Consider the following 56,432-nt stretch of genomic DNA (forward strand, 5'->3'; position numbering starts at 1 on the left):
TTGAATGTGGTGAATTCTTGTGCCATTGCCGTTGGAATGGTGGAGTTGCGTGGAATCACTTTTTCCACCAAACCGCCATAGGTTTCCAAACCCAAAGACAAAGGTGTCACATCCAATAACAGCCATTCGTCATCGGCTTTGTTGCCTGCCAAAACATTGGCTTGAATTGCCGCGCCCAAAGCCACGACTTCATCGGGATTCAAATTGTTCAATGGCGCTTGACCAAAAAAGTCTGCCACCGCTTGTTGTACATGCGGCATGCGCGTTGAGCCACCGACCATAATAATGCCGTTGATATCGCTCTTATGGACATCTGCATCACGCAAAGCCTGTTTCACAGGCTCGATGGTTTGTGCGACCAAGTCTTGAGTTAAGGCATGGAAATGTTCGCGAGCAAGCGTTGCTTGCACTTCGTGACCATCACTCAATACGGCACGCAAAGTGGCGGTTTCGCTGTCGGTCAATTCTTGTTTGGCTGCACGAATCAAGCTTAACAATAATTGAGCGTCTTGTTCGGCTAAATCATTCAAGTCTTTTTGTTCTAATAACCAAGTGTACAAGCGGTGGTCAAAATCATCACCGCCCAAAGCGCTGTTGCCGCCTGTTGCCAAAACTTGGAACAAGCCTTGCTCTAAGCGCAAAATCGACACATCAAACGTACCGCCACCCAAATCAAACACCACAAACGTGCCTTCAGAACGGTTGTCCAAACCATAAGCAATCGCAGCTGCCGTTGGTTCGTTCAACAAACGCAATACGTTCAAACCAGCTAGCTTGGCAGCGTCTTTGGTCGCTTGGCGTTGGGCATCGTCAAAATAAGCAGGAACAGTAATGACCGCACCCGTTAAAGCACCGCCCAAACTTTCTTCAGCACGTTGTTTTAACGCTTTGAGGATTTCGGAAGACACTTCAATCGGTGTTTTCAAGCCTTGACGGGTTTCCAATTCGATGATTTTGTTATTGTCAGTGAAGCGATAAGCCCATTGAGTAGGGTCTAAATCACCCACTTGGCGACCAATCAAACGTTTGGCGGAACTGATGGTGTTCAATGGGTCAATTTTTTGTGCTTTGAGTGCGCCATAACCTACTTCAATGTCTTCACCATAACGCACCACCGATGGTACTGTGCTGCGACCAAATGAATCAGGTAAACAGTTGGCGCTGCCACTTTTCACCGTTGCCACCAAACTGTTGGTGGTACCCAAATCGATACCCACTGCCAAACGGTGTTGGTGGGGCGCTGCTGACATGCCTGGTTCGGCGATTTGTAGTAAAGCCATGAGTTGTGTTCTGTTCTTTAGTTAAGGTAAGGCTTGTTTGATTTGTTGTAATAATTTGCTGATAAAGCGGCCTTCACGCACATGTGCGGCGGCTTGTTGCCATTGTTCTTGGGCAAAATCGTTTAACAAGTCTTGTTGCAAAGTTTGATAAGCTTGGTTGATGTCTTTTTGCAGTGCCAATAAAGCGGCTTCATTGCCTTGAGCATCGTCCAAATCTTCACGCCATTGCATTTGTTGCATTAAAAACTCGGGTGCAAATTGCGTGTGTTCAGGCGCATCGGCATGGATGCCTTGTTCTTTGAGCAAATATGCCGCACGATCCAAAGGGGACTTCAACACGCGATAGGCTTCGTTGATGGTTGCCGATAACATCACCGCTTGTTTCTGTTCAAATGCGGACAAATGTGCGGTTTTATCTGGATGGTATTGGGTGGAAAGGCGGCGGTATGTTTGCTCTAATACTTGCGTATCTAAAGGATAGCTTTTGTCCAAAGCAAACATTTTAAAATAATCTATGGCCATACAAAGCGTCCTGTAAACACACTCAAACACGTTTTAAACGTGGAAACTCTCACCACAACCACATTCGTCTTTGACGTTGGGATTGTTGAATTTGAAGCCTTCTTGTAAGCCTTCTTTGGTGTAATCCAATTCGGTACCGTCTAAATAAGCGTGGCTTTTGGCATCGGTGATGACTTTGACGCCAAAACCTTCAAATACGATGTCATCTTCGGTGGTTTCATCGGCAAACTCTAAAGTATAAGCCATGCCTGAGCAGCCGCTGGTTTTCACACCCAAACGGATGCCAACGCCTTTACCACGGTTGTTCAAGAAGTTTTGGATGTGCGCTGCTGCGCTTTCGGTCAAGGTAATCATGGTGCATCCTTATGAGGTCTACCCATTTATATGGGTTACAGGACGCCTTTTAAGCGTCCTGTAAAAGGTCAAACTACCAAAATCAGCTTAGTTGCCGTTTTTGGTTTTATAGTCGCTGACTGCTGCTTTGATGGCGTCTTCTGCCAAGATAGAGCAGTGTACTTTTACAGGTGGCAAAGCCAACTCTTCGGCGATTTGGCTGTTTTTAATTGCCATCGCTTCGTCCAAAGTTTTGCCCTTGACCCACTCGGTAATCAAAGAAGAAGAAGCAATGGCAGAGCCACAACCGTAAGTTTTGAATTTAGCGTCTTCAATCACGCCCGCTTCGTTGACTTTGATTTGCAATTTCATCACGTCGCCACACGCAGGGGCACCAACCATACCTGTACCCACGCTGCCGTCGTTTTTGTCAAATGAACCCACATTGCGTGGATTTTCGTAGTGATCGATTACTTTATCGCTGTAAGCCATGATGGTATTCCTTTTACAGGACGGCTGATGCCGCCCAAATCAAATGATTAGTGTTCTGCCCATTGTACGGTAGACAAATCGATGCCTTCTTTGAACATTTCCCACAAAGGCGATAAATCGCGCAATTTGCCAATTTTTGATTTGATCAATTCAGCTGCGTATTCTACTTCTTCCATGGTGGTAAAGCGGCCGAAGCTGATGCGCAAAGAGCTGTGTGCCAATTCGTCGTTGCGGCCCAAAGCACGCAATACGTATGAAGGCTCTAAACTTGCAGAAGTACATGCAGAGCCACTTGAAACAGCCAATTCTTTGATGGCCATGATCAAGCTTTCGCCTTCTACATAGTTGAAGCTCACGTTCAAATTACCAACATAGCGTTGTTCTAAGTCACCGTTGATGTACACTTCTTCAACGTCTTTGATCAATTCCAAGAAGCGATTGCGCAGACCTAACAAACGTTCGTTTTCTGCAGCCATTTCTTCTTTGGCAATGCGGAATGCTTCGCCCATGCCGACGATTTGGTGTGAAGCCAAAGTGCCGCTGCGGAAACCACGTTCATGACCACCACCGTGCAATTGCGCTTCCAAACGAATACGAGGTTTGCGACGCACATACAAAGCGCCAATGCCTTTAGGGCCGTATATTTTGTGCGCTGACAAGCTGATCAAGTCTACCTTAACCGCATTCACATCGATTTCAATTTTACCGGCCGCTTGCGCTGCGTCCACATGGAACACAATGCCACGTTCGCGACAAATTTCACCGATGGCAGCGATGTCTTGAATCACGCCGATTTCATTGTTAACCCACATCACAGACACCAAAATGGTATCGTCGCGCAAAGCCGCTTTGAAGACTTCCAAGTCAATCAAACCATTGTCTTGTACATCCAAGTAAGTCACTTCAAAACCTTGGCGTTCCAATTCACGCATCGTATCCAAAACCGCTTTGTGCTCGGTTTTAACAGTGATTAAATGTTTGCCTTTGTTTTGGTAAAAATGTGCCGCACCCTTGATAGCCAAGTTGTCAGATTCAGATGCACCTGAAGTAAAGATGATTTCTTTGCTGTCAGCATTCAACAAAGCTGCCACTTGCTCACGAGCGGTTTCTACAGCTTCTTCTGCAGCCCAACCAAAAGCATGGCTAGAGCTGGCAGGATTGCCATAGATTTCAGTCAAAAACGGAATCATTTTTTCAGCGACACGAGGATCCACACGGGTGGTGGCAGCGTTGTCTAAATAAACTGGAGTTTGAACAGCCATAATTTTTCTCTTTAACTAATGGTGGGTGCGTTAAAACGTACCGCATGTTCTTGAGGTGCGTGTTGTTGTTTGACCAAGTCATCCAAATGGATGTTGCTCAGGTAATTGTCTATGGTTTTGTTGAGGTTTTCCCATAAATGATGGGTCATACAGGGCGCCTCACCATGACAATTTCCCTTGCCACCACATTGAGTCGCATCCAAACCATCTTCGACTGCATTGACAATGCAAGCGATGCTGATGTCATTGGTAGTGCGGTTTAAAACATAACCGCCACCAGGACCCCGTATGGATTTGACCAATTGCGCGCGGCGCAACTTCACAAACAATTGTTCCAAATAAGCTAAGGAAATGTGTTGGCGTTCACTGATGGCAGTCAGGCTGACCGCATTGTCTTGACCATATAAGGCCAAGTCCAACATGGCTGAAACCGCAAACCGTCCTTTAGTGGTTAATCGCATACGTCTTTCCTGCTTGAATATGTATTAATTATCCTATTTCCGACTAAATTGGTCAACTATTATCAAGACCAATTTATGTGCTCATAGCAGATTTTAATCGTTGTTGAAGCAATGGTATATCGCATCCAATCCGCCAAAGTCGATACAAATATCTGCATGCTCACGGGTTTTGGGCTTGGCATGAATCGCCACACCGAAACCTGCGGCCTGTAACATTGGAATGTCATTGGCACCATCGCCCATGGCCAAAGTTTGACTTAGAGGAATGTTCAATTCATTGGCATATTGGTGCAACAAATCGGCTTTGGCTTGGGCATCAATGAGGCGTCCTGTAAGGTTGCCGGTTAATTTGCCATCGACAATTTCCAATTCATTGGCATAAGCGTATTCAAAACCCAAGCGTTTTTTGAGGTGTTCGGTAAAGAAGGTGAAGCCGCCTGAAACGAGCATGAATTTGACATCATGTTGTTTGCAATGAGCCAAGAAGGCTTCTGCACCACGATTCAATTGCAATACATGGTCGTAAACATAAGCCAATTCCATTTCAGGCAAGCCTTTGAGCAAAGCCACACGTTGACGCAAAGACGCTTCAAAATCCAATTCGCCACGCATAGAGCGCTCGGTAATGGCAGCTACTTGGTCTTTTAAGCCATTGCCTGCAGCGACTTCATCGATGCACTCGATGGTAATCAATGTGGAATCCATGTCGCTGACCACCAAGCCTAAATCAGTAAATTTGGCAGTGGTCGGCATGATAGCGGCATCAACTTGATGTTGCAGCAACCAGATTTTTTGATTTTCGGTGAGTTTGAAATCGGCGTTGACTGAAATTCGCCAAACGGATGATGGTGCCTGATTGTTAGGTGTGAAAGTGTCAGACCAAAATTGCCAATCCAATTGAGTCAGATTGGGGTGTTGCAAAACCAAAACCGCCATTGTTCGTCACCATAAAAAGGCATTATTTTGCCATATTCTGATGGGTATCAGCGGATTTTTTCGGCCAGATTTTGGTTTTTGATAAGGTTCTGATATCTATATTGCCGCATTGACCATCGCCTCGTCCTGTAAAACCACCATTGGGCGAGCAAATTTTTTGACCTTGGGCATTGTATAAAACACTGAAACGGTCACAACAACCGGGCACGGTCAGATAATATTTTTCTTGATGGTGTTCTAAAGTGTAAACGGCTTGGAGTAAGTGAGGTTCGGCTTCGGCTTGGGTGATTAGGTTGGTTAACCACGGTGCCGATGGCGTGGTGGTTTCAGATTTTTGAATACTCAAACAAGCGGTCAGCAGTAATACGCAGCTTAAAGCTAGGCTGACCATGATACCAATTTGATTCTCTGTTTTCATTTCAACACTTTTTCAATTGCCGTGACCATACTCATTGGATTGCGCCAAGTGGCAACACGTTCCACAACTTCGCCGGAACGATTGATTAAAAATTTGGTGAAATTCCATTTGATGGATGAAGTGCCTAAGAAGCCTGTTTGGGCTTGTTTTAAGTCTTGCCATAAAGGGTGGGTGTGAGGGCCGTTGACATCGATTTTTTCAGTCATCAAAAAAGGAATGTGATAGCGGCTTTCACAAAACTGCGCAATTTCGTTCGCAGAGCCAGGTTCTTGCTGGCGAAATTGATTGCATGGGCAACCTATAATGACCAAACCTTGGTGGGCGTATTGATGATGCAATTGTACTAATTGCGTTAATTGTGGGGTGAAGCCACATTCGCTGGCAGAATTGAAAATTAAAATGGCGTGGTTTTGATAATCTGTTAAAGATATAGGATGGCCAGATAGGTCATTTATGAAATGAGAATAAATATTCATGCGTATATTTAGCCCAAAAAAATACGCTGTACGGCAAGGGGACAGCCTGTACAGCGTTTGAATATCAATTCAAAATAAGGGAATAATGCAAAATATCCAGGAGGAAACATTTGCAAGTAATATTCTACCCATTTTTTTTAAAAAAAACACTATTAAATCGCAAACTTGCGTAAAAATGTTTTTTAAATTCAGCTTTAAAGTCAATTGCTTTAGGCTTTTGGTAAAGTTACCCCAGTTTGACCCATATATTTACCATTTCTATCTTTATAAGATACGTCACAGTCTTCATCACTTTCGAAGAATAAGACTTGTGCAACCCCTTCATTTGCATAAATTTTTGCAGGTAATGGCGTGGTGTTGGAAAATTCCAAAGTCACATAGCCTTCCCATTCAGGCTCAAATGGTGTCACATTGACAATAATGCCACAGCGAGCGTAAGTTGATTTGCCCAAACACACTGTTAATACGTTGCGTGGAATGCGGAAGTATTCTACTGTGCGCGCCAAAGCAAATGAGTTTGGCGGAATGATGCAATAATCGTCTTCCACTTCCACAAAATTGCGTGGGTCGAAGTTTTTAGGGTCGACAATGGTGGAATTGATGTTGGTGAAAATCTTGAATTCACGCGCACAACGGATGTCATAGCCGTAGCTAGAAGTGCCGTAAGAGATGATTTTCTCACCATCACGGTGTTTGATTTGATTCGGTTCAAATGGCGAAATCATGCCATGTTCTTCGCTCATGCGGCGAATCCATTTATCGGATTTGATGCTCATATATAGTCTTTCAGGCCGCTTGTAAGCCACCTAAGTGGTCGATTAATTCATGTACCAACAGGCTCAAGTTTTGGGTCATAATGAGTTGGGTTGCGCTCATCAAACTTTCGGGATCGTCGCCTTGGTTGGCAGCCTCTTCTTGTAACATGTCCAAATATTGGATGCGCTTCAAGCTCAAGTCTTCATTCAAGACAAAACGGATTTGTTCGTTCCAAATCAAGCCTAATTGGGTGCAGATTTTACCATGTTCTAGGTGTTGTTTGACTTCTTCTGTGTCTAATGCTTGTTTGCTAATTTTAATCACTGGCACAATATCGCCTGTGCCTTTGAGTTCGCAGTCGGTGTCTAGCTCAAAATTGCCCGCCGCTTCCCCTTGCATAAGCCAAGCAGTCATTAAGCTGCTAGGCGATTCTTGTGTGCGGGGCAATGAGGCTGGCAAACCGCCCAAAGCTTGGCGCAATTGGCTGACAAAATTCTCAGATTTATTGGGATTGCTTTGATTGACCAACAACAACTGGCTTTGTAAATCCATCACCGCTTCGGTATAGCGTGAACGTACAAATGCGCGAGGCAACAAATCATCGGTGATTTGTTCTTTTAATTGCATTTTTTCTTTGCGCCCGATAATGCGGCCTTCGGTGGCTTGCAATTCAGCCAATTTCTCATCTAAAAATTCACGCACCACCGTAGTTGGCAACACTTTGTCTTCTTGGCGCAAAGAAAAACGCCATGTGTCTTGAAAATTGAAAATCAATTCTTCGCGAAATGGCACTGCGCGCGCAAAGCCTTCGCTTTTCCAATCCAAACCTTGGCAAGGCTGGAATGCTGCGGCAGACAATTTGTCATGCCAAGCTTCAAAATCGGTTTTTAAGTCTTGTGCTAAGGCGAACACGCTGATTTGTTTGAACCACATAATAGGCAGACCTCAAATAAAAATATCGCACCAAGTGCGATACGGTATTCAAAAAAGGGAATCAAGCGTCCTGTAAAAGTTTACAGGACGCTTTGAATATTAATTTGGAATGTATTCCAATGGATTCACAGGTTTACCGTTTTGGCGCACTTCAAAGTGTAATTTGTAACGGTCGGTGTGTGAATTGCCCATGTGAGCGATGGTTTGACCACGTTTGACAGTGTCGTTTTCTTTCACCAACAATTTTTGGTTGTGACCATAAGCGGTTAAGAAAGTAGAGTTGTGTTGCACAATCAACAAATTGCCATAACCGCGCAAATCGCTGCCACTGTAAACCACTTTGCCATCGGCAGCGGCAACCACGTTTTGACCTGCGTTACCTGCAATATCAACGCCTTTGTTCACAGTGGTGAATTGGGTAATGATGTTACCTTGGGTTGGACGCATCCATGTAATACCGTTGACACTGCGAGTCCCATTGGCCGTTGTGCTGGTCGATTGGCTTGGAACTGCGCTGGTCGTGTTGGTTACTGGAGGTGTAACCACGGGTGGTGGCGTGTAAGTAGGTTGGGTGACAACTGGCTGAGTAATCGGTTGTGTCACGGTTTGTGTGGCGTTTGACGCCACATAGTCAGTCGGTTTGACACGCAAGCGTGAGCCTAAACGGATGTTGTTGTCAGCCAAATTGTTCCATAAGCGCAATTGGTCTTGGGTAATGCCATAGCGTTTGGTGATGTTGTAAACAGTATCGCCTGCAGTGACTGTATGCGAGACAGCGTTGACATCCACAGGGGTGTAATTACCCACATAAGCATTACCGCTGCCTGTATTGGCAGGCGGAGTATAAGGTGTCGTATTGACAGTGGTGTTGCCATAAGGGTTATCAATCGGTGCGGTGCCATAAGGATTGTTATCGGGCAAAGTGGTGGTCACCACATTGCCTTGGGTCAGGCTGCCACTATGGGTACCGTCTTGCACGGTGGCAGCAGGTTGAGTCCAATTTTGGCACGCGGCCATGCTCAAAATGGTTGCAGTCAGCAAACCTGTTTTCAAAAGCTTTGATTGTTGCATCTGTGAGTAACCCTTATTTTTATGTGTGAAATCCATGTTAGCCCCATATGATGGTAGGGCATTTTGAGCGAAACTGCCAGTTTATGACACTATTTTACATATATTATTTGCATGTCTTAAAAATCAGCATCTTGCTCATTAATCAGAGGTACAAAATTGGCTTCTTGTACGCATGTTTCATGAAAACCGTAGGGCGTTTTTTCAATTAACCATAAGTATTGCACGCCATCTGGTTCTTCTAATGGTAAAACCATTCTGCCACCAATAGCCAATTGTTGTAATAGTGCTAAAGGCATGTTGGGAGCTGCAGCTGTCACAATAATACGATCAAATGGCGCTTCGGAAGGCAGACCCAAATAACCATCATCATAAGCCAAGCGCACCAAGCTTGCACCCACACTGCGCAATTGTTTTTTGGCCAATTGATGTAGTTCAAAAATGCGTTCTATGGAAAAAACACGATTGCCATAAATGGCGTGCAAAATGGCGGTTTGATAACCGCAACCTGTGCCAATTTCCAACACTTTTTCATCACCGCTCACTCCAGCACCAATCAATAATTGGGTCATGATGCCGACAGTATAAGGCTGAGAAATGGTTTGCCCCAATCCTATGGGCAAAGCGGTTTCATCATAGGCGCGTGAACGCAAAGCCTCTTCCACAAACAAATGGCGCGGCGTGCGTGACAAAGCATGTAAGACATCGGGTTGATGCACGCCCATGTGTTGTAGGCGATGCACCATGCGTTCACGTCGCCAATCAAAGCCTTGCCAATGACCGCTACGAGAGACTAAAGACTCCATTGGCGAATGGCTTCTTGCACTTGTGGCATTTGATTGTAAGCAGTCAAATCAATAGAAAGAGGCGTCACGGTAATATAGCCTTCGGCAGTGGCTGCAAAGTCGGTGCCGCTGTCGCAGTCTTGTGCTTCGCCAGGTAAACCGATCCAATATACAGGCTGACCACGAGGATTTTCAGCAGGGACTATGCTTTGCATGTGATGGCGACGACCTAAGCGAGCGACTTTGAAGCCTTTGAGCTCTTCTGGTTCGACTTTGGGGATGTTAATACTCCATAAAATCGGTGCTTTGGGTGGGTTTTGGCTGAAATATTTGGCCACTTCCCATGCTACTTTTGCTGCCGTATGAAAATAACGTTCGGTTTTGTCGTGCAATGAAAAAGCCACCGCAGGAATGCCCAATAAATACGCTTCGGTTGCCGCAGCAACAGTGCCTGAATATAAAGTATCATCGCCCATATTGGCACCATGGTTAATGCCTGAAAAAACCATATCAGGCACAAAATCAGGCATGGCATGTAAACCCAAATGAACACAATCAGTAGGAGTGCCATTGACATAGTAAAAGCCATTGTCAGCTTGGCGTATCGTCAATGGGCGGTCTAAAGTGAGTGAATTGCTGACAGCGCTGCGATCGCGATCGGGTGCCACAACGCGCACATTGGCAAATTCTGAGGTGACACGAGCCAAGGTACGAATGCCCTCAGCCAAATAGCCATCATCATTGCAAATTAAAATATTCATTTGGGTTCCCCTATTTTCGGCACATATTGTACCTTTTTTTTGCAATAATGGTAGGAGGCTTATGGTTTGACAGTTGCAAATGTTTGGTTTATCTTCTTGGCTTATTCTAACAATCGCGCCCATCGTCTAGCTGGCCAAGGACACCACTTCTTCAAAGTGGCAACCGGGGTTCGAATCCCTGTGGGCGTGCCACCCAATACCACAGATTGTGATGCTTCCACTCTCAATAGTAGTATCGTTTCTGTCTGCACAATACAGATTCAAACATGAATGGTTAGATATGCCCATACAATTGAATCTTAAGTGTTTGCATAAAAAAATAAGCGTCCTGTAAGTTACAGGACGCTTATTTTGATTGTGAATGAATATTTATTCTATGTGTGAGGCATCAATAGGTAGCTCGACAATAAAGCGTGCCCCTTGTCCAATGTCGCTTTCCACCCAAACTTTGCCTTGATGTGCCTGTACAATTTCTTTGACAATGTGCAATCCCAATCCCAAACCGGGTTTTTTACTGTTAGGAGACACCACCCGTTCATAGCGTTGAAACACTTTTTCATGGTCACATGCGGCAATGCCATTGCCTTGGTCTTGCACCTCTAATCTAGCCACACCATCTTGCAAGCTTAAATGAATATTGACAGGGTGGTTGTCGCCATATTTCAAAGCATTGGTAATCAAATTGGTGCACACTTGTTCAATTTTAAATTGATCCCAATAACCCATCACTTCTGCCTCTGAATGCAAATTCAACGAGGTTTTGGCCTCTTTGACCAAAGGCTGTAAACGGTCACTGACATCGTGTAACACTTCAGTCAAATTGAAATAATGGCAACGCAATTGTAGTTTGCCTTCTGCCACATTGCTTAAATCCAACATTTGGCGAACTGCCGCAATGACTTTATCAATGCGTGTGGCATGGTTGTCTAAGAGGGTTAAAATATCTTCTTGTGATAATTCGCCTTCTTGTAACATTTCCTTATTAATCTCGGTTTGCATTTTCAACAAAGCCAACGGCGAGCTTAATTCATGCGATGCAATAGACAAAAACTCATCTCGCATATGAATGGATTTGGTCAATTCTTCATTTAATAGACGTGCTTGTTCGGCTTTGATCAATTCTTCTTGTTCAATTAATTTGCGCTCAATGGCAATACCCGCAATGTGTGAGGTGACTTCAATTTGATATAAATTGGTAGAAGCAGGGTCTACATGTTTTTTGTGATACATCGCAAACGTTCCCAGCACTTCGCCCGTAGACGAAAAAATAGGCTGAGAACGGCATGATTGCAAATCGTTGCTCAATGCCCAATCACGCCATGGTGCTTGCCAACGGTCATCGTTTTCAATGTCGCTGACCAAAACGGGTTCATGCAAATGAGAAGCCATGCAACAAGGTCCCATATAGGGCGGCAAAATAGAAACGCCAGTTTCCTCTTCACAATAGTTTTTTTCGTACTCAACACGCACACCGGCCTTAAAGGTTTTTTGTACATTGTCTACCAACAAAATAGAGCAAAAAGTGCCTTCATATTGCTCTTCTACAATAGAAACCAAGCGGTGTAATACTTGGAATAAAGGTGCGCGTTTGGCCAATAACTCTAAGACTTCTTTTTGTCCAGATAACAATGCATCTGCTTTCAAAACGGATTGAATGATTTGGTTGTATTCAGGATAGCGGGCTAGAGAATTTGGCATGGCATCTACTCTTAATCAAGTGAGGTCACAGTGGCTCTATTATGCGCAAAAAATTTGGCTCGCAGTAATCTTTTTGCCAGTGATATCATGATAATAATTTTAATTTAATCGTGATATTGGTAAGGAAATTGCTTGTAATAATACTTGTTTGAAGAAAAATTATATTGCTTAATTTTTGTTAATTGTCATATTTGACAGAACGATGTTTCGATAGATATAAAATTCAAAATAGATATTATACTCGGTTTGTGATGAAGGTAAAGTATCTGTACCGAGAGTGAATGGCAAAACAGCAGATGGATTTAATCTCCATCTGCTGTTGGTATGGCTATTTTTAATACGATATTAACCGATGGCGGCAACGGCTACTTTGGCTACTTCTGCATCCAATTCTTTTGCCAAGCCTGATACGCCCACAGCACCAATCACTTGACCATCTACCACAACAGGCACACCACCTTCTAACAAACCTTGTAGCGGTGCTGATACAAATGCGGTACGACCACCGTTAATCATGTCTTCATAACCTTTGGTTTCGCGGCGACCTAAAGCGGCACTTTTGGCTTTTTCCAAAGCAATGTGTGCAGCCACAGGTGCGCAACCGTCTAAGCGGCTAAAACCCAACAAATGACCGCCATCATCCACAATTGCAACAGCGACTTGCCAATTGTTTTCATGGGCTTTGGCAGTGGCAGCTTGCAACATGGCTTGGATTTCTTGTTCGCCTAAGATAGATTTGGTTTGCATCAAATAGTCCTTTGTTTCTATGTGTTGAAAACTGACAAATATGACAGTTTTGGTATTAAGGCTGCGCTTCGCTGGCGATAGGGCCAGACGCATATTCAGCAGCCAGTTTTTGTTGTATTTGTTCTGAGCAAGACAACACCAATGGGCGCGTCAAATCTAACATTTGCTCAGGTGTTTGCTTGGATAAAGCGGTTAATTGGGTGTTGTCGTTGTTTTGTACCAAATTGAAAGAAATACATTCACAGATGCCTTTAGCAGCTTGATAGTCACGTTCGGTAGCAGGTTGTGGACGTTGTTCAAAATTTTGAATAAAGCCGTTGTAACAAGCTTGATTGAAATCATCGCTAAACTGCTGTTTGTATGTTTCATCGTTTTTAGGCGCATCAGGAATGGTGACTGTTGATTGTTCAAAACAAGCCGCCAAACCCAAACACATACCACTGATTAACACAACACGTCCCAATAATGCTTTCATTTATCCACCCAATTGTTGGTCTAAGTATTCAATCCAATGCATGACAGGAATATCGGTACCGCTACCGATGTGGGCGATACAGCCGATATTGCCTGAAAGCACCGCTTGAGGTTTGAGGGCTTCTAAATTGTTGACTTTGTTTTGGCGCAAACGCTCTGACAATTCAGGCTGTAAGAACGAATACGTACCCGCAGAGCCACAACACAAGTGGCTGTCTTTAGGCAACAACACAGGAAAACCCAAACCCGCTAACAAGGATTCTACCTTACCGCCTAACTTTTGACCGTGTTGCAATGAGCAAGGCGGGTGGTATGCCAAAGTTTGTTGCGTCGGAGCCTGAGTGAAGAGGGTTTGCAAACGCTCGGTTTCGCCAATCAACACTTCGACAATGTCTTTGGCCAATTCGCTAACTCGTTGTGCTTTGGCGGCATAACGCGCATCGCTTTGCAAATGAAAACCGTATTCTTTGACGGTTGAACCGCAACCTGAAGCATTGATTAAAATCGCCTCTGCGCCCGCTTCAATGGCAGGCCACCAAGCATCAATATTACGGCGCATGTCGTTCAAACCATCATCATGCATTTGATTGTGCAAATGAATCGCACCACAACAGCCCGCTGAACTTGGACGCAATAATTCCAAACCCAATTTGTCTAAAACGCGCAAGGTGGCGTGGTTGATATTCGGTGACATAGAAGGTTGTACACAGCCTTCTAACATCAACATTTTGCGTGTGTGTGTTTGGGTTGGAACGGCTTTTAATGGCTTTTGAGCCAACACTTTGCTTTGTAATTTTTTTGGTAAAAAGCCGCGCACCGATTGACCCATCGTATAAGCACTGTGGAACAATTTCGGTGAGGTGGTTAATTTGAACAAGGCTTGGCGTTTGAATTTATCTGCACCTGTGCGTGGCAATTGTTTGTCGACCACTTCGCGCCCGATTTCAATCAATTTGCCGTATTCCACGCCTGACGGGCATGTGGTTTCACAGCTGCGGCAAGTTAAGCAGCGGTCTAAATGCATTTGCACAGTCGGAGTGGCGGGTGTGCCTTCTAAAACTTGTTTGATTTGGTAAATACGGCCACGAGGACCGTCCAATTCGTCTTGTAACAATTGGTAAGTCGGGCAAGTGGCGGTACAAAAACCGCAGTGAACGCATTTGCGCAAAATCGATTCGGCGATTTTGCCTTGTTCGGTGTCTTTGATGAAATCGGCTAAAGTGGTTTGCATGGGGTGTTCTCTTCGGTTTTATTCTTTTACAGGACGCTGGATTCAGTATTCAGGGTAAATTCTGCCAATATTGAACACATGATTGGGATCAAAAGCATCTTTCAAACGTTTTTGTATCGCCAAATGTGCGGCAGAAACTGGCGTGAATACCGGCACACCTGCTTGATGGCCTTTGAATACGGTGGCATTGCCGCCATGGCGTTCGGTCAAATCACGCACAGTTTGCGCACTCGTTTGAGTCCGAATCCAACGCAAGCCGCCGCCCCATTCGATGATTTGCTCGCCACCCAAATCAAAAAACGGTGCCGTATCAGGTACAGCGATGCGCCATAAGGTTTGGTTTTCAGGACGCTCGCTGAAAAATGGCAAATGCTGCTCGCGCAAATCTGCCCACAATGGCGTGGCTTGCTCTGCGTCTATTAAGCGGCCTGAAAGGGTTTTGATAGCTGCATCTACTGCCGCTCGTGCACCGCTCAAACGCACATACAACATGCCGTCTTGCCACAAAGTGCCTGCCAATGGCAAAGGTTTGCCCATCCAACCATTCATTTGCGCCAAAGCGGTTTTGGCATCGTATTCAAAACAAATGGTTTGTGTGGCCATAGGGCGAGGCAAGACTTTCAACGACACTTCGGTAATCAAGCCCAAAGTACCCATAGAACCAGTTAATAAGCGTGAAACGTCATAGCCTGCGACGTTTTTCATCACTTGACCGCCAAACTCTAAATGTTCGCCTTTGCCGTTGATGAGTTTGGTGCCTAAAATAAAATCACGCACCGCGCCTGCATGTGCGCGTCGTGGACCCGATAAACCTGCTGCCACACAGCCGCCGATGGTGGCGTGTTTGCCAAAATGTGGTGGTTCAAACGCGAGCATTTGCCCTTTTTCAGCCAAAGCCGCTTCAATGTCTTGCAAAGGCGTGCCACAACGGGCGGTAATCACCAATTCAGGCGCATCGTATTCGACGATACCGCAATAAGCGTGGGTATCTAAAATATGGTCGGTGGCCACTTGCTCACCATAAAACGCTTTGGTGCCGCCGCCTTGTATGGTCAGTTGGGTGCCTGTTTGAGCGGCCTGTAAAATGTGTTCTTGTAATAAATGTAATTCGTTTCGCATGTTTTGAGGCTTTCAGGACGCTTAGAAGCGGCTTAATTCAGAATGAGGCAAGGTTTCGCCACGACGCACCACCAATTTGCCATATTCGGCACAGCGGTTTTTGGTCGGAATGGCTTTGTCAAAATTGAGCAAGCCTGTCGGATCGAAGGCATATTTCACGCTCCAAAACGCATCGCGTTCTTGTTCGGTGTATTGCACACACATTGAATTGATTTTCTCAATGCCCACGCCATGCTCGCCTGTGACGGTGCCGCCCAAACGCACACATTCTTCCAAAATATCCGCACCAAATGCTTCCGCGCGCAACCATTCTTCATGGTCTTGGCCATTGAACAATACCAATGGGTGCATGTTGCCATCGCCTGCATGAAACACGTTGATGCAGCGCAATTGGTATTTTTGTTCCATTTCTTCAATCGAGCGCAACAAATTACCAATGGAGCGGCGAGGAATGGTGCCATCCATACAGTAGTAATCAGGCGATAAGCGTCCTGCGGCAGGGAAGGCATTTTTGCGACCCGACCAAAACACCAAACGCTCAATTTCATTGCGGGAGACTTGGATGCGAGTGGCACCACAACCATTCAAAACCTCTTCCATATGCGCAATTTCTTCGGCCACTTCTTCAGGCGTACCATCAGATTCGCACAATAAAATTGCTTTGGCATTGGTGTCATAACCTGCGTGTAAAAAGTCTTCGACCGCTTGCGTGGCAGGACCGTCCATCATTTCCAAGCCAGCTGGAATAATCCCTGCCGCAATCACCGCCGCTACCGCATCGCCTGCTTTGCCCATGTCGTCAAACGATGCCATGATTACTTGCGCCAATTGTGGCTTTGGAACGAGTTTCACGACCACTTCAGTGGTCACGCAAAACATACCTTCCGAACCAATCAACACACCCAATAAATCCAAGCCGGGAGAATCAGGCGCGCGTGAACCGAATTCGATGATGTCGCCATCAATGGTGACCGCACGCACTTGCAAGACATTGTTCACTGTCAAACCGTATTTCAAACAATGCACGCCACCTGAGTTTTCCGCCACGTTGCCGCCAATGGTGCAGGCAATTTGGCTAGATGGGTCGGGTGCGTAATACAGTTGATAGGGTGCTGCTGCTTCGGAAATGGCCAAATTGCGCACACCCGGTTGCACCGTAGCAGTGCGAGACTGTAAATCAACGTCCAAAATACGGTTGAATTTCGCCATAGACAACACCACGCCATCGGGAATGGGCATGGCTGAGCCTGCCAAACCTGTTCCTGCGCCACGCGGCACCACAGGTAGATTTAACTGTTGACATGTTTTCAATACCTGCTGCACTTGTGCTTCGGTCTCAGGCAAAACCACTGCCAAAGGCACTTCGCGATAAGCTGCCAAACCATCACATTCATAAGGAATGACTTCTTCAGGTTTGGTCAATACATACATGTCTGACCAAAGAGTATGCAAGCGCTGTTGCAAACGCACGCGCTCGTCCTCACTTAAACGGTTTCTCTGAGTTGTTTCCATGGTTTTTTCAACCTTCTTTTAGTGAAATATTAAGGTGTTGTAAAAAGGGTCAGACAGATGACAAAACGCGCCCTGACTGCAGTGCATACGCCCAATCAAAGCGGTGCAAACCTTGTGCTTGTGCGGCGGCTTCGGCATGGTGATAAGCACACCAATATTGTTGCCATTGCCAAACACCATGGGCTTGGTGTTCCAAAATGCCATAGGCGGCATCAGGGCGGAAGGTTTGCATTTGGTGTGGCCATGGCAATGCGTCTTCGTAAGCGGGTAAACCCACGCTACCGGGATTGATAATGGTTTGACCATTATTCAAACGCACATGACGTGGAATGTGGCTGTGACCGCACAACAACACCGCTTCGGTTCGACAGGCCAAACGTTGCAGCAAAGTTTGGTCTGTCGCTAGCCTAGGTTGCCCCGATGAGACGTCTTCCAACCAATATTCTGTGTTACCAAGCGGCGTACCATGGCATGCAAACAACTCAGCCTGTGGCGAACATGTGTTTGGTAATGCACGCAACCATGCAATGGCTTGGGGCGATAATTCTTGCAACACAAATGCCATCGTCGCTGAGAGTGTTGGCGAATCCATGGCTTGTAAAATCTCGTCATCTTGGTTGCCTTTGATCTGCCACACAGGTACAGAAGCGGCCTGTAAACATTCAAACGTCGCTTGTGGTGCCAACGGACCATATAAAACATCGCCCAATTGCACGATGGCATCCACACCGTGTTTCGCAAGGTCTTGCAATACCGCTTCCAAAGCCCAAACATTGGCATGTATGTCTGAAATCACGGCATAACGCATGGCAAATCTCCTGTAAATGGCCAATATTTGCCCAAAAAATGGGTTGGCGACTTTACCAATTATATTCTTATGCCAATAAACATAAGGGTTTTATTGGTCTGACCAATTTTCAATACAAGCCAAGTTGACACAATAATGAATATTCAATCAAATGTGAATACTTTTAAGCGTTTGGTCTATTCAGAAAATTGCCAATGTGCATGTAAGTTTGTTCGCATTCTTCGGCACACAAATCTTCCAAATTCAAATAAGCATGAATCAAATCATCGTATTGAATGTGTTGTACCGTAATGTGTTGGTCACGAAGCTTTTGAGCATATGCCAAGCCCTCGTCACGCAAAGGGTCAAAACCTGCGGTGAAAATGAGTGTCGGTGGCGTTTGTGGATGGATGGGATTGTGCAAGGCTGACATATGGCAATAATCCTCGCCATTTTGAAAGTATTGCGCAAAATACCAACGCATGCGTTCTGCTGTTAAGAAATAACCTTGTCCTAAGGTTTGTACCGATTCTGAACCCATACAAAAATCAACCGATGGGTAAATCAAAATCTGAGCGTGGATGGCTTGCTGGCTATAATCCCAATTTCTGACCAAGTTGTTACACAAAGCACCACCTGCGCTGTCACCACCAATGCTCACTTGATTGATGTAGGCAATATTGCGCGTATCCAAAACCTCACGCCAATGCAATAAAGCATTTTTTGCATCGATTTGACCTGCTGGATAAGGGTTTTCAGGTGCCAAACGGTATTCAATCGCCATCACAATGTGTTGGGTGGTTTGAGCCAAACGGCGCAAAATCGGATCGTAAACCGTCACGCTGCCTACCGCACCGCCGCCGCCATGAAAATAAATCAAAACAGGCAATGCTTTTTCAGGACGCGGGTGAAAAATGCGCACAGGCACAGCATAAGGCTGCGTATTGAACGTGTCGTCCCACACGCCCGCACAATCGACAGTCTTGGTAACCAAAGTTTTGGTGACATTCGCCAAAGCTTCACGGGCATTGATGAGATTGGGTTTGAAACCGCTGGCAATCAATTTGGGGATGATTTTGTGGTTCAAAATGTCCAAATATGCCTGTATGGTAGGTTTGAGTGTTGCACTCATGACCGATCTCGTTTCTCGTTTTTGTAGACAAATATGATTTTATTTTGGAAATAGTCTAGCAAGAGTGTTTTCTTTTGTCTTGTTTTGGCGCAAATCACAGGGAATGTTTGCAAAAATGGAATAATTATTTTTAATTCATTCCATTTTTTGAGATGGTTTTAAGGTGTTTACAGGACGCTTGTTGTGAAGGTGTCATAATTTGAATCTAGGCTTAGATTGAATATTTAACATATGCATAAAATGCAATCAATGTGACGGCAAAGGCAAGTATCAGGTAAAATATGTGCCCATCGCTTAACCTCACCAAATAAGGTTTATCATTATGGCTTCTCAATTGGCAAACGCCATTCGTTTTTTGTCAGCAGATGCAGTTCAACAAGCAAACTCAGGTCACCCAGGCGCACCTATGGGCATGGCGGACATGGCTGAAGTGTTGTGGAATCAATTTTTGCGTCACAACCCAAACAATCCAAAATTCGCTAACCGTGACCGTTTCGTGTTGTCAAACGGACATGCGTCGATGTTGATTTATTCTTTGTTGCATTTGTCTGGCTACAACGTTTCTATTGATGATTTGAAAAACTTCCGCCAATGGCACAGCAAAACCCCAGGCCATCCTGAATACGGTTACACCGATGGTGTGGAAACCACCACAGGTCCTTTGGGTCAAGGTATTGCCAATGCGGTGGGCATGGCGTTGGCAGAACAATTGTTGGCCAAAGAATTCAACCGCGAAGGCTTTCCGATTGTCGATCATTACACTTATGTATTCTTGGGCGATGGTTGCTTGATGGAAGGCATTTCGCACGAAGTGGCGTCTTTGGCAGGCACTTTAGGTCTGGGAAAATTGGTTTGCTTGTACGACGACAACAACATTTCTATCGACGGCAAAATCGACAACTGGTTTAGCGAAAACGTACCACAACGCTTTGAGAGCTATGGCTGGCATGTGGTGGCAAATGTTGATGGTCATGATGCCAAAGCGGTGGCAGCAGCGATTGAAGAAGCTAAACAAAATAGCGACAAACCGTCAATGATTTGCTGCAAAACCTTGATTGGCAAGGGCGCAGCGAACAAAGAGGGCAGCCACAAAACGCATGGTGCACCTTTGGGTGCGGACGAAATCGAAGCCACACGCAAGGCTTTGGGTTGGAATTACGGCGCGTTTGAAGTGCCTGAAGAAGTGTACGCGGCTTGGAATGCCAAAGAGCGCGGTGAGGCTTTGGAAAGCGCGTGGAACGAGTTGTTCGCGTCTTACCAAGCACAATATCCAGAATTGGCAGCAGAATACTTGCGCCGTGAAAACGGCCAATTGCCTGAGAATTTTGATGCGCATATTCAGAACGCATTGGCTGAAATCTCTGGCAAAGCTGAAAAAATCGCCACTCGCAAAGCCAGCCAAAACGCGATTGAAGTGTTGGCGCAAGTGTTGCCTGAGTTGGTGGGTGGTTCTGCCGATTTGACACCATCGAATTTGACCGACTGGTCTAACTCTGTGTCGGTAACGCGCGACAACGGCGGTAACTACATTCATTACGGCGTGCGTGAGTTTGGCATGAGCGCCATCATGAATGGCATGAATTTGCACGGCGGCTTGCGTCCGTTTGGCGGCACGTTCTTGATGTTCAGTGAATACGCGCGCAATGCTTTGCGTATGGCAGCGTTGATGAAAACCAATACTTTGTTTGTGTACACGCACGACTCGATTGGTTTGGGCGAAGATGGCCCGACGCACCAACCGATTGAACAAATCGCCACTTTGCGCATGATTCCTAACATGAAAGTTTGGCGTCCTTGCGACACGGCCGAATCTTTGGTGGCTTGGTCTGAAGCGATGAAAGCGAAAACCAGCCCAGCTTGCTTGATTTTCAGCCGTCAAAACTTGCCGTTCGTGGCGCGTGACGAAGCGACTTTGGCGAACATTGCCAAAGGCGGTTATGTTATCAAAGCATCCGAAAGCGAAGCACAAGCGGTCATCATCGCGACGGGTTCGGAAGTTGAATTGGCATTGAACGCGCAAGCGGCTTTGGCACAAGAAGGCGTGAATGTGAACGTGGTGTCTATGCCATCGACCAATGTGTTTGATGCACAAGACAAAGCTTACCAACAATCTGTGTTGCCAAAAGGCTTGCCACGCGTGGCGGTTGAAGCGGGTGTGTCGGACTTCTGGCGCAAGTATGTTGGCTTGGACGGCGCGGTGGTTGGCATCGATCACTTCGGCGAATCTGCCCCTGCTGACATCTTGTTCAAAGAGTTTGGCTTTACCACGGAGAATGTGGTGGCGGCTGTTAAATCGGTCTTGTGATTTGATTATATGTGTTGCTAATAAATCAATAATATAGATATATAAATTATTTGATTTGAGTATTTTGAAAGCGTCCTGTAAGGTTTACAGGACGCTTTTTGATTGCACATCAAATAATAAATAGAATATAGGAATGTTTTGTGTGAATTTTGATCAGTTAATTTTTGATTTGAAAGGATTGCCTGCAACAACAGCCGCCCATGAAATCACGATGTTTGAAAGACTTGATGTCAATCGTTATGAAAACGTTAGTTCTAAAATGTTGGAATTTTTATTTCAAATTGATGAACAGCATGAGATTGGGAATTTAGCATTGCTTGCGTTGTTGGAAGAGGCAAAAATTCAATATGAACATATGCCAAAGGGTACAGAGGTTTTGTCTGAAGTTCATGCTAAATCAAGTCAACATGATAATTTAGGATTCATTGATTTGGTTGTGCATACATCTGAATTCAGTTTGATCATTGAAAATAAAGTCAGACATATATTGAATAATCCGATTGATGTCTATCAATTATTTGTAAAACAACAATACACTAAAAAAAATAGTTACAGTGGTAAAAACCATTTTATATTGATGGCGATTGATAAGCCTAAAAAAATTCCCAAAAATTATGTATTTGTCAGTCATGAGAGTTTTTGTTTGAATTTAAAATCCAAACTTGAGGAGTTTTTTCAAAATACAGAAAAAAACCGCTACTCTTATTTTATTGAAGATTACATAAAAGCGATGATTAAAATGTCCAATACTCAAATCAATCATGATAAAAAAAGTTTTTTTAAACTGGTTACAGAGCATTACAATGAAATTGATGAAATTCAAACTAGAAAAAAGAATGTATTTGATGTCACGAAAAGTTATCTTACAGAAATAATAGAGGAATCAAACTACAAGGAAGATTTTTTTCAAAATGTTAAGATAAAAGAAATGATTCTATTTCTTGGAAATATAAAGGAAGTTTTTTATATTCAGATACTATTAAAAAAGTATTGAATGGCAGTCAAATTACGCTTGGAGTAGGTACCTTAGTTTATGGCGTATCTATATCTATTGTGATGTATGACAATCGTCGTAAAAAGTATTACTCAATAGAAGAAATTCAAGAAGCTTTAAAAGACATTAGATTTATTGCCTCTCATAAACAACATGAGCAAGATTTTGATGGTGAATTGATTGTTGAAAATTATTCGTATGAAGATTTTGATGCGAAAATGGTTGCTAATCGAATAGATTTCTATATTGATAAAATTCAGAATTTGAATCTTGAAAAGTGAAAATAGTGTTTTAAAAATTATTTAAGAAAAATAAATTCAATCAGAGTTTTGTTTGATAAAAAAGCCGTCCTGTAACTTTTACAGGACGCTTATTTATGTTTTGAACAACAAAAATCATTTATTTTATTTCAAACCCAACTACCCACAACGGTAAAACGTTTCTTGTGGCAAAGCACCGACTTTCAAAGCGTCGTCTTTGAGGCTGTAGTGGTAGGAATAGGCTTTGTAGATGCGCGATTCGTTTGGTTTGTTGTTGTCGGCGATGTATTCACGGCGGCTGGTGCCGCGGATGACCGAGTCGGAGTGTTCGCGAAAGCGAAGCGTGTCTAAATTGATGCGCACGGTGTGACCTTTGGCGCTGAAATGGTGGTGGACGATTTGCTCAGGCGAAATGTCAATTACATGCAGTTTTTTAGCATTATCAAAATTGGCATGGGCAAAACCATTTTGGCAAACAACATCGCGCTCGCTTGGACTGGCAATGTTCACCCATGTGTCTTGAAAGGTTGCGGGAATGGTGTTTTTGCTTTGGGCAAAAGCACTGTTGGCGCACAAAATCAAACTGGCACTCAAACCTAAAATCCATGCTTTCATGGGAAAATCCTTATCTTGTTTGGCAAGCAATCAGCCTTTTAGAAGCCATCATGACAAATAAGTTCTGAAACATAGAAGGCAAGCATCCTGAAATTTTGTGTTTGGATGGGCGCAGTGTATGTATTGCAATGGAATAAATATGCCTAATTGTCATATAATGCGGCGATTGTGTGAATTTGAAAACAAAACAAATACAACAGGAAATGGCAATGGGTAAGCGTTCGATAGTAACAAGTTGGTGGCTGATTTTGGCTTTGGGTTTGGGTGGATGTGATTACATCAGTGCGCTGCAAGGCAAAAAAGTATCGTGTTCCGATCCAACAGGTCAAACTTTGGTGCATGACATCATCAAAGAGCAAGCACAAAAACACTTGCAAGCCTATGTGGGCGACGATGGCAAACGCCGTTTTGATTTGGCCAATATTCGCGCGTCGGTGTCGCAATTGCAATACGCTTTGCAAAGCATTCGTACCAGCAAGGAAGACCCCAACAGCAGTAAGGTGTTTTGTGAGGCGGAATTGGCGTTGACGGTGCCAACGAAGGTTTTGGATGATGCGAACATGTCGCTAGAAGAAATGGGTGGCGTGGACAGTACGGTGGAAGAAACCTTGTTGCGTTATGGCTTTAAAAAGTCGGGCAATGCCGCGAACGTGTACCAAGCGACGGTTTTGTATTCGGTGCAACCAACGGATGATGGCAAACAAGTGTATGCGCAAGTGGACAATGCAGAAGATTTGGCCGAAGGCGTGAGCGATGTGTTGCATGCTTCGATGAGCAAATTGATGGTTTTGGAGGCTAAAAACAAAGAGCAAAAAGCGCAAGCTGAAGCCGAGGCCGAAGAAATACGCTTGCAACAAGAAGCGGATGCTGCGATACAAAAAGAAATTTTGGCCGAAGAAGCGCGTGTGCGTGGCATAGAGTTGGCGGAAGAGGCGGAGCAAAAAGCCCGTTTGAAACAAGTACAAGAAGAAAACAAATTGTACAAACAGCAATTGAATCGCATTTGGTCAGGTTTGGATGCGGATATTCAAGCCCAAATTGAAGGCGCACAAAAAGCTTGGGTAGATGAAAAAGCAGCGGCCTGTAAAAAAGAATCGCTCAGCACTTATGGCACTGAAACAGAATTGGAAATAGTGCGTTTGCAATGCGACAGCAAATGGGTACAAAAACGTGTTCGTGAATACCAAGCGGCTTTTTAATTGAAATATGTGGTTGGATAAGCGTCCTGTAAATGTTTACAGGACGCTTTTTTATGACGCAAAGCCTGTTAATGCCGCAACGCCTGTCTCAGGATTCAGAACATCATAAGAAAATCCTGCTGCAATGAGGGTATTGGCAAGCTCTGTATGCCAATGGTCGGCATGAATCCATGCTTGGGCTTGATAGGCATTCCAATACAAAACGGGTAGATGTTGTTGTAAGGCATTTAAAAATGCTGCATCTGAGGATTGTAAAACCAGAAAATGGCGAGGCTCTAGTGGTATCAAACCGATGTGATAGCCTTTGCTGCGGCTAAAGCGCAGGTATTTGACTTTAGCTAGCGCATGGGCCACTGTTTTCATGGGTTTTAACGGGATTTTGATGGGTAATTTGAGGCTTGTATCGGCAGTGACACTGATGCGAAACAGTTTTAAATTCAAGGCTTGAATTTGGTCACGAATGGCTAAATCGGTCTGGCTCATGGTTAAGATAGGCTGCAAAACCCACAGTATAACAGCTTGATTTACATATTTTTAAATTCAATTGGGCGTGGTTTAATCTTTTGAATGGATTGTGTTTTTTGAAATGTCACTTTAATTAAGGTGTATGCCATGACAGATGGAGGTCTCAATGGTGTGTAGAGCAGCGGAAGCTTTGAACTTTTAAGGCAGCTATTTGACCAATGGTGTGACTTTTAACATTCTAAATGTATGCAGTGTGGGATAAGAGCTGGGTGGTAAGCTGCATCATAAATCCAATACAAGAGGTGAAACATGGACTTAAAAAAGATTTATCGAGAGCTAAAAGAGGTGAAAAGCAATCCTGCCGTGAGCATCTTTGTGCCAACTCACCGTACTTTTCCTGACAATGAAGCAGATTCTATTCAACTGAAAAATGCTTTGTCTGAAACCGAAAAACGTTTGTTAGAACATTATGAAAAACGCTTGGTGTGGGATGTGATGGGACACATCAATCAGAAGTTCGAAAACCATGATCACAATTACAATTTGGACACCTTGGCTATTTTTGCCACGCCAGACCAAGCTGAGGTATACAATTTCCCATTTCATGTTGTGCCACGGGTGATTTTTGATGACAATTTTGCTTTGCGCGATGTGATACGTGAAGATTTGCAATCGCAGCATTATTATTTGCTGACGGTGTCTTGGAGCGAAGCGAATTTGTACGAAGTGTTCAATGGTGCGGTAGTGAAAACCTTTACAGGCGAAGACAAGCTGCTAGATAACGTGAGTTTCCCAATTGCAAACACGCTGTTCAAAGAAAAAACTTCTGACGACCAAGCCAATAGCATTGCCAAAGAGAATTTATACCGTGAATATTTGAATCGTGTTGACAAGAGCATGCAAGAAATCCACAAATCTTTGGCTTTGCCTGTGTTTGTGGCAGGTGATGACAAGGCAGTGGCTTTTTATCAACAAGAAAGCGACAATTTGAGTATTGTAGCAGGGTCATTGACGCAAACTGAAAATGTGGAATGGGATGTGCGTTTATTGATTCAGGATTTACAGCCAGTTCTGGATGAATATCAGTTGAATCAAGAAAAAGCGGCGGTTGATTTGATTGGTCAAACCCGTGGTCAAAATTTGCTGATGGCAGATTTGGCGTCTATTTATCGCAGTGCCAAAGAAGGGCGTATTGATACGTTGTTTGTGCGCAAAGGTTATGTGGCACCTGCTCAAGTGGATGCAGAAACCTTAGATGTGGTGGTCAATTTGGCTGAAGGCGAAACGCCAACCACTGATGATGTGGTCGATGATTTGATTGATGCGGTGTTAAATACCAGCGGTAATATTGCCTTTATCCGACCTGAATTGTTTGATGAGGGTGAAAATGTTTTGGCAAAATTGCGTTATTAATACGATGTCAGAAGAACAGCCTTAGGGCTGTTTTTTTATGTTGTCTTGGTACCTAAAGACAGATGCGAGGATGGCAATATGGATTGCGGTACAATGGCGCAAAATAAGGAGAAAATGATGCGCATTTTTGTATTGATGTGGATGGTTTTATTGAGCTTATTGCTCAATGGCTGTGCGATGGTGTCTTTAAAACAGCAGACCAATGCCGATTATATTGCCATCAAACGAGATGATGTATTGAGTAAAGGTGTGCTCAGTGAAGCTAGCATGACAACGGTTTCGGTGGTTGGATTGGCTCGTGCAGAATGTGAAAAAAAACTACCCGAATGTATTGAAAAAATTGCTGCTTTAGAAGAAACCGAAGCAGACATGCGTTTGGCTGCTTTGTCTGAATTGTGGTTGTTGCAAGCCAAAAGTTTAGAGAAAAACAAACAGCCATTTGAAACCATACAAGATGCTTTGTTAGAAAGTGCTCGTTATGCGTATGCGTATTTGTTTTTTGGTAGCCGTGACCCCAAACAACGAGTGTTAGAGTCACGCCAAACGCAAATTGTGGAATATTATAATTATGCCATACAACAATTTGTGGGCAATAATGCCAAGCGGTATGCGGTGGAAGATTGGCGCGAACTGGCGGAAACAGGGCAAATGCAATTGGGTAAATGGCGTTTGCAAAGCGATATGAGCCAATTGAATTTGCCAGATGGCATGGCTTGGCCAAAAGACATTGTTATTGCCTCCAATCTAAAATTTGCAGGTTTGCGCAATGTGTATCAGCGTGATGGCTTTGGTGCAGAATTGGTCGCGATTTTAGACGATGAGCCGTTACTGCAAACAGACCAACCTTTTAGCGAAACCAATACAGCACCTGCCACATTGATTGTGCATTTTCAAGGTCAGAATTTAGATGAAGTTTTACAAACTCATGATTTAAACATTCAATCTTTTGATCCTTTTACTTATGACAGCATCACCATTAATCATAAAAAAGTGCCATTGGCAGCCAATTTTACTGCGCCTTATGGGGTGTGGTTGGCTGAGTCTGGTTTTGCTAAGCAAGCGATTAAAACCTTATTGGGGCGAGATGGTGGTATTGAAAAGCCACATGTGTTTTTGATGCAGCCGTATGATCCGAACAAGCGTATTTTATTGATGGTGCATGGCTTGGCCAGCAGTCCTGAGGCTTGGGTGAATATGGCCAATGAGATTTTAGGCGATGTGAAGCTGCGCCAAACTTATCAAATTTGGCAAGTATATTATCCGACCAATATGCCGATTGTTTTGAATCATGTGGCGATACGCCATATTGTGAATGAAACGATGCAACATTTTGATCCGCAGGGAAAAAACATTGCTTCACAGAATATGGTGCTAGTAGGGCATAGCATGGGCGGTGTCATTGGACGCATGATGATTGCCAATGATGGTGGTGCTTTGGATGAGTGGTTTAAAGAAGCTTTGGGTGTAGATAAGATTCCACCACGCATATTGCCTTTGGTACGCTTTGAGCCGATGCCACAAATTGGTCGAGTGGTTTTTATCGCGGCACCGCATCAAGGGACGCAAATGGCTGGCGGCAAAGTGGGGCGGTTGATTGGCAGCGTGGTGCGTCTGCCATTTAGAACATTGCAAACGCTAGAACAAAGTTTGGCCGATGCATTTTCCAACAATCGACGAGATTTATTGCGTTTGCAAAAAGATGGGATTTTTGTGCCCAATAGCATTGATAATTTGGATGAAAAAAACCGTTTTGTCATAGCTAATCGCAATATTCGGATTTCAGAGACCATTCCTTACCATTCTATTATTGCCCAACGTAAGCCTAACGTGCCTTTAGAACAAAGCAATGATGGGGTAGTGCCTTATTTGAGTGCCCATTTGGCGCATGCACAATCTGAAAAAGTGATAGTAGCGGCAGATCACAGCGTTCAAGAGCATCCGCAAGCCATTTTAGAAATCAGGCGAATTTTGAATGAGGACATGAAAACATTGAGCCGTTAATGTGATATCAAGCACCAGATAAGATACAAGCGTCCTGTAAGGTTTACAGGCCGCTTGATGTATGTGTGATGGTCTTGTGTGAGGATTTTGAGCTTGGTTTGTTGTGCGTAAATATTTTGACAAAACAAACTGCTTTATTTATGCTGTGTCTTGAATCATCCAGATTTGGTGCTGTGCACCATGCCAACCTGCCAACTCGGGCAAGGTGGACGTAAAGATGAGGTTGAGTGAATCAACAACAAAGCGAGTTTGTTAATGATACTGTGGCCTTCCTCTTTTGATGGAAGGTTTTTTTTTGGTGATTTATCTTAACTTGCGACCAATCAAACGCTAAATCAAGAAAGAAAATACGATGAATACTTATTGTAATATTGCGGCTTTAAATTGTGACATTGTTTTCAAAACCATTGAACATTCACACGTTGTGGGGGTGTGGTGGGTCAATCCTGTGCAATGCTCACAAATATTACACCTTGGGCAATACCATGTGCAAGAAGATGCGTGGTGTGATGGTTTGAGCGGTGGCATACATGGTTTAAGCGATGAGGCTTGTTTGAAATTACGCCCTGCGGTGCGTCTGAATGTGTCTGATTTGATTGAGATTCGAGCACAAGCCCAAGTGTTGTTTGGTCAGCGCAAAGCGATGGCGGCATAATATCCCAACACAAAAGCCCAAAGTATCGAGGTACTTTGGGCTGTATATTGATATCAGTGTGCTGATTATTGGCGGGTTAGTTTGGCATCTTCAGATGCATCATGATTCAAAATATGTTGAATCACTTCTTTGAATGCATCAATGGATTGGGCTCCTGCCACCGCCAAACGGCCATCAAAACCAAAAAATGGCACGCCTGTGATGTTTAATTCTTGTCCTGATGCTTTATCTACTCGCACTGCCGTAGCAAATGCTTGGCTTTGTAATGCTTTTTGCGTGGCAGTATGGTTTAAGCCCGCTTCAGTAGCCAAATCAGCTAGAACATCGATATGATTGATATTCAAACCACGATTGAATACCGCATCAAATAAAAGTTGGTTTATAGCGTGACCTTGCTCACTACCAATGCTGTTGGCGTATTGCTGTAATTGGTGAGCCAAGAAAGTATTGCCATAATAGGCTTGTTCAAAATCCATTTTCAGGCCGCAGCTTTCGCCAATCTTTGCCAACTGTCCACATTTTTCAGCCGCTTGTTCGGCGCTGACTTGGAATTTTTGTTGTAACACATCGTAATGATGGCTAGGACCATCGATAGGATAGGTTGGGTCTAATTCAAAACTGCGCCAAACAAATTCGGCTTCTACTTGCAGTTCAGTTAAGGCTTGCAATAAATTGGCTTTGCCGATATAGCAAAACGGGCAGACATAATCTGACCAAATTTCAATTTTCATCATGGTTCATTGCTTTAGTGACATCATCAAGACTCAAACATACCACAACACGCTTTAATACGCAGTTATTGTATTTAAATCAAATTTGGACATTTGTTTGATTCTGTTCAGTAGTCACAAACGGGAGTATCATGATTTTGCTAACCAATGTCATAAATGGATTACATTAAGCGCAGCAGTCAATGAAATATAGAAAAATAATATGAATTGGATCAATTATCTACAAAGAGGGTTGAAAATGACGAAGCAATATCTGCATGATCTCAATCAACGTGGTATGACGGCATATATTACCCATGGTAAGTGTTTGGAACACAATATGGGTGAGGGCCATCCTGAAGGACCTGAGCGTTTGGCTGCCATTAAAGACCGTTTGATGGCTTCGCAAATTTTCGACTTTTTGCATGAAATTGAAGCACCCGAAGTCAGTGATATTCAATTATCACGTGTGCATACACCGCGTTATTTGTCTTATTTGGAATCGGTACAGCCGCATGTGGGCACGTTTCGTGTCGACACCGATACGGCGATGAACAGTGCGACTTTGAATGCTGCCAGACACAGTGCAGGAGCGGTGATTAAGGCGGTTGATATGGTCATGAAAAAGCAAGCACCGAATGCATTTTGTGCCATTCGTCCGCCAGGACACCATGCTTGCAGCGACAAAGCCATGGGTTTTTGTTTTTTCAATAATGTGGCTGTTGGGGCGATGCATGCCATTGCTGAGCATGGTTTGGAGCGGGTGGCGATTTTGGATTTCGATGTGCATCATGGTAATGGCACAGAAGAGATTTTCAAAGACGATGAACGGGTCATGTTGCTGTCTTTATTCCAACATCCATTTTTCCCGTATAGCGGCGACAAAGCCTTGGGCAGTAATCCCAATATTGTCAACACACCTTTAAAATCAGGCACGCATGGGCAAGAGGTGCGTGAAGTGGTCGCAGATTTGTGGCAATACAAATTGGAGGAGTTTCAGCCGCAAATGGTGTTTATCAGTGCAGGATTCGATGGGCATTTGGAAGACGATATGGGCAATTTTGGCTTGGTTGAAGCGGATTACAAATGGATCACTGAGCGCATTGTGAAGTGGTCAAAAAAATGGTGCGATGGGCGTATTGTGTCGGTTTTAGAAGGTGGTTATGATTTGTCCTCGTTGGCGCGCAGCGTGGCGGTACATGTCAAAGTTTTGGCAGATGCTTAAAAATTGATTGCTTAATATCCAGATATAAAAAGCGTCCTGTAAAGATTACAGGACGCTTTTTAATCATTTTAAACTTGGTTTAAGAGTTCAAAGCCTCTGCCAAATCAGCATCGTTCATCAAATTCAATGCTGCCAATGGGTCGTGGTTTTCGTCCACACCATCGATGGGTTTTTGGTCGCCATGCAATTTGATGGTCAAGCGCAAATCGTTGACCGAGTCGGCATTGCGCAAAGCCTCTTCGTATGAAATTTTGTCTTGCATATACAAATCAAACAAAGCTTGGTCAAAGGTTTGCATGCCCAATTCGCGCGATTTTTTCATGATTTCTTTGATTTCACCGGTTTCACCTTTGAAAATCAATTCAGAAATCAATGGACTATTGAGCATGATTTCAATTGCAGCTGCACGTCCTTTACCGCCTTTGCGTGGAATCAAACGTTGTGAAACCATGCCACGCAAATTCAAAGACAAGTCCATCAGCAATTGTTGGTGGCGTTCTTCTGGGAAGAAGTTAATGATGCGGTCAATCGCTTGGTTGGCGCTGTTGGCATGCAACGTGGCCAAACACAAGTGACCCGTTTCGGCAAACGCCATCGCGTGTTCCATCGTTTCCGCATCGCGAATCTCACCCATCAAAATCACATCAGGCGCTTGGCGCAAGGTGTTTTTCAAAGCAATTTCCCAATTGTCGGTATCAATGCCCACTTCACGCTGCATCACCACGCAGTTTTTGTGTGGATGTACAAATTCCACAGGGTCTTCGATGGTGATGATGTGACCGTGTGAGTTTTCATTGCGATAGTCTACCATCGCCGCGAGCGTGGTGGATTTGCCCGAGCCTGTGCCGCCCACCAAAATACACAAACCACGTTTGGCCATTACCACATCTTTTAAAATTTCAGGCACACCCAAACCATCAATGGTCGGCAATTCGGTTGGAATCACACGCAATACCATCCCTGCCGAACCTTGTTGTACAAAAGCATTGACACGAAAACGACCAATGCCATTGGGAGAAATGGCAAAATTACATTCTTTGGTGGTTTCAAATTCCTTGATTTGATTTTCCGTCATGATGGATTGAACCAATGCCAAAGTATGCGTCGCTGTTAAATTTTGCGGATCCATTTTGGTCATTTTGCCATCAATTTTCATAGCAGGAGGGTAGTTCACCGTAATGAATAAGTCACTGCTTTTTTTGGATAACATGAGTTTGAGCAATTCACAAACATATTGATAGGCTTGCTTGCGATCCATAGGTGGGATTTCCTTTACATTGATACAGCATTATTCCAGTAATACAAGTTTTATTTTGATATTTCGGATGGGATATTACTGGCAATTTTGGAAGTTTTAAATGAGTGGGAGTGATTTTTTATGAAAAACATATGGCGCTGATCGCTACCATTAATTAATTTGTCATTAATTAAAGTATTTTTAATATTGGATTTGTTTAATTTTGATTAAAAATCAATGCTTTAAATTCAAATAAAGCATGATGTTAAGTTGAATGGAAAAAAGAACAAATACCAATATTTGTTGCGGTATTTGTTCTTTTTTTAAACCGATGTGATCGATTAATGCATGTGCCAACCATGGCTGGCAATAAACGATTGCCCTGTTAAGGCTGAAGTAGGAAAGGCGGCTAAAAACAATGCCAATTGGGCGATGTCATCGGTGGTGGTGAATTCGCCATCTACGGTTTGACCGAGCATGACATTTTTAACCACTTCTTCTTCGCTGATACCACGTTCAAGCGCTTGTTCGGGAATTTGTTTTTCCACCAACGGTGTCTTAACAAAGCCCGGACACACCACATACGAACGCACATTGTGTGGTGCACCTTCTTTGGCCAAAGTCCGCGCCAAACCCAATAAACCATGTTTGGCGGTAACATAAGGCGCTTTTAAGGGCGATGCCAAATGCGAATGCACCGAACCCATGTAAATGACTGTGCTAGGTTCTGTTTGTTGGTGCATGTGTTTTAAGGCCGCTTGCGTGGTCAAAAATGCACCGCCTAAATGAATATTCAGCATTTTTTGCCATTGCGAATAAGGCATGTTGGCAATCGAATCGATGATTTGGATGCCTGCGTTGGATACCAAGATATCATAGCGACCAAATGCGTCGACCAATTTTTGTGTACCCGCTATCACTGCTTCTTCATTGGTGACATCCATTTCAATGGCAATGGCTTTGCCGCCTGCTGCGTTGATGGCATCGGCGGTGGCTTGTGCGCCAGCCAAATTCAAATCGGCAATGCCAACGGCTGCACCTGCTTGTGCAAAAGTTTCGGCAATGTCACGCCCAAGACCGCTTGCAGCACCTGTGACCAATGCTACTTGCCCTTGTAATTGAGTGCTTAATTGTGTTGGCATAAAGCTTCCTTTTTCAATATGTGAATGACAGTGCTTTGAGTATCAAACTGGCAATTGAGCGTCCTGTAAAGCTTACAGGACGCTTGATGGCTTGAATTTAAACTAAAACAGGGACGGCAGTAGCATTTTGTAAGTCTTCCAAACTCACGCCTTCTGCCAACTCTACCAATTTCACACCTTCAGTGGTAATGTCTAACACACCCAAATCGGTGATGATGCGGTTGACCACGCCTTTGCCGGTTAAAGGCAAAGTGCAACTTGGCAAGATTTTGGATTCGCCTTTTTTGGTGCAATGCTCCATCAACACAATCACGCGTTGTACGCCGCCTACCAAATCCATCGCACCGCCCATGCCTTTGACCATTTTCCCCGGTATCATCCAGTTGGCCAAATCGCCATTGCCCGCGACTTCCATCGCGCCCAAAATCGCCAAATTCACCGCACCACCGCGTATCATCGCAAACGATTCTGAGCTTGAAAAAAAGCTTGCGCCTTGGCGTGCGGTCACGGTTTGTTTGCCTGCATTGATTAAGTCGGGGTCTATGGTGTCTTCGGTAGGAAATTCGCCAATGCCCAGTAAGCCGTTTTCAGATTGCAACCACACATCCACGCCTTCGGGAATGTGATTGGCGACCAAAGTCGGCAAGCCTATGCCCAAATTCACATAAAAACCGTCCTGTAACTCTTGCGCAGCGCGTGCTGCCATTTGATCGTGTGTCCAAGCCATTGTGTATCCTTTCTTAAGCGTCACGCAAAGTGCGTTTTTCGATGCGTTTTTCAGGGTGGGCATTCACCACAATGCGTTGTACGTAAATGCCGGGCAAGTGAATGTGGTTGGGGTCTAATTCGCCAATTTCCACAATTTCTTCCACTTCCACAATGGTAATGCGTCCGCTCATGGCACATTCTGGGTTGAAATTTCGTGCCGTTTTATTGAAAATCAAGTTGCCCGCTTTATCGGCTTTTTGTGCTTTGACCAAAGCCACATCCGCGGTTAAGGTTTCTTCTAAAATGTATTCTTGACCGTTGAATATTTTAACGTCTTTGCCTTCGGCAATTTGTGTGCCTACGCCTGTTTTGGTGAAAAAGGCAGGGATACCAGCGCCGCCTGAGCGCAATTTTTCCGCCAAAGTGCCTTGTGGCGTCAATTCTACTTCCAATTCGCCTGCCAAATATTGGCGTTCAAATTCCTTGTTTTCACCGACATAAGAAGCAATCATTTTTTTAATTTGGCGGGTTTCCAACAGCAAACCCAAGCCAAAACCATCGACACCTGCGTTGTTGCTGATGCAAGTTAAATCGGTTTTGCCACTGTCACGCACTGCCACAATCAGACTTTCAGGAATGCCGCACAAACCAAAACCACCCACAGCCACAGTCTGACCGTCGGCAATGACATCAGCCAAAGCAGTGGCTGCATCAGGATAAAGCTTATTCATTCAGACTCCTCAATTTCTTTGATTTTCTTTGTAGGTATGAATTACGCAAAGTATTTTGCCAACTTTACTAGATGGAAACCTTAACACCGAATCAACAACATGGAAACCGTCTTATACAATTTCGATACATATTGTATCAAAATAAAAAGCCACTCTTGCGAATGGCTCAGTCGGTTGCTGTTTAAAAGCAGATGGATTAACGCTCGCTGACATGGCTCACAGCAGGCTCTGCTTGTGGCACAGGTACAGTGCTGTTTTTATCAGCCACTTGGCGGCGAGTGTGTTGTAAGGCTTGAAAGTTTTGCATTCTGCGACGGTGTTGCATGATCTCTATCCTTTTCTTATTTATTATCATTAATGGTTCAGATGCGTGGCATCTTAACCGTCATTGATGACAAAATCGTGACCAAATCAGTCTATAAAATCAATTGTCTGTCATCAACAGTTGGTTGCGCAGCTGTCTTGCTGCATCAATCAACTCTGTTGCTACCATACCAATAGGTCCAATCTGTTGTAAAGACAAAATTTCAGCTGCAACGCCATGTAACCACACAGCTGCGCAAGCCGCTTGAGCGCAATCCATGCCTTGAGCAAGCAAACTGACCATCATGCCAGCCAAAACATCACCACTGCCTGCCGTTGCCAAACCTGCATGACCACTTTCATTTAAATAGTATTGAGTATCAGTGATTTGTACCAAAGTTTGATAGCCTTTTAAGACGCTGATACAGTGGTATTGCTGATATAAATTTAAAGCAGCGAGCGTCCGCTGTGCTTGAATCTCAGCGGTTTGCTGTTGCAACAATCTTGCTGCTTCTGTGGGGTGAGGGGTGATGATGTGGTTTGAGTTTAATAAAGTGTGAAATTTTGTATACTTCGCCAATAAATTTAACGCATCCGCATCCCAAACAATGGGTTTGTGTAATTGATGTTCAGACAATGTTTGTAAAATATGGCAAGCATTGTTATCTGTACCCATTCCGCATCCTATAAGCCATGCGTTAATGTCTTGTTGTTGCAACAATTGTTGGGCAGTGTACAACATAATTTCAGGCTGGCTTTCCAAAACAGGCATAGGCAAGCTGTTTTGCACAAAGCCAATTTTGACTTTGCCTGCACCCAATTTCAGGGCGGCTTTGGCAGCCATAATGACCGAACCACTCATACCAACATTGCCGCCAATGATGCCAACTGTACCATGAGTGCCTTTGTGGCTGTCTTTTGCACGAGGTTTGAGCACATCAGGAAAATGTTGCTGCGCAAAACTGCGGTAAATATGCCAAGGAATGTTCATAAATGAAGCGTCCTGTAAATCAATGAGCTATAAAAAAAGCAGCCCGTAGGCTGCTTGCAAGCATACACTTTATTTTTTCAGTTGGGCATGTAAGTCTTGTGCCCATTGGTAAGCTTGATTAGCGTCCTGTGCCAATGTGGTGAAATGGCCCATTTTACGACCTTTACGAGCCGATTTTTTGCCATACAAATGCAAATGGCTGGCTGCGTGTTGTTGCAATGGCAACCAATTGGGTTCAGAACCATCTTCGCCCCACACATCACCCAAAATATTTGCCATAGTGCAAGGCGATAACAACGATGTGTCGCCAGGATTCAGGCCGCACATCAAACGCACTTGTTGTTGAAATTGATCGGTCACACAGGCATTGATGGTATGGTGTCCTGAATTGTGCGGACGAGGGGCGATTTCATTGACCACCAATTGTGCATCATCGCCCACCACAAACATTTCTACCGCCAATACGCCTACATAATTTAATTCATCTGCCAAGCGTTTGGCCATGTCTTTGGCTTGTTGTTGCAAAGATTCAGGCAAGCGTGCAGGCACAATCGAATATGCCAAAATGCCATCAATGTGTTCGTTTTCAGCAGGATCAAAACACATGCTGGTGTCGTTATTCAAACGACACACAATCACCGAAATTTCGCTACGCAAATCCACCATTTTCTCAAGTACACACGCCACGCCTTGGTGTTGTTTGAAAGCGGCCACCAATTCAGACAAGGTTTTGACACGAATTTGACCTTTGCCATCGTAGCCTAAAGTCGCTGTTTTCAAAATACCTGGTAAAAATGCTTCCGATGCATCGGAAATATCAGATTCTTGTTCTATCACTTGGTAAGGAGCGGTTTCCAAACCTGCTTTGCGTATCCATGCTTTTTCCAAAATGCGGTTTTGTGCAATGGCGACGCAATCGCCACTTGGAGAAACAATGGTGTGTTGTGCCAAAGAACGCATCGCATCGGCGCTAACATTTTCAAATTCAGTCGTCACTGCAGCACATTGCGCCAATTGTGCCAAAGCGGCTTCATCGGTGAAAGCGGCGCACAAATGTTCATCGGCAAATTCAGCCGCAGGTGCCAATGGATCTGGATCGAGTACCACCACTTGGTAGCCCATGGTTTTGGCTGCCACGGTGAACATGCGACCTAATTGGCCGCCGCCTAAAATGCCCAAACGAGCAGGAGGTAAGATGGGGGTAGAAATGTGCATGGTGTCGTTTACTTATTCAATTTGAAAATGCAGATAGGGTTTACAGGACGCTGATGACACCGCAACGCTGAGAGTGGTCAGGTGTACAAGCGTCCTGTAAGGTCTTACAAGTCAACAGCAGGTAAATCCATGGCCAAAACCGTGTCGGTTTGTTTTTGACGGAAGTCTGCTAATTTTTGAGCCAATTCAGGGTTTTCATTGGCAAGCAAAGAAATGGCAAACAAAGCGGCGTTCGCAGCACCCGCTTCACCAATGGCAAAAGTTGCTACAGGTACGCCTTTGGGCATTTGGACAATCGACAACAAAGAATCTTCACCACGCAAATATTTACTTGGTACAGGCACACCCAAAACAGGCAAAGTGGTTTTAGCCGCAACCATGCCAGGCAAATGCGCCGCACCACCTGCGCCTGCAATGATGGCTTTCAAACCACGTTCGCGCGCTTGTTCGGCATATTCAAACATCAAATCAGGGGTACGATGCGCTGACACGACTTTGCATTCAAAAGCCACACCAAATTCTTGTAAGAAGGCGGCGGCATATTGCATGACGTTCCAGTCACTGTTGCTGCCCATAATAATGCCCACTTGTACCATTAGAGTTTTCCTTAACTTATCGTAATTGCTGCGCAGCCATACGAGCGGCGGCGCTGTGAGGATAAAGCACACGCACACGTTTCCATGTTTCACGGGCGATGTCTTTTTGCTGCATATCGTATTGGCATTGACCAACACTGTAAAGCGCTTCCGCTGCCCGAATGTGGGTAGGGAAACGTTGTTGAAATTGGCGTCCGATGGTGATGGTGGACTCACATTGTTTGAGTTGTTTGTGCGACAGCATCAACAAATACATGCCGTTAATGGCATCAGTTGAGCCACTGCCACCACTGTTGTATGGCTTGAGAGTTTGTATGGCTTGGGCGTATTGTTTTTTTTGATATTGTGCATATGCACGAGAATAAGTGGCATCGTGCGGCAAGTCGTTGTGTGTTTCGATGTCAACGGTTTTGACATGAATGCGTTGATTTTTAGCAACGTGCTCCATGTTTTGATTCAAAGCCACTTGTTGGCGTTGCAAAGCACGCATTTGTTCTTGCATTAAAAACAGATTTTGCTCTAGCAATTTCACATGCTCTTGCAAAATTTCCACTTCATCAATGTCATCCATATCATCGTGATGTGCTGGTGCTACGGGAGTCGATGCAGATGCAGTGGGCAAAGGGGGCGTATGTGTGGAAGTGTTGAACGATGAAGGCGCCGTCATTTGGCTACACGCGTTGATGCTCATCATGGTTGCCAAAATCACACTCAAACGCCTTATCATGATGTCAACCTTGTGGATGTTTAATCAGTAAAGTCATGCCATCGCCAACAGGCAAGGTAATGGCCATGTAACGAGGATCTTGCGGCATATTGCGATTGAATTGCTGCAAAATCGCGACGCTCGGTGGACTGTGTTCATCAGCGTCCTGTAACACACGACCGCCTAGTAAAACATTGTCTATGGCAATGATGCCGCCATCTCGAACCAGTTGCAAACACAAGTCTACATATTCAGGTGTGGGCGCTTTGTCGGCATCAATGAATGCCATGTCAAACGTGCCTGCCATGCCTTCGTCTAGCAACTCTTCTAAACTGAATAAGGCAGGCTGTAAACGCAATTGAATTTTATCGCTGACACCTGCTTCTTGCCATGCTTCTTGTGCCAAAGCGGTGAAGCTGGCATTCAAATCACAGGCAACAATGCGGCCATCTTCAGGCAAAGCCAAAGCCATCGCAGTGCTGCTATAGCCTGTGAACACGCCCAATTCTAAATAACGTTTCACGCCTGTGAGCTTGGCTAACCATACCAATAATTGCGCTTGCTCAGGTGCCAAACTCATTTTGCCCAAGCGATGACCTTCGTTGCGCTCACGCAAGCGTTTTAAAATGTTCGGTTCGCTAGGACCAATAGCATGTAAATATTGCGCCAATTCAGGAGCAATACTCCAAGAAGCCACTGTCACAACAATTACTCAGCGCTAGGTTGGTAAGTGTAAGCTGGCTTTGGCAATTCAGCGGCTTCGAAGTCGGCTTGTTCTTCGTTTTTCAAAGTCACGTCCCACAATTTGGCACGATTGGTCAGGCGCTCAGCGGCCACATCTGGATTTTGCTCCAAGTATTCATTCATGAATTTGGTGAAATCTGATTGGTAATTGTACATAGTTGGCTCTGTCTTATCATGCTCAAGCTATGGCTTGAGCCAGCAAAAAATAAAGGCGTATTATAACCAAACTTCAGGCCACTAGGTAGCAGCTTGCAGCATAAATTGGCGTGGTTCGCATGAAAACCGAGCAATTGACGTATAATGAGCCCACTATATTTACTGTGATGCTGTTTGCCAGCATCGATACACATGAATTCAAAAAAGAAGTTATCCCCTTTGTTGACCACTGATTTACCATCGTTACCTGTCCATATTTGGGATGGTAATGAGTTTGGTTTGAGCTTGTCGCGCCTAAGCCATGCAGCGCAAAAAGTGGTCAAACAATTACATCAATCTGGCTATGATGCCATGGTGGTCGGCGGCGGTGTACGTGATTTATTGGTGGGTCAATCGCCTAAAGATTTTGATATCGCTACCAATGCCACGCCAGAAGAAGTCAAGGCAGTGTTCAAACGCAGCCGCATTATTGGTCGCCGTTTTCGCATTGTGCATGTGATGATGGGTGCTGAAACCATCGAAGTGACTACTTATCGTGGTGGCGATCAGATGCAGCAAAATGAGCAAGGTCGCATCATGCGTGACAACACGTTTGGCTCGCAAGCTGAAGACGCTTTGCGTCGTGATTTTACATGCAATGCTTTGTATTACGATGCCATCGCCAATCAGGTTATTGATTATCATCATGGTATGGCGGACATTCAAAAACGCCGCTTGGTGATGATAGGCGAGCCTAAGCAGCGTTTTCGCGAAGACCCTGTGCGAGTGTTGCGTGCTTTGCGTTTGTCGACCAAATTAGGCTTTGAATTGGATGATGCCATCGCCAACGTGATGGCAGAGTGTGCGCCGTGGCTTGCCGCTGAACCGCCTGCACGTTTGGTCGATGAGTTGATCAAATTGTTATTGTCTGGTCATGCTTTGGCGTGTTTGCAAAATGTTCGCCGTTTTGGCATACAAGCGAATGTGCATCCGTTTTTACAAGTATTGATGACACAAGACTTGAACGAGCCTTTTATTCAGTTGGCTTTGAAAAATACCGACTTGCGTATCAAACAAGGCAAACATGTGTCGGTAGGTTTTTTATTGGCAGCATTGTTGTGGCCTAAAGTGCGAGACCAGTGGCAATTTTTTATAGCAAGCGGCCTGAAAAAATCTATGGCTTTGAGTGCGGCTGTGGAATCAGTGCGAGAAGAACTCGATGGTAGTCGCTGGGGTTTGCCACATCGTATGACGGCTATGTGCCGTGAGATTTGGCAATTGCAATCGCAATTTGACAATCAAAAAGGTCAGCGTCCTTATCGCTTGATTGCACAACCACGTTTCAGAGCGGCGTACGACTTTTTGTTGTTGCGCTATGAGGTAGGAGAAGCTGATACTGAGGCGGCGCTGTGGTGGCAGCGTTTCCAAGAAGTATCGACTCATGAACGTGAGGCCATGGTGGGTACTGCGGCGCGCCCTTATTCCGAAGCGGTAGAAGCAGTGGTTATAGAACAACCTAAAAAACGCCGCCGTCGCCGTCGTCCGAAAAACACTTCTATGATTCATGAAAATTAAACTATGTTGAAATATACTGCTTTGATTGCTTTGGGCAGCAATTTGTCTGAGCCTGTTGCTCAAGTGCAACGAGCCATTGATTGCTTGAAAAAGCATAATGCAATTGACATTATTGCGTCCTCTCGTTTATACCGTACAGCGCCTGTAGGTTATTTAGATCAGCCTGACTTTATTAATGCTGCAGTGCAAATAGAAACCACGCTTGAACCCATGTTATTGTTACAACTTCTGAATCAAGTTGAAGCAGATTTTGGACGTGAGCGGACATTTCAAAATGCGCCACGTACTTTGGATTTAGATATCATTGATTACGCAGGTCAAATTTGGAATACAGAGCGTTTGACTTTACCGCATCCTCGCGCGCATGAGCGTGGTTTTGTATTGATGCCTTTACATGACATTGTGCCAAATGTTTATTTAGGTGAAAAAGGCAGTGTTGCGGATTTATTGGCGCAAGTAGATGTCAGTGACATTGAGTGTTTGCACGATGTAATGTGAAGTAAATACAATAACTTGGATAGAAACGGGAGTTGAGTGATGGATTACCGCTATTTGGTCGTAGAAGGTTCAATTGGAAGTGGTAAAACGGCTTTGAGTCGTAAATTGGCCGAGCGTTTTGAGTGCGAGCTGCTGAGTGAGGCCCCAGAGCAAAACCCGTTTTTGACCAAGTTTTACTTGAATGCGACGAATCATGGTTTGGCTACACAATTGCATTTTTTGATGGAGCGAGCTGCGGCGGCGACCATGGTTTTAGAAGAAGATCGCCAACAACAACGGGTTGTCAGTGATTTTTTATTGGAAAAAGATCAAATATTTGTGCCAATTGTCTTGCAAGATGATGAGGCGACCTTATATTGGCAAGTCAAACAGCAAGTTTTGCCTGAATATCCGGTACCGGATTTGGTCATTTACTTGCAAGGCAAGCAAGATGCGAATAAACATTCGGGTAGTACTGCACAATCAGCGCATTATAAATTATTCCCGAATGGTTATATGAAACAAGTGGATGAGGAATACAGCCATTTTTTCCATTTGTACACTCATGCACCTTTGTTGATTGCCAATACCGATGAATTGGATTTCATTCACAATGAAGACCATTTTCAAATGTTGCTCGATACCATGCACAATATGCGTGGTTCACGTCATTATTTGAATTTGAATGAAACCACCACGTATTAAAAAATATAAAGAGTCACGATGATTACTGTAAGTACTTTATTAAAAATGAAACAAGCTGGTGAAAAAATCACCATGTTAACTTGTTATGAAGCCAGTTTTGCCCGCTTGATGAGTGATACTGGTGTGGATATGTTACTCGTGGGCGATTCTTTAGGCATGACGGTACAAGGTCATGATTCTACTTTGCCAGTTTCTTTAGCAGATATGGTTTATCACACCAAAGCGGTGGCACGCGGTAATCAAAATGCGATGATTGTGACGGATTTGTCGTTTGGCTCTTATCAGCAAAGCAAAGAGCAAGCATTTGCAGCCGCTTCTGAATTGATGGCGGCAGGTGCGCATATGGTCAAATTAGAAGGTGGTGCTTGGATGGCTGAAACCACTGAATTTTTGCAAATGCGTGGCATTCCTGTGTGTGCACACATTGGTTTGACGCCACAGTCTGTGCATGCGTTTGGCGGTTACAAAGTACAAGGTAAAGGCGATGTGGCTGCCAATGCTTTGAAAGCCGATGCCCAAGCCCATGCGGATGCAGGTGCTGCTTTGGTATTGATGGAATGCGTACCAGCGGCTTTGGCTGCTGAAGTGACTGCTTCTTTGGCTTGCCCGACCATCGGTATTGGTGCTGGCGTCGATTGTGATGGTCAAGTATTGGTGATGCACGATATGTTGGGTGTGTATCCTGGCAAAACGGCACGCTTTGTACGCAATTTTATGCAAGGACAAAACAGCATTCAAGATGCAGTCAAAGCTTATGTGGATGCGGTCAAAAAATCTGAATTCCCTGCTGCAGAGCATCAATTTAGCGAGTAAGATAAAGTTTATCTGAGCAAAATCAGGCTACCAATGAATTATTGGTGGCCTTTGTCTTTCATAAAATAGGATATCGTGATGCAAATTATCACAAGCATTCAGGATTTACGCGCTTGGCGCAAAGCAGCGGGCGTGGTGGCATTTGTGCCAACCATGGGCAATTTACATGATGGTCATTTGGCTTTGGTGACCGAGGCGAAGAAACATGCTGAAAAGATTGTGGTCAGCATTTTTGTGAATCGTTTGCAATTTGGTCAAGGTGAAGACTTTATGTCTTATCCTCGCACGTTGGATGTTGATGCTGAAAAGTTACAGGCCGCTGGTGTGGATGTGTTGTTTGCGCCCAATGAAATGGAATTGTATCCACATGTGAGCCAACACTATAATGTGGAACCACCAAATATTCAAAATGAATTATGTGGTGTGTTCCGACCGGGTCATTTCCGTGGTGTGGCAACAGTGGTAACCAAATTATTCAATATTGTCAAACCTGATGTCGCTTGTTTTGGCAAAAAAGATTACCAGCAATTGGCGGTGATTCGAGGCTTTGTTGAAGACTTGAATATGGACATTAAAATTGTTGGCGTGGATACAGGTCGTGCGGCGGATGGTTTGGCTTTGTCCAGTCGCAATGGGTATTTGAGTGAAGCCGAACGCGCGCAAGCGCCACAGTTGTATCAAGCTTTGACACAAATGGCTGCCCAAATTCGTTCAGGCCGCCAAGACTATGCCAAACTGGAGCAACAAGCAGTCAAAACTTTGACGGAACAAGCTTGGGTTGTGGATTACGTGGAAGTACGCAATACGCATGATTTACAGGTCGCTCATGCGGGCGATGCTCACGTGGTGATTGTGGCAGCGGCTCGTTTAGGCAACACGCGTTTGATTGATAATTTAGAAATACATTTAGAAGGGTAAGTGATGAATTGCAAGCAATGGATGGTAGCGGCGGTAGTGTCGGCAATGGCTATGCCTGCATGGGCGGTGACAGAAACCAATTTGGTTGGAAGTTGGGCAATGCCCGTGCCAAACAATGCTCAATGTTCTGAATATTATCGTTTTGAAGCCGATGGAAATTTGCAAATTAACAGCGCTTTAGAGCGTATCAGCGCGCGCTATGAAGTGAAAAATACAGCGGGATTGCCGCAAATGAATGTGGTGTTTGTAGAAGACAATGGCATGGTAGATTGTTTTGGAAACGGTGCTAACCAATCAGGTCAAAGTACCACCCATTTTTTAAAATGGGAAAACGCCAATCATGTGCGTTATTGCTCTGATGCATTGGGTCAAAACTGTCCTGTGAGTTTGTACCGTCAGTAAATGTATGGATTAAACCAAGCCATCTTTGTGAAAAGGTGGCTTTTTTGTATTTTTGTACAGAAATGTACTAAAACCATGCTTCAATCATGTTCAGTGTGAAAACAGGATTTAGCATCGCTTGTGTGGATTGCTTAAAGCATAAACAGAGGCTTATGTTACAATAACGCCATTATTTAAGACTAAAGATTTTCAGGACGCCTTATGAGTTTGAAATGTGGCATCGTTGGCTTGCCTAACGTGGGTAAATCAACTTTATTCAATGCATTGACCAAAGCCGGCATCGAAGCGGCAAACTACCCATTTTGTACCATTGAGCCTAATGTCGGCATCGTAGAAGTACCCGATGCACGCATGGATGATTTGGCTAAAATTGTGAATCCGCAAAAAATGCAACCTGCGATTGTAGAGTTTGTGGACATTGCTGGTTTGGTAGCAGGTGCGAGCAAGGGCGAAGGTTTGGGTAACCAATTTTTGGCCAATATCCGTGAAACCGATGCGATTGTGAACGTGGTACGTTGTTTTGAAGACGACAATATTATTCACGTAGCAGGCAAAGTGGACCCGATTTCTGACATCGAAACCATCGGCACCGAATTGGCTTTAGCGGATTTGGCATCGGTTGAAAAATCGATTTTGCGTGAAGGCAAAAAAGCCAAATCTGGCGATAAAGATGCACAAAAATTGGTAGCAATTTTAGAACGTCTGCAAGCGCATTTGGACCAAGGTCAACCTGTGCGTTCGGCAGGTTTGGATGCGGATGAGTTGGCGATTATCAAGCCGATTTGTTTGTTGACGGTGAAACCTGCGATGTATGTGGCAAACGTGTCAGAAGACGGTTTTGAAAACAATTCATTGTTGGATGCTTTGACCGAATTGGCGAACAAAGAAGGTGCGCCTGTGGTAGCGGTTTGTGCGGCAATGGAAGCGGAAATTGCGGATTTGGATGATGCGGACAAGAACGAATTTTTGCAAGAAATGGGCTTGGAAGAACCTGGTTTGAATCGTTTGATTCGTGCTGGCTATGATTTGTTGGGCTTACAAACTTATTTCACCGCTGGTGTGAAAGAAGTGCGTGCTTGGACGATTCACAAAGGTGATACTGCACCACAAGCGGCAGGCGTGATTCACACTGACTTTGAACGTGGTTTCATTCGTGCGCAAGTAATTGCATTTGATGATTACATCGCTTTGGGTGGTGAGGTGAAAGCCAAAGAAGCTGGTAAGATGCGCGCTGAAGGCAAAGAATATGTGGTGGCAGATGGTGATGTCATCAACTTCTTATTCAATGTGTAAAGCATTGTGAAAAAAAGCGCCTGATTGAGGGCGCTTTTTTTAATTGAAATTCAACTGAGGGAGCGGTGATGAGTACGATTATTTATTTTCATGGTTATCAATCTGATTGTAAAACGGAGAAATTTGACCGCACCAAAGCATTTTTTGCCGAGCATGGCATACAAGTGGTGGGCATGGAGCTCGATTATGAAAACATTCCACCGAATGCGATTGATAAAATCATTGATTTGATTTTCAAGCGGCATGAAATCATTGGTTGTATTGGCTGTAGCTTGGGTGGTTATTGGGCCAATCGTGTGGGTGTCTTACGCAAAGTAGCGGTGGCAGTTGCCAATCCTGCTATCGAATTTTACCAAACCAAAGGCAAAGACATTGAAGCTTTGGCCGAGTATAAACAAGAAAAAGCTTATACCGAATCGAATGGTGCTAAGCGTTTGGTGATGTTGGGCACTGCTGATGAGGTATTGGACTATCGTGTGGCACAAAAAGCATTCCCTGCTCAAGAAGTGAAATTAATCGAAGGTGGCTCGCATTCGGGCTATGATTTCTTAGATGCGTTTTTACAGGCCGCTTTGAAAACCTTTCAATGAATGGGTTTTTATTCATAATGAGTGAACTTTAAGTGAATTTGTTTTCTAATTCATTTTGATATCATGATGAAGGAGTATGACTATGGCAGCTTATCAAGTGGGTATGGTGGTCGGTAGTTTGCGCCAAGATTCTTTCAATTTGAAATTGGCCAAAGCATTGGCAAAATTGTTTCCAAGCGAGATTGAAATTTCTTTTGTCGATATCAGCCAGTTGCCCTTGTACAACCAAGACTTGGACAATCAGCCGACCGAAACAGTCAGCACTTTCAAGCAAGCTGTGGCTGCGCTACAAGGTGTGGTGTTTGTAACGCCAGAACACAATCGTTCTATTAGCGCAGCTTTGAAAAACGCTTTAGATCATGGCTCTCGTCCTTACGGTAAAAGCGTTTGGGCAGGTAAAGTTGCAGGTGTGATAGGTACATCGCCAGGAGCAATAGCAACGGCAGTAGCGCAACAACATTTGCGCAACATCGTGGCAGCTTTGGACATGCCGACGGTGAATCAGCCTGAAGCTTTTGTACAATGGACTGATGATTTGATGGATGCCGAAGGTGTTTTCAATAAGCGTAGCGCTGCATTTTTGCAACAATGGGTCCATGCTTATGTCGCTTTATTGAAACAACAGGCAGCGTAAACAATTTGAAGCATCATAAAGCGCGCTAAAATAGCGCGTTTTTGATTTTTAAAGTGTGAATAATGTTGACTAAAACCGCAGTGGTATTGATTTTATTGGTGTTTTCAAACTTGTTGATGACCATCGCTTGGTATTGGCATTTGAAACCTGGTGGTGCAGAAATGCCGCTGTGGAAAATCATTTTGATTTCATGGACGATTGCTTTGTTTGAATATTGCTTGGTTATTCCTGCTAATCATTTTGGCAGTGAATGGGGCATACGACCCTTTCAATTGAAAATCATGCAAGAAGTGGTCACGCTAACAGTATTTGCTTTTTTTGCTGTATTTTATTTGAAAGAAGGCTTTAAACTCAATTATTTGATTAGTTTTGGGTTTATTTTAGGGGCTGTGTATTTTGCATTTAAAAAATAAATATTTAGGCTTGAAACCATAAAGGGGAAAACCAAATGCATTATCGCGATTTATTCATTGTGTCATCGGCATTGGTCACACAATATGGTCTGTTCCCGACTGAAGAACGTTTGGCGCAAACGATGGCAACATTGGACAGCATTCGCCAAATGGCACCGCATGCAGACATTATTGTGATGGAATTGTCGCGTGAACGCATTCCCCCGCAATATGAGCAAAATTTTATGCAACATGGCGCGAACCATATTCTGCATTTCTCTCAACATCCAACCATACAACACAATTACGCCATTTGTTCGCCTGAGACAGATCCGATGGGTAATGTGATTAAAAATTTGAATGAAATGGCAGGCATGCACGGTTTATTAGAATGGGCGCGTTTGAATCAATATTTGGATGGTTATCGCCGTGTGTTTAAGGTTTCAGGCCGCTATCGTGTGTGTGCACCTTTTTCACAAGATTTTTACAACCATGAACAATTTGCCCATAAAGCCGCTTTTTTGTGTCGTACCGATGGTTTTTTACCTTTACACAATAGCGGTGGAACCAAAATGCATTATATGACACGCTTGTGGAGTTTTGACCCTGTGTTGATGCCCAAATTTGAAGCATGGTTTGAGGCCATGTGTGACATGATGTATAAGCGTTTGGAGCTAGACGGTTATATTGATATTGAACATTTATTGGCTTTGGTTGTGCCGCGCCAATACTGTGTTTATTTGTCGCGTGTTGGCGTGGCGGGCATGGTGGGATTGAATGGAAACATGATTGTTGAATAGTTTGTTTGCGCATAAGGTTAGCCCAAGTGCTCACTATCCTGTAAAATGAACGCCGTTTACATATTTATTTACAGCTTTCAGGTCGCCTGAAAGCTTTTTTAACACTGTTTTTGAAGATAAGTTAACGATGAGCGGATTGATCAATGAATTACAACAACGTGGTTTGATTGCACAGACTACGGATGCTGAAGCCTTACAACAATTGTTAGACGATGGCCAAATTTCTTTGTATTGCGGCTTCGATCCTACTGCTGACAGTTTGCACATCGGTCACTTATTGCCAGTATTGGCTTTGCGCCGTTTTCAATTGGCAGGCCACAAACCGATTGCATTGGTTGGCGGTGCGACAGGCATGATTGGTGACCCAAGTTTTAAAGCAGTAGAACGCAGTTTGAATACGCCTGAAACCGTGGCAGGTTGGGTGCAAAAAATTCGCAATCAATTGACGCCATTTTTGTCGTTTGAAGGCGATAATGCGGCGGTGATGGCGAACAATTACGATTGGTTCGGCGGCATGGGCTGCTTGGACTTTTTGCGTGACATCGGTAAGCATTTTTCTGTCAACGCGATGATGAACAAAGAATCTGTGAAGCAACGCTTGAACCGTGACGATGTCGGCATTTCGTTTACCGAATTTGCATACAGCTTGTTGCAAGGTTATGACTTTAGCGAATTGAACAAACGCCACGGTTGTAAATTGCAAATTGGTGGCTCTGATCAATGGGGTAATATTACCGCAGGTATTGATTTAACCCGCCGCTTGAACAAAGACAGCGTGTATGGTTTGACTTTGCCATTGGTGACCAAATCTGACGGCACCAAATTCGGTAAAACCGAAGGTGGTGCGGTGTGGTTGGATGCTAGCAAAACCTCGCCTTACCAATTTTACCAATTTTGGTTGAAAGTGGCCGATGCGGATGTTTATAAATTCTTGAAGTTCTTTACTTTCTTGAGCGTAGAAGAAATCAATGCGATTGAAGCTGCTGACCAAGCCAGCGGTACTAAACCTGAGGCGCAGCGCATTTTGGCAGAGCAAATGACGCGCTTGATTCATGGCGAAGAAGCATTGGCAGCTGCCAAGCGTATTTCTGAAAGTTTGTTTGCTGAAGACCAAAGTGCATTGACCGAAAGCGATTTTGAGCAATTGGCATTGGATGGTTTGCCTGTGTTTGAGATGACTGGCAATGTGAATGTGGTGGAAGCATTGATTGTCAGCGGCTTGGCGAAATCCAATAAAGAAGGTCGTGGTTTTGTTGCCAGTGGTGCGGTGGCGTTGAATGGCGCGGCTGCTGCGCTTAACAATCCTGAACACGCACCTGAAAAACCAGACGATGCTTATTTGTTGACCGATGAGCACAAACGCTTTGGTCGTTATACCATCATTCGTCGTGGTAAAAAATTGCATGCTTTGTTGGTGTGGCAATAAACATTATTGTCATATTTGAATGACATCATAAAGCGTCCTGTAAAGTTTACAGGACGCTTTTTATTGTTAACCAAGAGTAAAAGAGCATTGCATCAATCCAACTTGTTGATTGGCGCAAAACCGTTTACATTACTTAGCTTGTGTCATATATTTTGTTTGTAGCAACACATGTTGCAGTGACCACCATTACCATACTAAAAAAGGACGTTCTCATGAAAAAAAGTGCATTATTGGGTTTGGCAACAGTGTTGATGACTGCGGCTTTGTCTGTGCAAGCTGCGCCAGTGAAATATGAATTTGACCCTGAACACACTTATCCAAGTTTTGAAGCCGATCACATGGGTGGTTTGTCGGTTTGGCGTGGCAAGTTTAATAAAACCAGTGGCTTTGTCACCATTGATACCGCGAAAAAAACGGGTGAATTAGAAGCGGTTATTGACATGAATTCTTTTAATTCAGGTCATGAGGGTTTTAATACCCATGCCAAAAGTGCAGACCTTTTGGATGTGGCAAAATACCCAACCGCGGTTTACAAAGGTCGTTTAACCGATTTTGAAGATGGCAAACCAGGCAAAGTAGTAGGTCATTTGACTTTGAAAGGTGTGACCAAACCTGTGAATTTGGATATTGAAAACTTCAAATGCATGGAAAATCCGATGACCAAAGCTTACACTTGTGGCGCGGATGTAGAAGGTGAGTTTGACCGTGATGCATTTGGTGTGGATTATGCTAAGAAGTTTGGTTTTAACATGAAAACCAAATTGAAAATTCAAGTAGAAGCCATTCGCAAATAATAGATGGCTTTTTAGTCTAAAACAGGGTGTTTGCCAGAGGCAAGCACCCTGTTTTTATGATAATAGCCAGTGCAATGGATTTCATATTCATTTCACGCAGGACTATGCTTGCTTCATGTTAGGATGGAACATCTTTTTACCTTGGCACAAGGAGTGGTTATGTATGTGCGCAAACGCAGTACGTATCTCAATTGGGTGGTTGGCTTTGTCATTGTATTGATATTAGGCTTTCTCGTTCACCAGTTAAGTACCATTTTAACGCCTTTCATTGCTGCAGCTATTTTGGCTTATATTTTAAATCCTGTGGTCAATCAATTGACTAGGCGTAAATTGAGCCGCAACTTTTCGGCCATTTTGGTGACTTTATTTGCTATTTTTATTGTGGTGAGTCTCATTTTGTTCATCATTCCGATGATGTTGAAGCAATTTGAGGCAGCATGGCAAAAATTGCCTGATATGGTGCGTTATATTGAAACGGCTTTGTTGCCATGGGTGAATCAGACTTTCCATGTTCAGTGGGGTTTGGACAGTAAATTTGTCATCAAATATGTGACTGAAAATGGTGAGCAAATCCGCACAGGTGTGACCAAAATCATGCCATTTTTGGCCAATCAAGGTGGACATTTGGTCGTGATGCTGGTGAATTTGTTTTTATTGCCGATTTTACTGTATTACTTTTTAGTGGATTGGCCACGTTGGTCGGCAGGACTGGTGAAGATGATTCCGCGGCGTTATTTAGAGCGTTTTAGCCGCATTGGTCATGAAATCGATGAAACCTTGAGCGAGTATTTGCGTGGTCAGTTGTTGGTCATGATTTTGGTCGGTTTGATTTATGGCGGTGGTTTGGCTTTAATCGGATTGGATTCGGGCTTTGCCATTGGCATGATTGCAGGTATGTTGGTCATTATTCCTTATTTGGGTGCGTTTATAGGTTTATTGTTGGCTACCATGGCAGCTTTATTGCAGTTTGGTAATTTGAGTGGCTTATTGTCTGTTTGGGCGGTATTTTTAGTGGGGCAAAGTTTAGAAAGCTATGTCATTACGCCAAGATTTGTAGGTGAGCGCATAGGCTTATCACCATTGTTGGTGATTTTTGCATTGATGGCTTTTGGTCAGCTCATGGGGTTTGTCGGTATGTTATTGGCTTTGCCGTTGGCCGCTATTTGTTTGGTCTTATTCCGCGAATTGATGCAAAACTATTATAAAAGTCATTATTATCGTCGTTAAGATGTTTCTTAATAGGATGGCGTGCGGTTGCTTTGCTAGGGGGCGCACGCTACAATAAGCCTCATGTGTTTCTTTTTATTTCATGAAATCTCTATATTGTGTCTCAATTGATTTTGAATTTTGAGCATCAAGTTTCTCCTGATTTTACCAAATTTTTAGGACAGGCGAACCGCGAACTTTTGCAAGTCTTACAAGATCAGCAAGAGCGTTTGATCTATGTATGGGGCGCAGAGGGGCGGGGAAAAAGCCATTTCCTCAAAGCATGGGTGGCTCAGGCTGTGAGTCAAGGGCATTCGGCACAATATTGGGATGCCAAGACCAAACCTTTTGCCCTCGCATCGGCTCAAGCCCAATATATCGCCATTGATGCCATTGAGTTTCTCGATAGCACCGAACAGCAAGATTTATTCCATTTATTTAACCAAATTCGTGATGGCGGGTTTGGTTATTTGTTAATGTGCGCCAACATTCCACCGTTACAATTGTCTTTGCGTGAGGATTTGCGCACCCGCATGGCTTATGCTTTGGTCTATGAGCTTAAAGCCATCAACGACGATGAAAAGCTGGCGGCTTTACAAGATTTGGCGCAATCTCGCCAATTGGCCATTAGTGACGATTTATTCAAATTTCTGCTGTTGCATTGGCGCCGTGACATGGATTCATTGGTGACGATGGTACAGCAACTGGATGATTACTCCCTGATGACGGGACGACACATTACTTTACCTTTACTGAAAAAACTGCTTGAAGACCAAAATGAATCTAGCCATATTTGACCTTGACCACACTTTAATTGCCAGCGATTCAGACAATGAATGGCCAAAATATTTGATGCACAAAGGCATCGTTGACAAAGCCTTCGTAGAAAAGAAAAACGATTATTTTTACCAGCAATATTTGCAGGGTCGTTTGAATGTGGATGAGTTTTTAGAGTTTCAATTAGAACCTTTAACCCATTACAGTATGGAACAGTTGGCGGTGATGCATGAGGAATTCATGTGTGAGTTCATTCGTCCAACCATTACTGAGGTGGCGCGCGAATTGGTGGCTAAACACCAGCGAGCGGGTGATGATTTGTTGCTGATTTCGGCAACCAACGAATTCATCATTACGCCGATTGCGAACGAATTTGGAATTACTGAAGTCATTGGTGTGACTTTAGAAATTGGTGTAGATGGGCGTTATACAGGCAATTATATCGGCGTGCCGAGTTATCAAGGCGGTAAAATTGTTCGTTTAGAGCAGTGGCTACAAGAAAAAGGCAAAACGCGTTCTGATTATGACGATATTTATTTCTACAGCGATTCACGTAATGATTTGCCTTTGCTGCAAGATGTGAGCCGTCCTGTAGCGGTCAATCCTGATGACATTTTATTGGCACATGCCACCGAACACGGTTGGGAGATTGTGCACACACATTAAAGGTGAATGAACATGGCACGCAGACTGTATCGACAAGGGTTATGGGCTGTGTGTTGTGTGATGGGTAGCATGTCTGCATGGGCGAGCGATTTGCCATGTGAGGCGCAAGTGTTACAAGGTTTGGGTTGGCAAGCAGTTTCGCAAGCGGTGCAACCTCGCTTACAGGACGCTTCCATATGCAATATGCCCCATTTACAAGCCGCTCAAAGCCAATCAAGTCTGCATTATCCCAGTCATTGGCATCAGAATGTCGCAGTGTTACAGGCCGCTTTGAACAGCCAAGCCAGTCGCTGCGCTTTTCAATTTAAGATGTCTGCGGCGGTTCAGTCTGCCACACAAAAATTAAGTTTGAATACAGGTTTTCGTTTTACTGCTGTGCAAGCCTCTTGGGTCAATTTTGGCGCAAATGAGCGGTTGTTATGGCGGCAAACACAAAGTTTTGGGCGGCGTTTTGAGCCTCAATATACCCATAGCGACGCTTTTGAAGTATTTTATTCTGGCAAAGTGCGTACCGAATGCAGTACAGGCCGCCAAATTGCCCAAATAGCTACTTTGCGTGAATTGTTTGGAGATGAAGATTTCAATCGTGTGTTTACTGCTGCAGAATTAAGCATAGGCAGGTCAATTTCTTTGCATGACACTGACAGTATTTTATTGGGACGCCATAAAGGTGAGTGGTTTCAGGATGGCTCTGGTCGCAAAACGGCTGCTTTAGGGCGGCAGGCATGGCTAGGTGCACCGGGAATGATTGTGCATGTAAAAGATGCTTCGTATTTGGATGATATCAGCAATCAAGCAGAGAATTTTGTTGTGGTGGCGGTCAGTGCTGCTGCGCAGCAGCAATTGTCACAAGGGCAAGGTTTGATACGATTTCAACGTGACAATTTAAAATTGTGGCATTTGTCACAAAGTATTAACCAAGTGGACAGGCGTTATTTTCAACGTTTGCTCATCGAAAAAGATTCCAATTTGTGGCAAGCACTGCCTCAAGCACAACGCCAAATTGCCAATCAAATGTTGGCTTTGTTGCAACAGCCGTTTTATCAGGAATTTTTGATTTATGTGCATCCGATGGGCATTCAATCGGTAGGGTTTCATATGGCAAGGCTGTTAGACCGAAACCCTCGTACGCCTTATACGATAGAATTGGCGTTGCACAATATTCCAACTGAAATTTACCAACGTTGGCTACAAGCACAATTACAAAAATGTCATATTCATCAGCGTTTACAGGACGCTGGGTCTGCATCTTGAAAGGAAAAAATGAGCGAATTTAAAATCAAAACCATCAATACTTTTTTCAAACGTGCGGTGTCGGTTTTGGAGCGTTTGGATGCATTATTGCCACAAGCATTGCAAGAGCCTAATTGGGCAGCAGTGGCGTTTCGTTGGGAAAAAGTAGGTCAACAAGGTATTTTGCAGGTTTTACCAACGCCACATACTTTCCCATTGTCACGTTTGGCGGCAGTGGATGGGCAGATGCAAAAATTGGTGCGCAATACGGAGCAGTTTTTAGCTGGTCGTCCTGCCAATAATGTGTTGTTGTCTGGAGCGCGTGGTACGGGTAAATCTTCTTTGGTCAAAGCTTTATTGCATGAATATGCTGAGCAAGGTTTGCGTTTGATTGAGGTGGATAAAGAGGATTTATCGAGTTTGCCAAGCTTGTTGAATTTGTTGGTTGGGCGTCCTGAAAAATTTATTGTGTTTTGCGATGACTTGTCATTTGAGCAAGGGGATCATGGTTATAAAGCCCTGAAAACGGCTTTGGATGGTGGTTTGTCACAGCGAGCGGACAATGTGTTGGTTTATGCCACCAGCAACCGTCGTCATTTATTGCCTGAGTATTTCAGCGAAAATACAGGACATACGGGTATAGGCGGCGAAGTGCATCCACAAGAGGCTATCGAGGAAAAAGTGTCTTTATCGGATCGTTTTGGGTTGTGGTTGAGTTTTTACCCGTTTGATCAAGTGGCATATTTGCAAGCGGTGGAAAATTGGTTACATGCTTATGATGTGGCATACGATGATGTGGCAAGACAAGCTGCTTTGAATTGGTCTTTGAGCCGGGGCGGACGTTCAGGACGGGTTGCATGGCAATTTGTGTGCGATTGGGTAGGGCGTGTACCTGAAAATAGAATTTTAGATTAAAAATTCACACATTGAAATCAGTCTTAAGTGGCTGATTTTTTGATATTTAAGGTTTTAAATAGAGACAGGTTATGGAATCTTTACTATAAATAGTAATAATTATCATTTACAAAGTGAAAAACTTAGATTACTATGTTTCCAGCTTAAGACGAACAAGCTAAGGGGAAGCAAACAAGCCATCTGATTGTGACTATTCATTGCAGTTGCAATCTAAATCAAGCGTCAATAGTTTGGTTTTAAATGGGATGGGTCTTGTGAGTAATGACTGAAATTCATACGCCACGAATGGGTTTTTCGAGTGAAATGATTTTGCTGCAACAGGTCATGGTCAGTGAAGTTGTGAAGATTGGACAACCGATTCGTTGGTGTATCAGTTCCTCAAATTGTACGCCTTAGTCCTTTTTCTGTGTCAAGATGCATGGTTGATGCATCTGACCAAAAGTCAAAAACCGATTGCGAGGCAATCGGTTCGTACGGAGTTTATGAGGTGTGTTCCGTTAGCCCCCGTTCATTCGGGGGCCTTTTTTTGTGTGTGCTCATTATCATGTTTATCGCGCTGCTTGTCAAATTTCTAATCGATAAATGACTTTAAACAATAGGATTTTGTAGTAAATTATGCGCGTAATAGACCAAGCCCAAAGCCAGCCAAAACATCAATACACCAATGCCAAAGTCCAAAACTTGCCATGTTTTGGATTTGGAGAACCAAGGCAGCAATAGTCTAGCGCCAAAGCCCACACCAAAAAACCAAATCAATGACGTGGTTAGCGCACCTGTGAGAAACCACCATTTTTGTTCTAAAGTCAAAGTCCCTGCGATACCGCCTATGATGATGATGGTATCTAAATACACATGTGGATTTAAAAAAGTCAGTGCAAAAGCCATCAAAGCAACCTTTTTGTGGCTGTGCAATGTCACTTGATCGGCCTGTAAATGCAAGGCAGATTGTCCTGTATAAGCACTTTTCAAGCAGCGATACGAATACAATAACAAAAATATGGCACCGACAATCGCTAACATTAAGCTCAGTAAAGGAATGCGCGTCAACATGCTGCCTGCGCCCAAAATACTGAAACTCATCAAAACCACATCACCCAAAAAACAAATCCCCGCCACGGTGGCAATGTATTGTTTGCTCAAGCCTTGCTTGATTAAAAAAGCATTTTGCGCCCCAATCGCTATAATCAAGCTGGCACCTACGAATAAACCTTGCCAAAAAACCACCATTGATTGTCCCTTATGACTGTTTTCTTTGAGAAGAGATTGTGTGCTGTGTGCCAATT

63 protein-coding genes, 1 tRNA gene and 1 riboswitch (1 of these 65 cut by a window edge) are annotated in these 56,432 nt (G+C 44.1%); of the genes, 27 read left to right on the top strand and 37 right to left on the bottom strand.

The annotated features are described in order from the left end of the window. From hscA to surE, 14 genes are all read right to left on the bottom strand, one after another. A protein-coding gene (hscA, locus tag H150_RS0101925; RefSeq protein ID WP_019957357.1) for a Fe-S protein assembly chaperone HscA crosses the window boundary here: on the bottom strand, positions 1-1,280 show its 5' portion. It extends 571 nt beyond the left edge of the window; only the first 1,280 of its 1,851 coding nucleotides appear in the window; the start codon lies at positions 1,278-1,280; the stop codon falls past the left edge of the window. A 21-nt stretch (positions 1,281-1,301) separates the two neighbouring features. Continuing rightward, complete coding sequence (gene hscB, locus H150_RS0101930; protein WP_019957358.1) at positions 1,302-1,802, bottom strand: Fe-S protein assembly co-chaperone HscB; 501 nt, start codon at positions 1,800-1,802, stop codon at positions 1,302-1,304. A 33-nt stretch (positions 1,803-1,835) separates the two neighbouring features. Continuing rightward, complete coding sequence (gene iscA / locus H150_RS0101935; RefSeq protein ID WP_019957359.1) at positions 1,836-2,156, bottom strand: iron-sulfur cluster assembly protein IscA; 321 nt, start codon at positions 2,154-2,156, stop codon at positions 1,836-1,838. Between the two features lie 87 nt (positions 2,157-2,243). After that, positions 2,244-2,627, bottom strand: a complete 384-nt coding sequence (iscU, locus tag H150_RS0101940) for a Fe-S cluster assembly scaffold IscU (RefSeq protein WP_019957360.1) — start codon at positions 2,625-2,627, stop codon at positions 2,244-2,246. Positions 2,628-2,674: 47 nt separating this feature from the next. Next, positions 2,675-3,889, bottom strand: a complete 1,215-nt coding sequence (locus H150_RS0101945; RefSeq protein WP_019957361.1) for an IscS subfamily cysteine desulfurase — start codon at positions 3,887-3,889, stop codon at positions 2,675-2,677. Positions 3,890-3,900: 11 nt separating this feature from the next. Continuing rightward, positions 3,901-4,350: an Rrf2 family transcriptional regulator gene (locus H150_RS0101950; protein WP_019957362.1), complete on the bottom strand. Its 450-nt coding sequence runs from the start codon at positions 4,348-4,350 to the stop codon at positions 3,901-3,903. A 93-nt stretch (positions 4,351-4,443) separates the two neighbouring features. After that, the gene (gene serB, locus H150_RS0101955) at positions 4,444-5,286 is read right to left on the bottom strand and encodes a phosphoserine phosphatase SerB (RefSeq protein WP_019957363.1); all 843 of its coding nucleotides are present in this window, start codon (positions 5,284-5,286) and stop codon (positions 4,444-4,446) included. A 22-nt stretch (positions 5,287-5,308) separates the two neighbouring features. After that, positions 5,309-5,704 (bottom strand): DUF6970 domain-containing protein, encoded by a 396-nt coding sequence (locus H150_RS14665; protein ID WP_019957364.1) that lies wholly within the window; start codon positions 5,702-5,704, stop codon positions 5,309-5,311. Beyond that, positions 5,701-6,180: a glutathione peroxidase gene (locus H150_RS0101965; RefSeq protein WP_019957365.1), complete on the bottom strand. Its 480-nt coding sequence runs from the start codon at positions 6,178-6,180 to the stop codon at positions 5,701-5,703. The genes H150_RS14665 and H150_RS0101965 overlap by 4 nt, the downstream gene beginning before the upstream one ends. A 209-nt stretch (positions 6,181-6,389) precedes the next feature. Further along, positions 6,390-6,956, bottom strand: coding sequence for a dCTP deaminase (gene dcd, locus H150_RS0101970; protein ID WP_019957366.1), 567 nt, complete (start codon positions 6,954-6,956; stop codon positions 6,390-6,392). A 10-nt stretch (positions 6,957-6,966) separates the two neighbouring features. Then, positions 6,967-7,869 (bottom strand): recombination-associated protein RdgC, encoded by a 903-nt coding sequence (locus H150_RS0101975; protein WP_019957367.1) that lies wholly within the window; start codon positions 7,867-7,869, stop codon positions 6,967-6,969. A gap of 99 nt (positions 7,870-7,968) precedes the next feature. Next, positions 7,969-8,940: a peptidoglycan DD-metalloendopeptidase family protein gene (locus tag H150_RS0101980; protein ID WP_019957368.1), complete on the bottom strand. Its 972-nt coding sequence runs from the start codon at positions 8,938-8,940 to the stop codon at positions 7,969-7,971. Positions 8,941-9,056: 116 nt separating this feature from the next. After that, positions 9,057-9,743: a protein-L-isoaspartate(D-aspartate) O-methyltransferase gene (locus H150_RS0101985; protein WP_019957369.1), complete on the bottom strand. Its 687-nt coding sequence runs from the start codon at positions 9,741-9,743 to the stop codon at positions 9,057-9,059. After that, entirely contained in the window at positions 9,731-10,483 is a 753-nt protein-coding gene (surE, locus tag H150_RS0101990) for a 5'/3'-nucleotidase SurE (RefSeq protein WP_019957370.1), read from the bottom strand. Before surE ends, H150_RS0101985 begins: the two co-directional genes overlap by 13 nt. 115 nt (positions 10,484-10,598) lie before the next feature. Here surE and H150_RS0101995 point away from each other — a divergent pair. Then, a tRNA-Glu gene (locus H150_RS0101995) sits at positions 10,599-10,675 on the top strand. Positions 10,676-10,852: 177 nt separating this feature from the next. Here H150_RS0101995 and H150_RS14670 read toward each other — a convergent pair. The 8 genes from H150_RS14670 to H150_RS0102035 all read right to left on the bottom strand — a co-directional run bounded on the left by H150_RS14670 (position 10,853) and on the right by H150_RS0102035 (position 19,183). Beyond that, positions 10,853-12,181: a GAF domain-containing sensor histidine kinase gene (locus H150_RS14670; protein ID WP_019957371.1), complete on the bottom strand. Its 1,329-nt coding sequence runs from the start codon at positions 12,179-12,181 to the stop codon at positions 10,853-10,855. A gap of 345 nt (positions 12,182-12,526) precedes the next feature. Then, on the bottom strand, positions 12,527-12,928 hold the full coding sequence (locus H150_RS0102005; protein WP_019957372.1) for a heme-binding protein: 402 nt from the start codon (positions 12,926-12,928) through the stop codon (positions 12,527-12,529). Positions 12,929-12,983: 55 nt separating this feature from the next. Continuing rightward, on the bottom strand, positions 12,984-13,403 hold the full coding sequence (locus H150_RS0102010) for a hypothetical protein (RefSeq protein ID WP_019957373.1): 420 nt from the start codon (positions 13,401-13,403) through the stop codon (positions 12,984-12,986). After that, on the bottom strand, positions 13,404-14,633 hold the full coding sequence (glcF, locus tag H150_RS0102015; protein ID WP_019957374.1) for a glycolate oxidase subunit GlcF: 1,230 nt from the start codon (positions 14,631-14,633) through the stop codon (positions 13,404-13,406). Positions 14,634-14,675: 42 nt separating this feature from the next. After that, the gene (gene glcE, locus H150_RS0102020; RefSeq protein ID WP_019957375.1) at positions 14,676-15,752 is read right to left on the bottom strand and encodes a glycolate oxidase subunit GlcE; all 1,077 of its coding nucleotides are present in this window, start codon (positions 15,750-15,752) and stop codon (positions 14,676-14,678) included. Positions 15,753-15,773: 21 nt separating this feature from the next. Then, a complete protein-coding gene (locus H150_RS0102025; RefSeq protein ID WP_081619524.1) occupies positions 15,774-17,264 on the bottom strand; it encodes an FAD-linked oxidase C-terminal domain-containing protein in 1,491 nt (496 codons plus the stop codon). A 49-nt stretch (positions 17,265-17,313) separates the two neighbouring features. Next, on the bottom strand, positions 17,314-18,072 hold the full coding sequence (locus tag H150_RS0102030; protein ID WP_019957377.1) for a metallophosphoesterase family protein: 759 nt from the start codon (positions 18,070-18,072) through the stop codon (positions 17,314-17,316). 163 nt (positions 18,073-18,235) lie between these two features. Next, the gene (locus H150_RS0102035; protein ID WP_019957378.1) at positions 18,236-19,183 is read right to left on the bottom strand and encodes an alpha/beta hydrolase; all 948 of its coding nucleotides are present in this window, start codon (positions 19,181-19,183) and stop codon (positions 18,236-18,238) included. Positions 19,184-19,505: 322 nt separating this feature from the next. Between H150_RS0102035 and tkt the strand changes: the two genes are divergently transcribed. The 3 genes from tkt to H150_RS0102050 all read left to right on the top strand — a co-directional run bounded on the left by tkt (position 19,506) and on the right by H150_RS0102050 (position 22,763). Further along, the gene (gene tkt / locus H150_RS0102040; RefSeq protein ID WP_019957379.1) at positions 19,506-21,488 is read left to right on the top strand and encodes a transketolase; all 1,983 of its coding nucleotides are present in this window, start codon (positions 19,506-19,508) and stop codon (positions 21,486-21,488) included. 142 nt (positions 21,489-21,630) lie between these two features. Next, entirely contained in the window at positions 21,631-22,482 is an 852-nt protein-coding gene (locus tag H150_RS0102045; RefSeq protein ID WP_019957380.1) for a PD-(D/E)XK nuclease family protein, read from the top strand. Next, the gene (locus H150_RS0102050) at positions 22,479-22,763 is read left to right on the top strand and encodes a hypothetical protein (RefSeq protein ID WP_019957381.1); all 285 of its coding nucleotides are present in this window, start codon (positions 22,479-22,481) and stop codon (positions 22,761-22,763) included. The genes H150_RS0102045 and H150_RS0102050 overlap by 4 nt, the downstream gene beginning before the upstream one ends. Before the next feature lie 138 nt (positions 22,764-22,901). Here the strand turns inward: H150_RS0102050 and H150_RS0102055 are convergent, their stop codons facing one another. Continuing rightward, a complete protein-coding gene (locus H150_RS0102055) occupies positions 22,902-23,357 on the bottom strand; it encodes a hypothetical protein (RefSeq protein ID WP_019957382.1) in 456 nt (151 codons plus the stop codon). A gap of 170 nt (positions 23,358-23,527) precedes the next feature. On the opposite strand from H150_RS0102055, the gene H150_RS0102060 reads away from it, so the two are divergent. Next, a complete protein-coding gene (locus tag H150_RS0102060) occupies positions 23,528-24,556 on the top strand; it encodes a hypothetical protein (RefSeq protein ID WP_155970372.1) in 1,029 nt (342 codons plus the stop codon). A 51-nt stretch (positions 24,557-24,607) separates the two neighbouring features. Here H150_RS0102060 and H150_RS0102065 read toward each other — a convergent pair whose 3' ends face one another. Continuing rightward, complete coding sequence (locus H150_RS0102065) at positions 24,608-25,039, bottom strand: hypothetical protein (RefSeq protein WP_019957384.1); 432 nt, start codon at positions 25,037-25,039, stop codon at positions 24,608-24,610. Between the two features lie 291 nt (positions 25,040-25,330). Between H150_RS0102065 and H150_RS0102070 the strand changes: the two genes are divergently transcribed. From H150_RS0102070 to H150_RS0102080, 3 genes are all read left to right on the top strand, one after another. Beyond that, positions 25,331-26,434 carry an AOC03_06830 family ribosome hibernation factor gene (locus tag H150_RS0102070; protein WP_019957385.1) on the top strand — a complete coding sequence of 368 codons (1,104 nt, stop codon included), beginning with the start codon at positions 25,331-25,333 and terminating at the stop codon, positions 26,432-26,434. Between the two features lie 78 nt (positions 26,435-26,512). Further along, positions 26,513-28,435 (top strand): esterase/lipase family protein, encoded by a 1,923-nt coding sequence (locus tag H150_RS0102075; RefSeq protein ID WP_019957386.1) that lies wholly within the window; start codon positions 26,513-26,515, stop codon positions 28,433-28,435. 150 nt (positions 28,436-28,585) lie between these two features. Continuing rightward, a riboswitch (SAM-I-IV-variant riboswitch) is annotated at positions 28,586-28,688 on the top strand. A 99-nt stretch (positions 28,689-28,787) separates the two neighbouring features. Further along, complete coding sequence (locus tag H150_RS0102080; protein WP_019957387.1) at positions 28,788-29,090, top strand: hypothetical protein; 303 nt, start codon at positions 28,788-28,790, stop codon at positions 29,088-29,090. 65 nt (positions 29,091-29,155) lie between these two features. Here the strand turns inward: H150_RS0102080 and H150_RS0102085 are convergent, their stop codons facing one another. After that, positions 29,156-29,824, bottom strand: coding sequence for a DsbA family oxidoreductase (locus H150_RS0102085; protein ID WP_081619525.1), 669 nt, complete (start codon positions 29,822-29,824; stop codon positions 29,156-29,158). Between the two features lie 235 nt (positions 29,825-30,059). Here H150_RS0102085 and H150_RS0102090 point away from each other — a divergent pair, with 235 nt between their 5' ends. Continuing rightward, positions 30,060-31,025, top strand: a complete 966-nt coding sequence (locus tag H150_RS0102090) for a histone deacetylase family protein (protein ID WP_019957389.1) — start codon at positions 30,060-30,062, stop codon at positions 31,023-31,025. Positions 31,026-31,104: 79 nt separating this feature from the next. On the opposite strand, the gene H150_RS0102095 is transcribed toward H150_RS0102090, so the two are convergent. The 11 genes from H150_RS0102095 to H150_RS0102145 form a co-directional block, all read right to left on the bottom strand. Further along, positions 31,105-32,283, bottom strand: a complete 1,179-nt coding sequence (locus H150_RS0102095) for a PilT/PilU family type 4a pilus ATPase (RefSeq protein ID WP_019957390.1) — start codon at positions 32,281-32,283, stop codon at positions 31,105-31,107. 320 nt (positions 32,284-32,603) lie between these two features. Next, positions 32,604-33,404 carry a 3-hydroxybutyrate dehydrogenase gene (locus H150_RS0102100; RefSeq protein WP_019957391.1) on the bottom strand — a complete coding sequence of 267 codons (801 nt, stop codon included), beginning with the start codon at positions 33,402-33,404 and terminating at the stop codon, positions 32,604-32,606. A 97-nt stretch (positions 33,405-33,501) separates the two neighbouring features. Next, positions 33,502-34,131: a 3-oxoacid CoA-transferase subunit B gene (locus H150_RS0102105; RefSeq protein WP_019957392.1), complete on the bottom strand. Its 630-nt coding sequence runs from the start codon at positions 34,129-34,131 to the stop codon at positions 33,502-33,504. Between the two features lie 13 nt (positions 34,132-34,144). Beyond that, on the bottom strand, positions 34,145-34,843 hold the full coding sequence (locus H150_RS0102110; protein ID WP_019957393.1) for a CoA transferase subunit A: 699 nt from the start codon (positions 34,841-34,843) through the stop codon (positions 34,145-34,147). A 196-nt stretch (positions 34,844-35,039) separates the two neighbouring features. Next, the gene (locus tag H150_RS15365) at positions 35,040-35,168 is read right to left on the bottom strand and encodes a hypothetical protein (protein ID WP_019957394.1); all 129 of its coding nucleotides are present in this window, start codon (positions 35,166-35,168) and stop codon (positions 35,040-35,042) included. A gap of 99 nt (positions 35,169-35,267) precedes the next feature. Further along, a complete protein-coding gene (locus H150_RS0102120; protein WP_019957395.1) occupies positions 35,268-36,137 on the bottom strand; it encodes an NAD(P)H-hydrate dehydratase in 870 nt (289 codons plus the stop codon). A 69-nt stretch (positions 36,138-36,206) separates the two neighbouring features. After that, positions 36,207-37,352 carry a 5-(carboxyamino)imidazole ribonucleotide synthase gene (locus H150_RS0102125; RefSeq protein WP_019957396.1) on the bottom strand — a complete coding sequence of 382 codons (1,146 nt, stop codon included), beginning with the start codon at positions 37,350-37,352 and terminating at the stop codon, positions 36,207-36,209. 104 nt (positions 37,353-37,456) lie between these two features. After that, positions 37,457-37,948 (bottom strand): 5-(carboxyamino)imidazole ribonucleotide mutase, encoded by a 492-nt coding sequence (gene purE / locus H150_RS0102130; protein WP_019957397.1) that lies wholly within the window; start codon positions 37,946-37,948, stop codon positions 37,457-37,459. A gap of 16 nt (positions 37,949-37,964) precedes the next feature. Beyond that, positions 37,965-38,675 carry a tetratricopeptide repeat protein gene (locus tag H150_RS14675; protein ID WP_081619526.1) on the bottom strand — a complete coding sequence of 237 codons (711 nt, stop codon included), beginning with the start codon at positions 38,673-38,675 and terminating at the stop codon, positions 37,965-37,967. Between the two features lie 4 nt (positions 38,676-38,679). Then, positions 38,680-39,357, bottom strand: a complete 678-nt coding sequence (locus H150_RS0102140; RefSeq protein ID WP_019957399.1) for a class I SAM-dependent methyltransferase — start codon at positions 39,355-39,357, stop codon at positions 38,680-38,682. A gap of 5 nt (positions 39,358-39,362) precedes the next feature. Then, entirely contained in the window at positions 39,363-39,554 is a 192-nt protein-coding gene (locus H150_RS0102145) for a DUF3460 family protein (protein WP_019957400.1), read from the bottom strand. 192 nt (positions 39,555-39,746) lie between these two features. On the opposite strand from H150_RS0102145, the gene pcnB reads away from it, so the two are divergent. The 18 genes from pcnB (at position 39,747) to H150_RS0102240 (ending at position 55,149) form a co-directional block, all read left to right on the top strand. Further along, on the top strand, positions 39,747-41,108 hold the full coding sequence (gene pcnB, locus H150_RS0102155; protein ID WP_155970376.1) for a polynucleotide adenylyltransferase PcnB: 1,362 nt from the start codon (positions 39,747-39,749) through the stop codon (positions 41,106-41,108). Positions 41,109-41,111: 3 nt separating this feature from the next. Beyond that, entirely contained in the window at positions 41,112-41,606 is a 495-nt protein-coding gene (gene folK / locus H150_RS0102160) for a 2-amino-4-hydroxy-6-hydroxymethyldihydropteridine diphosphokinase (protein WP_019957403.1), read from the top strand. Between the two features lie 39 nt (positions 41,607-41,645). Next, the gene (locus tag H150_RS0102165; protein ID WP_019957404.1) at positions 41,646-42,290 is read left to right on the top strand and encodes a deoxynucleoside kinase; all 645 of its coding nucleotides are present in this window, start codon (positions 41,646-41,648) and stop codon (positions 42,288-42,290) included. An 18-nt stretch (positions 42,291-42,308) separates the two neighbouring features. Further along, the gene (gene panB / locus H150_RS0102170; protein ID WP_019957405.1) at positions 42,309-43,103 is read left to right on the top strand and encodes a 3-methyl-2-oxobutanoate hydroxymethyltransferase; all 795 of its coding nucleotides are present in this window, start codon (positions 42,309-42,311) and stop codon (positions 43,101-43,103) included. A gap of 78 nt (positions 43,104-43,181) precedes the next feature. Beyond that, positions 43,182-44,021, top strand: a complete 840-nt coding sequence (panC, locus tag H150_RS0102175) for a pantoate--beta-alanine ligase (protein WP_019957406.1) — start codon at positions 43,182-43,184, stop codon at positions 44,019-44,021. A gap of 3 nt (positions 44,022-44,024) precedes the next feature. Continuing rightward, positions 44,025-44,423, top strand: a complete 399-nt coding sequence (locus H150_RS0102180) for a hypothetical protein (protein WP_019957407.1) — start codon at positions 44,025-44,027, stop codon at positions 44,421-44,423. Between the two features lie 201 nt (positions 44,424-44,624). After that, positions 44,625-45,716, top strand: coding sequence for a redox-regulated ATPase YchF (gene ychF, locus H150_RS0102185; protein WP_019957408.1), 1,092 nt, complete (start codon positions 44,625-44,627; stop codon positions 45,714-45,716). Between the two features lie 68 nt (positions 45,717-45,784). Continuing rightward, positions 45,785-46,306: a YqiA/YcfP family alpha/beta fold hydrolase gene (locus tag H150_RS0102190; RefSeq protein WP_019957409.1), complete on the top strand. Its 522-nt coding sequence runs from the start codon at positions 45,785-45,787 to the stop codon at positions 46,304-46,306. 82 nt (positions 46,307-46,388) lie between these two features. After that, positions 46,389-46,940 (top strand): NADPH-dependent FMN reductase, encoded by a 552-nt coding sequence (locus H150_RS0102195; RefSeq protein WP_019957410.1) that lies wholly within the window; start codon positions 46,389-46,391, stop codon positions 46,938-46,940. 62 nt (positions 46,941-47,002) lie between these two features. Further along, on the top strand, positions 47,003-47,353 hold the full coding sequence (locus H150_RS0102200; protein ID WP_019957411.1) for a DMT family protein: 351 nt from the start codon (positions 47,003-47,005) through the stop codon (positions 47,351-47,353). Positions 47,354-47,388: 35 nt separating this feature from the next. After that, complete coding sequence (locus H150_RS0102205; RefSeq protein ID WP_019957412.1) at positions 47,389-48,132, top strand: hypothetical protein; 744 nt, start codon at positions 47,389-47,391, stop codon at positions 48,130-48,132. Between the two features lie 127 nt (positions 48,133-48,259). Further along, entirely contained in the window at positions 48,260-49,558 is a 1,299-nt protein-coding gene (tyrS, locus tag H150_RS0102210; RefSeq protein ID WP_019957413.1) for a tyrosine--tRNA ligase, read from the top strand. A 212-nt stretch (positions 49,559-49,770) separates the two neighbouring features. After that, complete coding sequence (locus H150_RS0102215) at positions 49,771-50,352, top strand: YceI family protein (RefSeq protein WP_019957414.1); 582 nt, start codon at positions 49,771-49,773, stop codon at positions 50,350-50,352. 159 nt (positions 50,353-50,511) lie between these two features. Next, complete coding sequence (locus tag H150_RS0102220; RefSeq protein WP_019957415.1) at positions 50,512-51,579, top strand: AI-2E family transporter; 1,068 nt, start codon at positions 50,512-50,514, stop codon at positions 51,577-51,579. Between the two features lie 98 nt (positions 51,580-51,677). Continuing rightward, the gene (gene hda, locus H150_RS0102225) at positions 51,678-52,355 is read left to right on the top strand and encodes a DnaA regulatory inactivator Hda (RefSeq protein WP_019957416.1); all 678 of its coding nucleotides are present in this window, start codon (positions 51,678-51,680) and stop codon (positions 52,353-52,355) included. Next, positions 52,336-53,001: a histidinol-phosphatase gene (locus H150_RS0102230; RefSeq protein WP_019957417.1), complete on the top strand. Its 666-nt coding sequence runs from the start codon at positions 52,336-52,338 to the stop codon at positions 52,999-53,001. The genes hda and H150_RS0102230 overlap by 20 nt, the downstream gene beginning before the upstream one ends. Positions 53,002-53,013: 12 nt before the next feature. Beyond that, complete coding sequence (locus tag H150_RS13545) at positions 53,014-54,255, top strand: hypothetical protein (RefSeq protein WP_051082964.1); 1,242 nt, start codon at positions 53,014-53,016, stop codon at positions 54,253-54,255. 9 nt (positions 54,256-54,264) lie between these two features. After that, on the top strand, positions 54,265-55,149 hold the full coding sequence (locus H150_RS0102240) for an ATP-binding protein (protein ID WP_019957419.1): 885 nt from the start codon (positions 54,265-54,267) through the stop codon (positions 55,147-55,149). A 588-nt stretch (positions 55,150-55,737) separates the two neighbouring features. Here the strand turns inward: H150_RS0102240 and H150_RS0102245 are convergent. After that, entirely contained in the window at positions 55,738-56,376 is a 639-nt protein-coding gene (locus tag H150_RS0102245) for a LysE/ArgO family amino acid transporter (protein ID WP_019957420.1), read from the bottom strand. Between the last annotated feature and the right edge of the window lie 56 nt (positions 56,377-56,432).

It is taken from the genome of Vitreoscilla stercoraria DSM 513 (genome assembly GCF_000382305.1).
Classification (GTDB): domain Bacteria; phylum Pseudomonadota; class Gammaproteobacteria; order Burkholderiales; family Neisseriaceae; genus Vitreoscilla; species Vitreoscilla stercoraria.

What these genes read in the sequence shown, in the direction of transcription:
- H150_RS0101985 (WP_019957369.1), bottom strand. Translation starts at nt 9,743, where the DNA reads ATGGAGTCTTTAGTCTCTCGTAGCGGTCATTGGCAAGGCTTTGATTGG.
- hscB (WP_019957358.1), bottom strand. Translation starts at nt 1,802, where the DNA reads ATGGCCATAGATTATTTTAAAATGTTTGCTTTGGACAAAAGCTATCCT.
- H150_RS0102090 (WP_019957389.1), top strand. Translation starts at nt 30,060, where the DNA reads ATGACGAAGCAATATCTGCATGATCTCAATCAACGTGGTATGACGGCA.
- H150_RS0102245 (WP_019957420.1), bottom strand. Translation starts at nt 56,376, where the DNA reads ATGGTGGTTTTTTGGCAAGGTTTATTCGTAGGTGCCAGCTTGATTATA.
- dcd (WP_019957366.1), bottom strand. Translation starts at nt 6,956, where the DNA reads ATGAGCATCAAATCCGATAAATGGATTCGCCGCATGAGCGAAGAACAT.
- H150_RS0102190 (WP_019957409.1), top strand. Translation starts at nt 45,785, where the DNA reads ATGAGTACGATTATTTATTTTCATGGTTATCAATCTGATTGTAAAACG.
- H150_RS0101975 (WP_019957367.1), bottom strand. Translation starts at nt 7,869, where the DNA reads ATGTGGTTCAAACAAATCAGCGTGTTCGCCTTAGCACAAGACTTAAAA.
- H150_RS0102120 (WP_019957395.1), bottom strand. Translation starts at nt 36,137, where the DNA reads ATGAACATTCCTTGGCATATTTACCGCAGTTTTGCGCAGCAACATTTT.
- panB (WP_019957405.1), top strand. Translation starts at nt 42,309, where the DNA reads ATGATTACTGTAAGTACTTTATTAAAAATGAAACAAGCTGGTGAAAAA.
- H150_RS0102100 (WP_019957391.1), bottom strand. Translation starts at nt 33,404, where the DNA reads ATGCCAACACAATTAAGCACTCAATTACAAGGGCAAGTAGCATTGGTC.
- H150_RS0102145 (WP_019957400.1), bottom strand. Translation starts at nt 39,554, where the DNA reads ATGTACAATTACCAATCAGATTTCACCAAATTCATGAATGAATACTTG.
- purE (WP_019957397.1), bottom strand. Translation starts at nt 37,948, where the DNA reads ATGGTACAAGTGGGCATTATTATGGGCAGCAACAGTGACTGGAACGTC.
- H150_RS13545 (WP_051082964.1), top strand. Translation starts at nt 53,014, where the DNA reads ATGGCACGCAGACTGTATCGACAAGGGTTATGGGCTGTGTGTTGTGTG.
- glcF (WP_019957374.1), bottom strand. Translation starts at nt 14,633, where the DNA reads ATGCAAACCACTTTAGCCGATTTCATCAAAGACACCGAACAAGGCAAA.
- H150_RS0101945 (WP_019957361.1), bottom strand. Translation starts at nt 3,889, where the DNA reads ATGGCTGTTCAAACTCCAGTTTATTTAGACAACGCTGCCACCACCCGT.
- H150_RS0102075 (WP_019957386.1), top strand. Translation starts at nt 26,513, where the DNA reads ATGGATTGCGGTACAATGGCGCAAAATAAGGAGAAAATGATGCGCATT.
- glcE (WP_019957375.1), bottom strand. Translation starts at nt 15,752, where the DNA reads ATGCGAAACGAATTACATTTATTACAAGAACACATTTTACAGGCCGCT.
- H150_RS15365 (WP_019957394.1), bottom strand. Translation starts at nt 35,168, where the DNA reads ATGCAACACCGTCGCAGAATGCAAAACTTTCAAGCCTTACAACACACT.
- H150_RS0102215 (WP_019957414.1), top strand. Translation starts at nt 49,771, where the DNA reads ATGAAAAAAAGTGCATTATTGGGTTTGGCAACAGTGTTGATGACTGCG.
- H150_RS0102180 (WP_019957407.1), top strand. Translation starts at nt 44,025, where the DNA reads ATGAATTGCAAGCAATGGATGGTAGCGGCGGTAGTGTCGGCAATGGCT.
- H150_RS0101965 (WP_019957365.1), bottom strand. Translation starts at nt 6,180, where the DNA reads ATGAATATTTATTCTCATTTCATAAATGACCTATCTGGCCATCCTATA.
- H150_RS14675 (WP_081619526.1), bottom strand. Translation starts at nt 38,675, where the DNA reads ATGATAAGGCGTTTGAGTGTGATTTTGGCAACCATGATGAGCATCAAC.
- H150_RS0102165 (WP_019957404.1), top strand. Translation starts at nt 41,646, where the DNA reads ATGGATTACCGCTATTTGGTCGTAGAAGGTTCAATTGGAAGTGGTAAA.
- H150_RS0102195 (WP_019957410.1), top strand. Translation starts at nt 46,389, where the DNA reads ATGGCAGCTTATCAAGTGGGTATGGTGGTCGGTAGTTTGCGCCAAGAT.
- panC (WP_019957406.1), top strand. Translation starts at nt 43,182, where the DNA reads ATGCAAATTATCACAAGCATTCAGGATTTACGCGCTTGGCGCAAAGCA.
- H150_RS0102065 (WP_019957384.1), bottom strand. Translation starts at nt 25,039, where the DNA reads ATGAGCCAGACCGATTTAGCCATTCGTGACCAAATTCAAGCCTTGAAT.
- H150_RS0102095 (WP_019957390.1), bottom strand. Translation starts at nt 32,283, where the DNA reads ATGGATCGCAAGCAAGCCTATCAATATGTTTGTGAATTGCTCAAACTC.
- H150_RS0102035 (WP_019957378.1), bottom strand. Translation starts at nt 19,183, where the DNA reads ATGAGTGCAACACTCAAACCTACCATACAGGCATATTTGGACATTTTG.
- iscU (WP_019957360.1), bottom strand. Translation starts at nt 2,627, where the DNA reads ATGGCTTACAGCGATAAAGTAATCGATCACTACGAAAATCCACGCAAT.
- H150_RS0102005 (WP_019957372.1), bottom strand. Translation starts at nt 12,928, where the DNA reads ATGCAAACCAAATCTATCTTAGGCGAACAAGAAATCCAAGCCATGTTG.
- H150_RS14670 (WP_019957371.1), bottom strand. Translation starts at nt 12,181, where the DNA reads ATGCCAAATTCTCTAGCCCGCTATCCTGAATACAACCAAATCATTCAA.
- H150_RS0102125 (WP_019957396.1), bottom strand. Translation starts at nt 37,352, where the DNA reads ATGCACATTTCTACCCCCATCTTACCTCCTGCTCGTTTGGGCATTTTA.
- tkt (WP_019957379.1), top strand. Translation starts at nt 19,506, where the DNA reads ATGGCTTCTCAATTGGCAAACGCCATTCGTTTTTTGTCAGCAGATGCA.
- H150_RS0101950 (WP_019957362.1), bottom strand. Translation starts at nt 4,350, where the DNA reads ATGCGATTAACCACTAAAGGACGGTTTGCGGTTTCAGCCATGTTGGAC.
- H150_RS0102055 (WP_019957382.1), bottom strand. Translation starts at nt 23,357, where the DNA reads ATGAAAGCATGGATTTTAGGTTTGAGTGCCAGTTTGATTTTGTGCGCC.
- H150_RS0101980 (WP_019957368.1), bottom strand. Translation starts at nt 8,940, where the DNA reads ATGCAACAATCAAAGCTTTTGAAAACAGGTTTGCTGACTGCAACCATT.
- tyrS (WP_019957413.1), top strand. Translation starts at nt 48,260, where the DNA reads ATGAGCGGATTGATCAATGAATTACAACAACGTGGTTTGATTGCACAG.
- iscA (WP_019957359.1), bottom strand. Translation starts at nt 2,156, where the DNA reads ATGATTACCTTGACCGAAAGCGCAGCAGCGCACATCCAAAACTTCTTG.
- H150_RS0102105 (WP_019957392.1), bottom strand. Translation starts at nt 34,131, where the DNA reads ATGGCTTGGACACACGATCAAATGGCAGCACGCGCTGCGCAAGAGTTA.
- H150_RS0102070 (WP_019957385.1), top strand. Translation starts at nt 25,331, where the DNA reads ATGGACTTAAAAAAGATTTATCGAGAGCTAAAAGAGGTGAAAAGCAAT.
- H150_RS0102080 (WP_019957387.1), top strand. Translation starts at nt 28,788, where the DNA reads ATGAATACTTATTGTAATATTGCGGCTTTAAATTGTGACATTGTTTTC.
- H150_RS0102200 (WP_019957411.1), top strand. Translation starts at nt 47,003, where the DNA reads ATGTTGACTAAAACCGCAGTGGTATTGATTTTATTGGTGTTTTCAAAC.
- H150_RS0102220 (WP_019957415.1), top strand. Translation starts at nt 50,512, where the DNA reads ATGTATGTGCGCAAACGCAGTACGTATCTCAATTGGGTGGTTGGCTTT.
- H150_RS0102025 (WP_081619524.1), bottom strand. Translation starts at nt 17,264, where the DNA reads ATGGAAACAACTCAGAGAAACCGTTTAAGTGAGGACGAGCGCGTGCGT.
- H150_RS0102240 (WP_019957419.1), top strand. Translation starts at nt 54,265, where the DNA reads ATGAGCGAATTTAAAATCAAAACCATCAATACTTTTTTCAAACGTGCG.
- H150_RS0102205 (WP_019957412.1), top strand. Translation starts at nt 47,389, where the DNA reads ATGCATTATCGCGATTTATTCATTGTGTCATCGGCATTGGTCACACAA.
- serB (WP_019957363.1), bottom strand. Translation starts at nt 5,286, where the DNA reads ATGGCGGTTTTGGTTTTGCAACACCCCAATCTGACTCAATTGGATTGG.
- H150_RS0102230 (WP_019957417.1), top strand. Translation starts at nt 52,336, where the DNA reads ATGAATCTAGCCATATTTGACCTTGACCACACTTTAATTGCCAGCGAT.
- surE (WP_019957370.1), bottom strand. Translation starts at nt 10,483, where the DNA reads ATGAATATTTTAATTTGCAATGATGATGGCTATTTGGCTGAGGGCATT.
- pcnB (WP_155970376.1), top strand. Translation starts at nt 39,747, where the DNA reads ATGAATTCAAAAAAGAAGTTATCCCCTTTGTTGACCACTGATTTACCA.
- folK (WP_019957403.1), top strand. Translation starts at nt 41,112, where the DNA reads ATGTTGAAATATACTGCTTTGATTGCTTTGGGCAGCAATTTGTCTGAG.
- H150_RS0102110 (WP_019957393.1), bottom strand. Translation starts at nt 34,843, where the DNA reads ATGAATAAGCTTTATCCTGATGCAGCCACTGCTTTGGCTGATGTCATT.
- H150_RS14665 (WP_019957364.1), bottom strand. Translation starts at nt 5,704, where the DNA reads ATGAAAACAGAGAATCAAATTGGTATCATGGTCAGCCTAGCTTTAAGC.
- ychF (WP_019957408.1), top strand. Translation starts at nt 44,625, where the DNA reads ATGAGTTTGAAATGTGGCATCGTTGGCTTGCCTAACGTGGGTAAATCA.
- H150_RS0102085 (WP_081619525.1), bottom strand. Translation starts at nt 29,824, where the DNA reads ATGATGAAAATTGAAATTTGGTCAGATTATGTCTGCCCGTTTTGCTAT.
- H150_RS0102010 (WP_019957373.1), bottom strand. Translation starts at nt 13,403, where the DNA reads ATGAAAGCATTATTGGGACGTGTTGTGTTAATCAGTGGTATGTGTTTG.
- H150_RS0102030 (WP_019957377.1), bottom strand. Translation starts at nt 18,072, where the DNA reads ATGCGTTATGCCGTGATTTCAGACATACATGCCAATGTTTGGGCTTTG.